Raw genomic sequence first — 57,671 nt, 5'->3', positions numbered from 1 at the left:
AACCTTCCTTACCATGCAGGTTTTGCTGCTGCTTACGGCATGGGTAAAGAAGAAGCTCTTAAGGCCATAACTATTAATGCTGCTGAAATCCTAGGTGTTGGAGATCAGATTGGTTCTATTGAAGTAGGTAAGAAGGCTAACTTCTTTGTTTCTACTGGCGACCCATTTGAAACTGCCACTAAAATCACTGACCTGTTTATTGACGGTTATAAAGTTCCAATGACTTCTCGTCATATTAGACTTTACGATGAATTCTTAAATAGAGCTACTGGCGTAGATAAGACTAAGCCAGCTATTGAGATTAAAAAGAAATAATCAAACCAACCTTAACGTAAAAGCACTCTCATTCGAGGGTGCTTTTTTTTATTATTGCCTAATGAACAATATCACTCACGAATACCATTTCTTAAGAGGACTTTTTGAGGGAACAAAAAAACTAAAACCCTTAAAGCCTAGCTGGAATAGCTCTTACCTATTAAGAGTCTTACTTTTCTATTTAGCCCTAGATTTGGTCTTAAACCTAATTGTTGCCATACCTCTTTTTGCCCTCTTTGAAGAATACTTTGATACCTATCAAGATATTGGGGAATCTACTTTAGAACTCCTATTCTATGGAGTTATTCTGGCTCCTATTTTAGAAGAACTCATGTTCAGAATGCCTTTGAAATATCGAGAATCTCACCTTAAAGTTTACTTTATAGTTATTTCGCTGTTCTTTTTTGCTGCTCATTGGAGTATAGGATTATTAGCGTTAGCCACCAGTATTACCCTTGCTACATTTAGTTGGAAAACCAAATTCAAGCATGATCTAGCCCATTACCATAAAAAATACAGTAGAGAGATTTTTTGGGTACTCACCTCCCTTTTCGCCCTAGTTCATATTTTCAATTATACTCCAGAGACCATTCCTTTTTGGGTTTACCCATTCATGGTTATCCCACAGTTCATATCGGGCTTTCTCTTTGGAATAGTAAGAATTAGGTTTGGTCTAAGATACAGTATGCTCCTCCATGCCTGCCTCAACTTAATTTTAATTTCAATGGAAATAATTTGGCCTAGTTAAACTCATTTACACTGTAGTTAACTACTGTTGTTTTTTAGTTAGCCGCAGGTCAACTATTTTTGCCGAACTGTTGTTAGCCCATTTAATTGGAGAAAATAATGAGGAAGAGAGTTGTTGTTGGTCTGTCTGGAGGAGTTGATTCTAGCGTAACTGCCCATTTATTAATTGAGCAAGGCTATGAAGTAATAGCTATGTTTATGCGCAACTGGGTAGATGATTCCGTTATTATTTCTGATGAATGTCCTTGGGTTGAAGACAGTAACGATGCGCTTGCTGTTGCTGAAAAACTCGGTATTCCTTTTCATGTCATTGACCTAAGCGAGCAATACAAAGAACGTATTGTAGACTATATGTTCAGGGAATATGAGAAAGGCAGAACGCCCAATCCAGATATCCTTTGTAATAGAGAAGTTAAGTTCGACATATTTCTAAATGCAGCAATGAGACTCAAGGCAGACTATGTAGCCACGGGTCACTATGCTCAAAAAGAAACCTTTATCAACGAGGAGGGTAAAGAAGTTCATAAACTCATTGCTGGTGCGGACCCTGGAAAAGACCAAAGCTATTTCTTGTGCCAACTAAGCCAAGAGCAGCTCGGTAAGGCCCTCTTCCCTATCGGTCATTTGCAAAAATCTGAGGTAAGAAAAATTGCCAAAGAACAAGACCTGATTACTGCGGAAAAGAAAGACTCACAGGGTCTTTGCTTCATTGGTAAGGTAAGACTTCCTGATTTTCTACAACAGCAATTAAAACCAAAGACTGGTGAAGTAAGAGAACTCTCTGAAGATGCGGCTAATTTTGAATCACTTAAAACAAATGGTTCGGTCACCTTCAACTCAAAAAAAGAAGAACTGATTGCCCTTACCACTCCATATAGCTACCAACCTACTGATGGTAAAAAAGTGGGAGAACATAATGGTGCACATTATTTCACCATTGGTCAGAGAAAAGGACTTGGCATTGGCGGTACACCAGAGCCACTCTTTGTAATAGAAAAAGACACCGACAACAATATCATATATACTGGTCAAGGAGAAAATCATCCAGGCTTATTGAGAAAAGGGCTATTTGTACCGAAAGAAGAAGTTCATTGGGTGCGTCCAGATTTGGCCCTATCGGCTGGTGAGTCAAAGCAGTATTTGGCTAGAATAAGATACAGACAGCCATTAGAGCCTGTAGAAATTTACGCTGAAGAAGAAGGTCTCTATTTTATTTTTGAGAACCATCAAAAAGGCATTGCAGCAGGTCAGTTTGTAGCGTGGTATGATGATACCGAATTGATTGGATCTGGAGAAATAGCCTAAAAGCCTTTCAGAATTTTGTTACCTCCGTATTTGTTTGTCGGAACTCCTTTAATTGAATAGCCAAAGTTTTCATTTAAGCTTTCAATAATCAAATTTGCTAGGTATGCACTACCACGAGCATTTGGGTTTATTCCGTCAGTTGAAAAGAAACCGTTAGTTAAAAAACTGGGCAACAATGGTACATTGTCAACTAAAACCCCTCTAGAAGGTGTGGCAATTCTGTGCCCTCTGTACTCTCCATTAAACAGGTCCTCGAACATGCCATATAGATTCATAACTTCAACTCCTTCATAATCTGAAGCAACTCTTATGACAGAGGAGTTAAACTCCCCAATCCTTGCCTCAATAGCCCTATATTCTGAATGACTCAAAAACAAGCTTTTAGGAAGTGGGGTTAAGGGGAACCCTATTCTTTCCTCGTAAACTAATTTATCCACTTCAAACAAGGCTCTTTCATCTCGCCCAATTTCTCTAAACTGAGGAAATGACATTATACGGTTCCCACCCCTAGCATACTCATAGTTTTCTATTAAAGGTAGGTCGGTATCTGTAACTACGTAGCGCCAAGACCACTCTGCAGTATCTGGAACATCGAATTCTGGAGACCATACATAGTGTCTTTTATCAGCATAACTACCATGATTGTTCATGTACTCACCCAAAACATAATTGAACCCGAATGGAAAATTATTTACATAGTCATAGTTTTCTGCGATTTCCTCTCTAGATATATAGGGTGCCACTGTAAAATTGACCAGCTCGTAGAAGTTAGCAAACTTGCTTACGTTTGGAGTATTCAGAATAAGTACTTTTGACATGCTATTGGCAGCTTTCACTCTATCTATTAGGTTCCTCAGCTGATCTTCATAAAGCGTTGCACTTATAATATCATTAGTAGAAAGGTCAGTTAGCGTTTGCACATTAGGGTTTCCTTGCCCTCCGGCCATCGCGTAAGGTAATACCTCCTCAATACCAAATTGAATAATTACTAAGTCTGGTTTTATATTATTTATGCGTGCCCCTAAGCTTAACTGATCAAGCCCTAAGATAGATGGCTGTTTATCATTGCTTTCTGAGTGAAAGCATTTAAACCCAGAATGAGCAAAGTTCCTAGTGCTTTGTGGATCTATGCCGTATGAAAGCTGAGCTGCTTCTTGCTCAAAAAATCTTTCTGGATAAACCCTATCTTCACTTACATAACTTAAATATGATCTTCCAACAGACTCGTTTTCGTAAATATTTAAGCCATTTCCATCCGAGATAGTAAAGCCATAATCTGCATCTGGTTCATTATAAATACTTCTTAAAACAAGGTTACCCGCAGATGCACTCTTTGTTTGGTTATCGAAAACACCATCTTTAGTTCCAGAAAGCCAACCACCACCAATTATCATAACCTCCCTAATATCTGTTTCAGAAAGAACACTATCACGGTTCACTTCGGGAAACTCATAACTACACCCTATAACTAACCACCCTAAACAGAGCCCAAACAAAAGAATTCTAAAGCTGCTCCTCATGAAATACTAATTTGAAGATGTATTAAAAGTGTAACTTATAAACCATATCCTATCTACAGTAGGCCCACCAAAATGATTAGTATAGCGGGTTCCCGTTAGATTATTTGCTCCTAGTTTTATATCTGAATTGAGTTTTGGCAATCGCCAATTTAACTGAAAATCTAAGGCCGTATATGTTGGAAGCATTCCATCCAAAAATGCACTTTCCCACATGAACCCTTCTCTATACCTGACATTAAATCTATACCCAAAATTCTTTAACACACTGTTCTGGCCAAAGACAAAATTCATTTTCAGCTCTGGGGTATTAAATGCAGGTGTTATATCGCTAGATGTATTGGTGATCAGCCGGTTATAAGTAGCATTAAACTTAGCAATGAATAGTCTATGTGTGTACTCTGAATTAAACTCTAAACCAAAAGTTCTTACAGACTCTTTAGAATTACCTGCTACATAATACTCTCTACTTTGAGAATCATTATTCACTTGTTTAGAGGCCTGAACTAAATCTATTAATGGACTAGTCTGTACCCTAACCAACCTATAAATACCAATAAAATCAGTATAGCCATTATAGTATCCGCCAACATCTATAAATAATCTTTTCCATAGAAAGCTCTTAAAGCCTCCTTCTAGGCTAATTACTTTTTCTGGTCTGATTTCATTTAGTTCATTCTTTGTTATAATACCAGCTTTCAATATATCTAGGTTATTCAACTCTGCTAGTGTTAATCGATAATCCGCAGTTCCTTGATCAAACTTTTCTAAATCTGCCTCAACAGCCCGATTAAAGGAATAAATAGAAGAAATGGTAAATGAATTTCCTCTAATCTCATTTCCATCAATAATTGGATCTAGCCCTCCTAGAATTACTCTACCACCTAAGTCTTGATTTTGAAACTGTTCTCTTAATGAAGGAAATCTAACAGCTCTCTGAATTGACAACCGTAAATTTGTTTCAGCATTAAGATCTTTCAGTATAGCCACTATTGGATTTACGAATATTGGATAGTTTTCATTTTTATCTACTCTCAATGCTCCATGTAGCCTAAGCCCTTCAGTAAACTCTTTATCGAAAGTGCTATACAGACTGGCTTCATACAAACTGATATCATTCCCTAAAGTATCGGGGAATATTGTTCCCTTTGACTCGGGCAAGTATTGACGAAAATTCACTCCAAAATTGACCACGGCATTGCTAAACAACCCAGTTTCTTTATAAGCTGCAGAGAGGTTGTACATTGCAGAGTTATCTACTATTCTAGCTCCAGAAGGCCCAGCATCGTTAACAATTGATGCCTTCAAAGTATTGAACTCATCGCTATTGGCTTCTGGCCTATTCTTCCATTCACTTCTACCTATTCCAGAATCTGCAAATTCTCTAGCTTGTTTATGATCCAATGAGTCTACGAATATGGTTCCATATTTATAGACAGATTCATAGTGACGAAACCAAGATGCATTGTCTTTAGCGTAGAGATTTATCTGTTTGGCTAAAAGCCCCAAATCGAAAGATTCTCCAGAGTTTTGTTTGGTAAAGTAACCCTTCAGACTAAGTTTTCTGCCTTGATATTCTGCTTTACCCTGAAGAATAGAAAAACCGCGAAGGGCTATTCGATTATCTCCTGTTATCATAGCATCTGCCAAGCCATGGTTAAGCCCAACAATCACCTCTTCACTGTCAGAAGGTTTAAAGTGAAAAGAAGCATTTGCTTTTAAGTTTTCAACTTTATTTATGGCTAGATCTTCCTCCTTATAACCTGTCCTAAAAATTGGTGTGTACTTAAACTCACCTGGTATAACCGTAAATAAAAAGACTCCCGTTTCATCACCATAAACATTAACCCCTGAATAACTCGGATTATCATCCAAATCACTATCCCCTCCATTAACGTCATTATAGTTATTAGATAAAAAGTCATCTGCCTTGATATAAGTAGTGCTAACCTTAAAGGCAAACCTATCATTAAAAGCGTGGGCATAGCGAAATGCAAGCTCATTGGCTAATCCGTTGCTTCCGTACCCCCCAAGTGGTGCTTTTTGTAAGCCTAAAGAAGCTGCTTTATACTGAACCGCTACACCAGGATACTCAAAAGGACTTTTACTATTTATTTGAAGCACCCCATTAAATGTACCAGAACCATATTGAGCACTTTGAGCGCCAGGTATTACAACCATCGACTCTACATCTAAGTCAGTTAAACCAGCCAAATTACCAATGGAAAAATTCAAACCTGGGGCTTGATTATCTATGCCATCTACCACCTGAGTAAACCTAGTATTAGCTGTTGTATTGAACCCTCTAGTATTTACAGTCTTTACTAAATAACTCTGCGTAGTTAAGTCTACAGCTTTAAGAGTAGAAAGTCCGTCATACAAGTTTAAGTTTGCCGAATGCTTTAAATCTGCAAGAGTAAGTTTATCTGGAGAAAAAGCCGACAGGATCAAATCAGCACCCTTTCCCTCATTACTCTCTCCAAGTACGGAAACATCGTCTAACTGAGTAGTGCTTTCCACTAATGTTACTTGGAGATTTTGAAAGTTATTAATGGTTACTTGCACACGCCTCTCTTGATAACCAATACCAGAAAAAATAAGGAAAAATGGAGGAGTTGATTCAATATCTAATTGAAATCTACCTTGGCTCACTAAAACACCAACTGTCTTATCATCTTCATAAACCACATTAACACCATCTACTAACTCTCCCGTGGAAGCGTTAGTTACTAATCCTTTCACTGTAACAGTTTCTGTTTGAGCATTAACCCAAGATGATGCACTGAATAGTAATAGACAGACCAAAAGGCCTTTAAAAAATTTGTTCAATTGACTAGTTTAAGGTTAAGCAATCTGAATATAGACTATAAAACAGTAAACGCAGATTATTTTTTTAGCAACGGTTACCTTATAAAATCCACCTTTTAATTTAACATTTCTTTGCTTAAACCTTTCTCATGCTCTACTGTCCAAAGAGCAAATTCCAACCCATGAGAAAGTTATCATTAATGTTAAGCATGTTATTAGTTGTAGGACTAATGGCAGCACACGCCCAAGGCGGTGGCCAAAGAGGTGGTCAGCGAGGTCAAGGTGGCCAAAGAATGGAGCCAGAAGCAATGGCGAAGCAAAGAGCTGAAACTTTTCAAGAACAATTCGGCCTTTCCGATGATCAGCACAAAAAAACTTATGATGTACTCTTAGCAAATGCCAAAGAGTCTAGAGAAAAACTAGCTTCACTCATGCAGTCTAGAGACAGAGAAGGCATGAGAACTGCAATGGAAAAGAGTCAAGAGGAGCTAGACAAAAAATTGAAGGAAATCTTTTCTGCTGAGCAATGGACAAAATACGAAGCTTGGAAGAAGGAAAATACACCAGCCCAACGCAGGCGTGGAGGTGGCAATTAAGTTTGCATGGTATGTTTGGTTGACAGAGGCCCCGAAAATCGGGGCCTTATTTTATTCATCTCTTAATGCTTCTACAGGATTAGCCTGTGCAACTCTTAAAGCCTGAATTACTATAGTAGACAAAGCAATTAAAACTAGTACAATTGCTGGAATAGCGAACAGTGCAACATTTAGCTCTATTCTATAAGCATAAGCCGAAAGCCATTCTTGCATACTTAGAAATGCAATGGGAATAGAAAGTATAATTGCTATTCCTATGAGTTTTAAAAAGCTAATTGAAAACAATCCAATAATAGAGCTTACTGATGCTCCCAAAACCTTCCTAATACCTATTTCTTTAATTCTTTGTTGTACCTCATAAAGCACTAAACCAAACAAACCGAGTATAGCTACAAAAATGGTAATGATGGAAAAAGTGGTGAAAATGGTTCCGAATTGCTGATCGGCTTTATACTGCTGATCAAAGGCCTCGTCTAGAAAATAATACTCAAAATCGCTCTCCTTATATAGAGAACTGAACTTGTCTTCAATAGAAGACAATACCTCTCTATAATCTTCAGTCCCCTCTGCTATCTTAACCGAGATAAAGTTTGTAGCAGTCAAATGTTTATCAAACATCATAAACAATGGATCTACCTTAAGCTTGAGCGAGTTATGATTGTAATCGTCAATTACCCCAACCACTCTTCTTTCTTTACCCCATAACTTAATTGGTTTATTTACGGCCTCTTCATTACTGTTGAATCCAAGTAATTCTCTTCCTGTTTCATTGAGAATAATGCCACTTATAAGGTTAGAATCATCTGCAAAAGCAGGTGCATCCATATTATGACTGAAATTTCTTCCTGCTAAAATTTCAATACCCAAAGTGCTCAGGTAAGCGCTATCTACTCTGTACATGTAAAAGTTAAGGTCACCCCCCGCGTTATTCTCTATAGATGATATGCCGGTGGTACTATTTAAGTCAATTGTCCCTCTTCCAATCATGGTTTCAGAAAAAGCCACACTCTTAACCTGTGGCAGTGAGTTTAACTCTGCCCTGAGACTATTAAACTTTGTGGCTATTACTTCATCCGATTCTGGTAATAGCGGAGCTCTCAACACCACTAATTGCTCTTTATCAAAACCTAATTTCTGTTCCCTCATATGGTTTACTTGTAGGTAGATGGTAAGGGTACCCACCAACAGCACCATTGTGATAAGGAATTGAAAAACAACCAAGCCCCTTCTTAAAATAGAGCCTCTTTTGGAATCGCGAAGCTTTCCTCTTAAAACCGTAAGAGGCTTATAGTTAGAAAGTACAAAAGCAGGATAAAGGCCTGAAGCTAATGAACCTATGATATAGAATAGCGCAACCTGCCAAAGCAATTGTTCATCGTTGAATAGATTAATCTCTAGATCTAAACTAGAAAAGCTGTTGAAAAGAGGCAGAACACCTTGTAAACAAGTAAAAGTGAGTACAAGGGCCAACAAGTTGATGATGAAAGATTCCATCAAGAACTGAAAAACCAGTGTGCCTCTTGTAGTTCCTAAAACCTTCCTTACTCCTACTTCTTTGGCGCGTTCTAAAGATTTAGCTGTAGACAAGTTAATATAATTGACCCATGCCACTAACAAGACGAATGCTGCAACAATGAGTAGAATATTTACTATGGTAACATCTCCATTTACTTCGGCTTCAAACGACTTATCAGAATAAAGATGAATATCAGTTAGTGCCTGAACGGCCAGGCTATCACCCCTGTCTTCAAACTTTTCAGTAAGCTCAAAGTAAGTCGCATTCAGTTTATGTTGAAATGAATTGTCAATATCCTGATTGGCCAGCAAATACATAAACTCATTATTAGCATTCCACTCAGCATACTCCCATCCCAAATGCTTTACACCAGACTCCCAAGAAATTAAAACATCATAGGTAAGGTGTGAGTTTTTTGGAACATCCTTAATCACTGCCGTAACCTGCATAACTACTTGTCCCCCTCCAGGCACTACTCCTAGTTTTTCGCCTACAGGATTACTATCTCCGAAATACTTTTTAGCAGCAGACTCTGTAAGCACTATTTTATCAGGGCCATCTAAAGCCGAGTTCAAATCGCCATATATGGCTGGTGCATCAAAAACCTCTAACCAGCTTTGATTAGCAAAGTATAAACGGTCTTCATTGAAGGCAATTTCGTCCCTTTTCAATAGCATTCTACCATAATGCCTGGCCATAGCGTAAGCCTCTATTTCGGGAAAATTGTCTACCGCCATTTGCCCTACTGCCGGATAACATTGAGCATCTCTAGTATTCAGAACATCTCCCGAATAAAGGTCCACTGAAACCCTATATATATCTGGTGCATTTGAATGATATCGGTCATAGCTCAGCTCGTATTTTGCATAGGCTAGAATAAGCAAACAGACCGTCATACCGACTGTTAAGCCAAGCACATTAATTAAGGTGAATGCCTTTTTCTTCTTGAAGTTTCTAAAGGCAATAAAGATGTGATTCTTAAGCATTTCTTTTGAGTTTTTATTCTTGACGAAGAGTTTCTGCAGGGTTGGCATCTGCTGCTTTTATGACCTGATACGCTACTGTTACAATAGTTAAAACCAGCACAATCAACAGTGGAATAATAAACAAGTCAACAGAAACAGTAATCCGATTAGCGAAAGCAACTAACCAATTCTCTATCAGGTAATATCCAATTGGTACGGCTACAATTATTGAACCTGCTAGTAATAAGAAATACTCTCTGGTGAGTAGGTAAAACAAGCTAAGCAATTTGGCTCCAAGGATTTTCCGAATGCTTACCTCTTTAGCACGTTGAGTAATATTGTATAACGAAAGACCAAATAAACCGAGCGATGTAATAACAATGGCGAGCAGTGAAAAGAAGCTAAAAATCTTACCAAATAGTGCATCAGCTTTGTATTGTCTGTTGAAATACTCATCTAAAAAGAAGTAATCGAAATGGCTTTCAGGAAAAACTGACCCAAAAACAGCCTGAACCTCATCGATAGTTGCCTGCATATCTTCAGGTTTTAGCTTAATGGAGTAGTAAATGACACGATCATGATAAGTGTAAATATGAGGCTGAACACCTACTTTCAATGATTCTTGACTAATATCTTCAACTATACCCACTAGCCTATAAGGTTCGGTTTCATAATAAATGGTTCTATCAATCCATGAGGCCAAGTCCTCTTTCCCCAGCAAGCGCTCGGCCGTGGAAAGGCTCAAGACTACCGACTGAGCATCGTTGAATTCTTTCGAAAACGACCTTCCGTAGAGCACATTAATGTTATACAAATCGATAAACGATTCATCGATGGCAACGTCTTTCGCATATATAGCTAAATCATCTTCTCCCGGACCTAGAGCAATCCAGCGCATTCTAGCAATTTCATAGCCCGGAATTTCACTAGAGGCTGCAACTCCAGCTACATTGGGTATTTGACTGATTTGATTGATGAAAGCCGGCTTTGCAATAGACCTTCTCTCAGCTTCAATAAATGGCTTCTTCACCACCAAAGTTTGATCTATATCCATTCCGGGTGACTGGCTTTGGATAAAGCTCATTTGCCGCTTCACTGCGAGTGTTCCTAAAATGAGCACAATTGCTACTATGTATTGAAAAATGGTAAGAGATTTTCTGAGAACTAAACCCGATTTACTAGCCCTCACCTTCCCCTTTAACACGCTTGATACCTTTTGTCTCGAAAAAAGGACTGCCGGATAAAGACCAAACAACATTGCCCCTAAAGCAAAGCCTGACAATACAATTAGAGTCTGTTGAATATTAGCTTCATCGAAAAAGCTAATGGGTAAACCAAGCAGCTGCTCAAACCAAGTCTTAGTTACTTGTAAGGCCGTGAGCGCTGTAATTATGGCCAATAGGTTAATGAGAAACCCTTCAACCAAAAACTGATAAACCAATTGCTTTCTATAGCTACCAAGTACTTTTCTAACACCAACCTCTTTAGCTCTGTCCACCAATTTGGAAGTGCTTAGGTTAATGTAATTCACCCAAGCCACTATCATGATGAAGACTGCTATGATGCTAAGAAACTCAACAGTAGTCTTATTTCCATTAGCCTCAAGTTCGAATGAATGATGTGAGGTTAAATGAATATCGCGGACATTCTGAAGCTTAAAAGTAACTCCTTCATCTTGAAACCAAGCATCTTCGATATTGACAAAGACATTATTGATCTTCGATTCAACTTCATCAATTTCAGGGTGAGGTATGGTTTTTATATAGGTGTAAAAGTTTCCCCAACCAAAAGAGTTATCCAGATTCCATTCTGCAGGCAAGCTTTTGAAGGATACAAGTAAGTTATATTTGAAGTGTGTATTCTCTGGTAGATCATCGAAAACACCAGTAATCTTAAAGTCCTTTCCATAATTTTTGAAATGGAGAACTTTGCCTAAAGCCTGCTCATTTCCAAAGAATCGCTCTTTATAGGATTTTGAGATTACCAGTTCATAGGGGGTTTCCAATGAGGCTATGCCTTCACCCTCTATCCAATTCATGGAAAATATGTCTATGGCATCACCATCAGCAAAATAGCCATTCGGAATATTAAATGTTGTGCTGTTACCTTGCGAAGTGTAGTGGGTGAAAGCAAAGGATTGAAAGATCTTCTCAGAATCTATAACTCTAGCAATTTTATCAACCTCAGGAATTGAATTCCGAATTATTGGAGTCATACCCGGAAATACCGAAGCCACACCATCCCACGGGTCTTCACCATCATCAATCCTATAAATTCTAAAAACTTGATCAGTATCTTCTATGTGATGGTCATAGCTTTTTTCAAAGCTCACATATTTAAAAATTAACAGACCAGCAACCATTGAAAGTGCCAAGCCGATGACATTGATGAAAGCGAATAGCTTTTGCTTTCTCAACTGTCTAAACGCATATTTAAGATTAGCAGCAACCATAACACTATTCTTGACGAAGTGACCTTACCGGGTTTAAGCTCGCTACCTTAAGTGACTGACTTACTACAATTAACAATGAAACCAAAACCACTGCAATTAGCGGAAGCAAGAAGAATAACAGCCCGATTGAGGTTTGATATTCGTAGCCATTTAACCACTGTCTGGCAGCCATGTAAATTAGTGGTAATCCAATAAAGTTGGCTAGTAGTATCAACCATAGAAACTCCTTAGAAAGTAACTGAAGTATGTCTTGGATAGAGGCTCCTAAAACCTTTCTTATGCCTATTTCCTTGGTTCGCTGCATGGCCGTAAAACCAACCAAGCCAAACAAACCCAAACAAGCGATTGAAATAGCGAGCAAAGAAAAGAGGTTGAAGACCTTACCAAACTGGACATCAGACTTATATAGACTCTCAAATCTAGCATCCATAAAACCGTACTCGAATAGGTCTCCAGGATAGAATTGATCATAAGTATCGCTAATGTAAGCAATGGTTTCGCTAAGATTTTCGGTTGAAACCCTGATGTGGTAAGTATCTCCACCCACATTATAAAATGGCAGCATAAGCAATGGCTCAATGCTTTCTTTTAGAGACCTGTGGTGAAAGTCTTCTGTAACCCCTACTATAAACCAATCTTGGTCGAAAAATTGAATCTTCTGATTAACTGCATCTTCAGCAGACTCAAAACCTAAAATCTTAGAGGCTTTTTCATTCAGAATAGCGCTGTTAATTAGTCTAGGGTCAAGGTTATGGTCTGATGTTCTGAAAGGTCTACCAGCAAGAAAGTTGATTTCATACACATCGAAGAAACCATAATTCGCCCCTAACCTATTCAACATATGACCTTCAGAATCGCCCACTCTCTTCACTCCGAAAGTTCGTGGTAATCGGTTCCCAAAAACCGTAGTAGAAGTGCCTGCTTTTTCAATTCTTGGATTTTGCTCCAACTGATTCAAAAAAGCATGAATGTGAGTCACGAAAGTGGTATCTAGGTCAGTGATTGAAGGCCCATTTACCGTAACCACTTGCTCTAGGTTCATGCCCAAATCTTGATTTTTCATGTACCTAGTCTGTTTTACAACTAAATACGTTCCGGCAATCAATGCTGTAGAAAGTATAAACTGTAGCGTAACCAAAGACTTTCGTAATATTCTTCCCTGAGCACTCTTACCATAATCTCCTTTTAGCGTTTGTGTTGGCTTAAAAGCAGAAAGCACAAAAGCTGGGTAAATTCCCGAACCAAACGAACCAATTAGCAGTATTATCAACACCCAAACCGCCATTGGAACAGAAGCCATTTTTAAGCTAATGAAAGCCAATAGAGAAAGATCTTCACCTACCAAATTGTTGAAAGGTACCTGTAAGGCCTGAATTAAGGTGATGGCCAACACAAACGAGAGCAAATTCAATACTAGTGATTCCGTAAGGTACTGACCTATCAACTGCTTTCGGCTAGCACCCACTACCTTTCTTACTCCCACTTCTTTTGCACGTTGCAATGCTCTTGAGGTAGTTAAATTCACGTAATTCATCCATGCCATCAACAGAATGAAGACTGCTATCAGAATTAAAATCCAGACCATTCTCCCGTCAGAAGTTTGATGAATTTCATATTCATAATCTGAGTAAAGATGAACCTCTTCTAAAGGCTGCAGGTGGAACTCTTCAAAGGTACCAGTCACTTCATTTCCTCTGAAATATTTGGCAGAAAAGGCCTCCAACTTACTTTCAAAGTCTTTTTGACTTACCCCATCTGCTAGTTCTATGTAATGGAAGTAGTCAGAACTGTTCCAACTGAACCTAGCCGACTCTCCCCACCAAGTAAAGGTTGTTACTCTAGACATGAGCACCTCGTACTGCAAACTTGAGTTTGCTGGAGGGTCTGCAACTACACCACTTACCTGCCACTGCAGTCTGCTAGAACCCATTTCCAAAATCTCACCGATGTACTCAGTCCAATTACCGTCAGTTGTTTGAAATACCTTCTGAGCCATAGACTCTGTAAGCACCACCTGATAACCATCGCTTACCAAAGTCTCAGGATTTCCGGCCAATAGCTCTACATCAAACATATCGAAGTAACTAGGCTCAACCATAAGCGTAGCATTCACCTCAGTGACATGCTCGTTGTAGCGAAACACATTAGTGCCGAGTGTATTTACAGTGGTATGCCTTAGCACTTCTGGGTAATCTTCGGCCAATTGAGGACCAACTGCTGAGTAAGTTATCTGACCTCGTTGAATCATCTGATCACCTTCAAAGCGTTCATTCATTACCCTGAAAACTCTATCGGATTTACTGTTGTATTTATCAAAGCTCAGATGAAAAAAGGCATACTGAAGGATGAAGATTGAAGCTGCTAGACCAACAGACAGCCCCAATAAATTGATCAGAGCGAAAGCTTTATTCTTTCTAAATGATCTTAGCGTTGTTTTGAAATAGTTTTTGAGCATAGTGATTTTATTCGTTTCTGAGAATATTGACCGGATTAGTAAAAATGACTTTTATGGAATGGTACGTAACGGTTATGAGAGTAATCAAAACCAAGAGTAGTATCGACACGGCAAAGACCTGTGCCGTAATATCTACATGATAAGCAAAATCATTTAACCATCTCTTTATCAAATAATAGGATACTGGTATTGAAATAACTGATGCAACTATTATTAAGATAAATGACTGCCTATTGAGCGCATAGGCTAAATCGCGGGCATTGGCTCCCAAGACTTTTCGTATAGATAATTCCTTCATCTGATTTGCCATGCCCATACCGGTTAATCCAAACAGCCCGATACAAGCAATCAAAAGGCCAATAGAAGCAGATATATTTACAATTCGTTGCCATTTCCGACTGTCTTCATATCTAGAATTGAGAAACTCATCTAGGAACTTAACCTCCTCCAATGGCTTTTCAGTAATCTTCGCGTAACTCTCCCTTATGGCGCTTAACCCCTCTTCAATCTGATTTGGTCTAAGCTTTACAAATAGAGTAGACAAACGTCCTGGCTCGGTAATTTCAAACTTTTGAGACGCAATCTCATTTTGTAATGATTCAAAGTGAAAGTCAACCACCACACCATCAATACTGGCTATGGACTCTGCATACATTAGACTATCAGCTTTTAGCGCATTCAGGTAACTTTCATTTAAGAAGGACATTCCCGAAGCCATTTGCTCCTTTTCAACACTCTGCACACCTTCAACATCTACCAGATCAACTCCAAGCGTTTGGAAGAAATCCGAATCTATTGAAATGAAGCTAATTCTATTTTCAACTCCGTTTATAGGATCAACTCCATGAATTATTCTACCTACAAAGATGCCTGAGCTTCCGCTTGCCATAATTACAGATGGATATTTGGCTAGTTCTTCTTTCAATAGGTTAGTCTTTCCTGAGACGCCTTCCACATAAACTACTTGTTCCTCATCGAAACCTAGATCCTTATTATTGATGAACTCAAACTGTTCTCTCATGGCAAGCCCCACAGAAATGAACATCAGGCACAGTGTAAATTGAAAAACCACCATGCCTTTAATAAGCTTTGAGCTAATTTTATGAGAGCCATTACCCTTCAGGCCAGCTAGAGCTTTAAATCTGGATAGAATTTGAGCTGGATACCCTCCTGCAAAAAATGTTAATGCAACGCCAAATAGTAAGCCCCCGAACAATAATCTCAAGTTCTCAAAAAGCGTTAGCGTAAATTCCTTTTCGGCTAAATCATTAAAGCTAGGTAATAGGGCTTGAGTCAGAGTAAAGCCTAATAACACAGCAATACTCACTTGTAAGAATGATTCAGCATAGAACTGACCCTTGAGGTGTAGAATATTGGCTCCAATAACTTTGCGGATAGCCACTTCCGACCTTCTACCAGCAGAAGCCGTAATACTTATAGCTAGATAGTTAATACAGGCGATAATTAAGATAATCAATGAAATGCCGGCTAAAATGAGGGAGTATAGAAATGAAGAGCTATCCCCAAACACAATGGTGGGATCGAGATAAATGTCTGCTATTGGCTTCAGCTGGTAGGTATAAACTGGATTATCTTCAGCTAAATTTAATCGCTCCCTTAGCTTAGATAGCCCACTAGCACCATCATGATCTGCTTCAATATCTCTTAGTTTCTCTTGAACAATCGCCTTGTCTCTAGAATCATTGAGCTTTACAAAAGCTATAAAAGCATTAAAGCCCCATCCATTGTAATACTCATCTTCAAGAAATTGGGAGTTTTCAATTCGAAGAAATACATCTCTATCAATGACAGAATTACTAGCTGTGGATATAACTCCAGAAATAAGAAATGGACCATCATTTCCTTTCAATACCAACTCCTTCCCAACCACATCTACACTACCAAAATACTTCATTGCGAATTTTTCGGAGACCACAGCAGATTTCAGATCAGACATCACATCCTCCACTTTCCCATCAATAAAAGGAAAATCAACCACAGAGAAGAAGTCTTGATCAATGTATTGAGCAAGTTCCTTAAACTCTTCTCCTTCACTTTCGAGGGTTATGTAACCCGCCTGAATTCTAACTAGATTCTCTATCTCAGGAATGGTACTGCCTGCCTGCTCTAGAAAAGGAAGATTGTTAGCAACTGACTTGCTAATCCCTTCAAGAGGCTTCCAATTCAAAATACTCGACTCAATCTCCTTTACATCCTCCTTGTAATTAACTTTAGCAATCAGAAATACCTTCTCAGCATCTGTGTGAAATTTGTCATAGCTCAACTCATCCTGAATATATAGAAAGCAGAAAAAGCAAATCATAAAGGCCAAAGACAAGCCCAAAAGATTTATACCAGAGTAAACCTTATATTTGATAAAGAGCCTAACGGCTATCTTGAAGTGATTACTAAGCATCTGTGCGAATTTTACAGCTTATTTTGCCAGTTCCATGCCACAAAAACAAAAACCTCATTAACAGCAACTTACATTTAATACCGAACCACTAATCAACTATTTCGTGTCAAACTGAAACGTTCTCTTGTCTCATAATGATACAATTTTTACTTTCGCCATCGAACTCACTATTTCCCTATTCGCATGTCTAAAATTGATGGTAAAATTCTTGTGCTAGACGATGACCAAGGAGTCCTCTACACTGCCAAGATGATACTTAAACAACACTTTGAAACGGTAATTACTGAAAAGGATCCTCAAAAGCTAGATTTCTTGCTCAATCAAGATAGGTATGACGTAATTGTGTTAGACATGAACTTCTCATACGGACTTACTAGCGGGAAGGAAGGCATAAAGCTGTTGCGCAAAGTACTAGAAAAAGACCCTGAAGCCCATGTACTAATGAATACAGCTTATGGCGATATAGATATTGCCGTAGAAGCTATGAAAGAGGGCGCAGTAGATTTTCTTGTAAAACCTTGGCAAAAGGAGAAACTCCTGGCTACGGTTACCGCAATCTATGAGCTTAGTCAAGCGAAGAGAAAGTTGGCACTAGCCGAAGCAGGACAAAAGATTGTGGTTAAAGACCAACAAAGAGAGTTCAACGATATTATTTCAGTTAGCCCCGCGATGAAGCCTGTTTTTGAGGCCATAGATAAGGTAGCGAAAACAGATGCCAACGTACTCATTCTGGGGGAAAACGGAACTGGCAAAGAATTGATTGCCAGAGCAATACACAACAAGTCTAACCGAGTGGATGAAAACTTTATAAAAGTAGACCTAGGGGCGGTTAGCGAATCCTTGTTTCAATCGGAGCTTTTTGGCCATGTGAAAGGTGCATTTACCGATGCAAGAGAAAACAGACCCGGACGTTTTGAAATAGCCAATAAAGGCACCCTGTTTTTAGATGAAATTGGTAACCTATCGCTTTCAATGCAAGCTAAGCTTCTCACTGCCATTCAGTTCAAACAGATTACAAGAGTGGGGTCAAATAAAGCTATCCCACTAGATACAAGACTGATCTGCGCTACGAACATGCCTCTATACGAAATGGTGGAAGAGAAAGAATTTCGTCAAGACCTACTCTATCGAATCAACACCGTAGAAATAAAGTTACCTCCACTTAGAGAACGAGTTGAAGACATAGAACCTCTAGCAAGGCACTTTTTAAAGCTCTACGGCAAAAAGTATAAGAAGCAGAGAATGCGCCTTAACGAAACCACTTTAACCAAGCTCAAAGCGTACTCTTGGCCTGGGAACGTTCGTGAGTTGCAACACGCCATAGAAAGGGCCATCATTATGTCTAACTCTCACCTTTTGGCTCCTGAAGATTTCTTACTGGTAGAAAGGCCTAACCAGAATGTGATTACTTCAGATACATTCAACATGGAAGATATGGAGAAGCAAGCCATTCAAAATGCCATCAGAAACGCTGAAGGGAACCTCACTAAGGCCGCCAAAGCACTTGGACTAGGTAGGAGTACTCTATACCGTAAAATGGAGAAATACAAGCTTTAAAATAGCTCTAACGCTTTTTAATTCTCTAAGCGCTTACCTTTAAGCATTTGTGACTATTTTAGAGTTCTCGACCAAAACATAAATGAAGTCTTTCATTGCTTTATTGTGCCTTTTCCTCTGCTTTAATCTTGCTGCACAAGAGGAGAATATTGATGATGTAGCAAAAATGATAAAGGAAAGTCAGCTCAAAGATGAGACAAACGATTGGGTGTACTTTGGCACTTATAAGTACGCTTTGAAAGGAATAGACAATTCCGCTTCAGCTCACCTTCGAATTGACGACAACACAACGGTTCGCATGTACCTCTTGGCCAAAACTGACTGTTATATGTTCTTTGATGTACGCGACCAGCAAGAGAACTACATCTTTGGTACCAACGACCCAATAAGTCTGGAAACTGATTTACTAGGCTACAAAGCCGCCACCTCAATTTATACCTATCAAGAATCCAGTCTCATGAATATCAATTTTGGTATTCGCTGGGGCTGTCCAACTATGCTGGACACCGACTTGAGATTACTCGTTTTTTATGTAAATAAAAACGTAAAATAATGGAGTATAAATACTTCAGAATCAATATAATTATACGTATTATCTTACTGTTGATTTTAGGTTACTCAGCAGTTTATGTTATTACATCAACTCATTTCTGGCTGGTGTCTTTTTGGCTCATCCTAGCTTGGATAATCACACTCATTAGCCTCATTAGATATGTTGAGCGATCTAGAAGAGAACTAGCCTATTTTCTACTTGCTATAAAGCAGGGAGACTTCACAAATACCTACCATTTCAAAAAGAAGTCAGATCTCAATTACGCCTTTCATGAGATTAACCAGGTAATGCAAGATTTGAGTAGAGAAAAAGCCTCTAACCTACTCTATTTACAAACCATTGTTGAACATGTGAGAGTGGCAGTTATCTGCTTCGACTCAGACTATAAAATCAAGCTTTTCAACCAGGCAGCCACATCACTCTTCGGCAAACAGCGCATCAGTTCCTTCAAAACACTAGAAAGCATTTCACCTCTCATTACCTCATCAATTCTTAAGATGAGCAATGGCGAAAAGGAATTGATTAAAGCCAATCTCAACGGAAAGCTGATGAACCTTTCAATGCTTGTAACCGAATTTAAGTTGAAGGGAAAGGACTATAAGTTGGTGTCATTTCAAGACATCAAAAGCGAATTAGAAGCTAATGAAATAGAGTCTTGGCAAAAGCTTATTCGAGTATTAACTCACGAAATCAAGAATTCTGTTATCCCGATATCAACGCTCTCTGAAGTAATTCTACAGATGCTCAGTACAGAAAATGGCAATGTAGATTTAACCAAATTAGATCAGGAATCCATTGAAGATATTGTAGGCGGAATTGAAACCATAGAGAGCAGAAGTAAGGGCTTAGCCAACTTTGTTTCCACTTATGACCAACTCACTAAAATACCAAAACCTAAACTTAAACTAACCAATATTAAAACTCTGATTAATAATTCTTTAAACTTATTCAAATCAGACCTAGATAGAAGCGACATAAAAATATATGCTATTTTAACCGACACCTCAATAATCATCGATTCTGACCTAATAGAGCAGGTTTTAATCAACTTGATCAAAAATTCTATTGAAGCTATAAAAGATACAGTAAACCCTGAACTAAGAGTAAAACTAGAGAACTCTGAACATGAGGTTTTGCTTACAATTGAAGACAATGGCCCGGGAATTCCAGACGAAATACTAGAGAATATTTTTGTCCCCTTCTACTCTACCAAAGAAGGCGGCTCCGGAATTGGCCTTTCTCTTTCCAGACAAATTATGAGACTCCATAAAGGTCAGCTGAGCGTTGAAACATCTTCGCAAGGCACGGCCTTTCAACTTCACTTTCCGCTAACTTATGAACTAAGCCCTGAAGAATAGGTAACATTGAACAGCCTATTATTTTTAGCGTTTGTTAACATCGCAGTGAAAACAATACGCTTACTTTGGCGTCCATTAAATGATTACCAAAACAATATATAATGAAGCGATTGAATTTTGTGCTGATGGCGCTGTTCTTAGCAACAAGCTTATTTGCAGCCGACCCTTATAAATATACCGTAGACTTAGTTAATGTAAAAGACGACAAAGTGATGGTGACTCTGGCTACTCCAAAAGTCAGAAAAAATGAAGCCACGTTTTATATGCCTAAGATTGTACCCGGCACCTATGCCATAGCCGACTACGGAAGAATGGTTTCAGACTTTAAAGCCTTTGATAAGCGAGGTAATGAATTAGAGGTTGAAAGGTTAGATGACAACGCTTGGAAAATCTCTAAGGCCAGAAAAGTTAGAAAAATCACTTACTGGGTAGAAGACACTTATGATACAGAAAAGCCTGGACCTTCTATTTTTCAACCTGCCGGAACCAACATAGAAGACGATAAGAACTTTGTTATTAATACCTCTGGCTTCTTTGGCTATTTCGAAGGAATGAAGAAAGAAGAGTTTGAACTCACCTTTATAAGAGACAAGCATTTCTACGGAGCCACCGGACTTCAGTATAGTAAGAACCAACCGATCATTGGAAAGATCATTAAAGACAACTCTGTCGGAACAGAAGCTAACATTGGTGCAGATAAGTTTGTGGTAGAAGATTACGATAAGCTGATTGACTCGCCTCTGATGTTTAGCGAAGCAGATACGGCCATTATTAAAGTAGCCAATACAGATGTTTTAGTTGCTAGCTACTCCCCTAACAAGATGATTACAGCCAAGCAAATTGCAGCGAGTATTGAAGAAGTTTTAGAAGCCCAAAACAAGTTTTTAGGTGGGAAACTTCCCGTAGATAAGTATGCTTTCATCTTCTATTTTACTGATCAACCAGTAAGCTCTTACGGAGCCCTAGAGCACTCTTATAGCTCGTTCTATTATATGCCTGAGCAAACCATTGAGCAAATGGAACAACAGCTAAGAGACTTTGCCGCTCATGAGTTCTTTCATATTGTTACCCCACTAAATATTCACTCTGAAGAAATTGGAAGCTTCAACTTTAACGATCCTAAAATGTCTCGTCACTTATGGATGTATGAAGGAATGACGGAGTACTTTGCAGGGAGCGTGCAGGTTAAGTACGGTTTGGTGAGCCCACAGCAATATTTGGCCATGCTGGAAGAAAAACTGATTGTATCTCAGCAGTTCAAAGATCAATTACCTTTCACTGAGTTAAGCCTTGGTGCGCTAGATGAATATGAAGACCAATACTACAATGTATACCAGAAAGGAGCGCTAATAGGTGCTGCCCTAGATATTAAGCTTAGAGAGCTTTCTAATGGTGCTTATGGTGTGCAAAACATGATGGCCGACCTATCAGCAAAATATGGCAAGGACAAATCGTTTAAAGATGATGAGCTATTCGATGAGATTGTAGGTTTGACTTATCCAGAAATTGGCGAATTCTTCGAAACCTATGTAGCAGGTAGCGAAACCATCCCTTACAAAGAAATTTTTGACAAAGTGGGAGTAGATGTGGTTGACAATGGTACAACCAGACAATTCTCACTGATCTTTAATCAGTCTAACATTACCCTAGCTGACTATGATGGTAAGCAAATGTTGGCCATCTCAAATGAGTCTGGTTTAGACGAAATGGGAAAAAACCTCGGATTAAAAAAAGGTGATATTATTCTAGAAATGAATGGAGAAGCTATGCCTGCTTACGGCCCAGAAATTCAGGGTTTCTTAAGTGGTCAAGTTCAAAAAATTCCTGGCCTTGACACCTACACCATGACTGTTTGGAGAGAGGTCGATGGAGCAGGTCAGAAGGTAGAGCTTTCAGCTCCGAACAAGCAAATTGAAATTAAGATCCCTCCTTCCCTACAGTTCAACCAGAATGCAACCGAGAAACAACTTCAGCTCAGAAAGTACTGGTTAGAACCAGCCAACTAAAGGGGCAAAGGTTATATCGAAGATTAATGGGTTCTAGCCTATCGCTAGACTCTAAGGTTCCGTCAGGAGTTTTCATTATTGAAAGCTCCTGACTTGTTTAAAGGAAGGAGTAAAGACTCAAACTCAACTCAATGGGCCAATAAGTGCGTGCTTGAGACAAACTCAATCTACCCAACAGCAAAGCTTATACTTTAGGCCGCTGCCGCAAAGGCAAGGGTCATTTCTACCAATGTCTTCTATGGTGAAGTTATCGCTCAAAAACTCTGCAGTATCCTGATTAAAAGTCTTCACCAATGCCTTATATAGTGCAGGATGCTTTCGCTTCAACAAATCTGGTCGTTCAAAGAAATACTCCCCTACTACGGCAAAAAACTCAATAGCACTTGTAGATCCGTACACTCGTATATCTGACTCTTCGTCTGCTATTTCCTTAATCTTAGTATGAACAAATTGTAGCCAAGGCAAGGCAAATGCTTTTTCTTCAAATCCGGGCGGCACACCATCTATGAAGCCATTTTCCATGTCGAACAAATGAATAAACTCATGAATACCTACATTCTGTTTATCACTTCCAATATTGAAACCTTCATGAAGTGCTGGCTTAGAAAGAATCATCTTTCCATACATAGTTCCAGTGCCAACCAATCCAGTAATTTGCTCATCAGGGTCGTTCAATTGAAACCTTCTATTAAATGAACTTGGGTAGAGAATCACTTCTTTAAGGTGTTTATAGGTGCAAGCTGGAAAACCAAAAAGCGGAATAACGCCACTGCTGGCTATTAATAATCGGTCTTCCAAATTTACTTCGCATCGAACTCCAGTTATTTTAACTTGAGACAGAAACTGAATCACATCTTGCTCGAACCTCACCTTATCGTTGCTACTCAACTGAGTGTAGAAACTTACCTTTCTTAATAGAATGTTTTCCCAGCCAAATGGCATTCTTGCTTGTGCTCGCCTATCTATATGTGGCTTTACTTTAGTGTCGTAACCAATGTATAACCAGAGGGCCAACACGCCAAAAAATATCACCAAGACGATGAAATTGGAGATCATAGGTATTGTATTGATTATTTAGCCGACAATATGTAAAAAGAACTCGAATAAGTTCGCTTCTAAATGAAAAAGGCCATTTCCGAGCCCTCGTTGGTGTTGTCACCAACGAGCATCAAATTACTTCGGTTAATTTTCTATATTCATCAATGCACACACATCACATTCAATTCTTTACAGCTACTATTTATAAGTGGACTCCCATACTATTTGACGACAGATTTAAAGACATCATTACAGGCTCCCTAACCTATTTAGTAAGAGAAAAACGATGTGAAATTTATGGTTTTGTGATCATGCCAAACCATATTCACTTGATTTGGAAAATTGACCCTTCTCATCAACTGGAAGATGTTCAGAGAGATTTTCTCAAATATACAGGGCAACAATTCAGGTTTAAGCTTAAAGACTCCAATTCAGGGATGCTAGAAAAATTTGAAGTAAATCTCAAAGACAGAAAGCACCAGTTCTGGCAGAGAAATTCATTGTCTATTGACCTTTGGAGCAGGCAGGTTGTTGAACAAAAGCTAGACTATATTCACCATAACCCTGTTTCTGGAAAATGGAATCTCTCTGACGACTTCGTTCAGTATTATTATTCTTCTGCTTCATATTATGAGGATAACACCAACTACTTCCCTTTTCTCTCGCATTATATGGAGTGTTTTAATGGCTAAGTAGAGAGGCTTGTTGGTAGAAACATCAACAAGAGTAATAGTTGAGCAAGACTTTTTGGTGACAACACCAAAAAGGGCACAGTAAAAAGAACTCGAATAAGTTTGCTCCTAAATGAAAAAGGCCACTTCCGAGAAGCAGCCTTAATACACTAGGTTGGGATTTTACTGCTCTTTTAGACTCTTTACTGGGTTAACAGATGCTGCTTGATAAGATTTAGCAGCTACGGTAATTACACCAATTGCCAAAACAATTAAACCAGAAAGAGCGAATACTGCTGGGTTTAATGCTGTCCTGAACTCAAATTGATTTAACCAATCTTGCGTAAAGTAATATCCAAACGGAATCGCCAAAAGAAAGGCTATGAGAATTAGCTTCCCATAGTCTTTGGACAAGAGCATTAATACTTGTGCAATAGAAGCGCCATGCACCTTCCTCACCCCTATCTCCTTAGACCTTTGCTCGGCAGAATAAGAGGCTAAACCCAGCAAGCCAAGACTAGAGATGACTATAGAAACCATCGCGAAAATATTGGCCAATGTCTTCATAGTTCGTTCATTGGCATAACTTTCTGCATAAGCATGATCTATGAATTGATAGTCGAAGTCATGCTCTGGGTTAACTTGCTCTGTTACCTTTTGAATGGCAGCCAGTGCATCGGTTGTGTTTTCATCGGTACGAATAAGCACTAAAGAAGAGGCACTAGGATCTATACATGTTATAATCAATGGCGCAATTGGCTCGTATAAATCTCTCATGTGGAAGTTTTTCACCACCCCTACTATTTGCCCATCAATCCCCCAGAAGGATAGTTTTTTACCAATAGGATCATCAAAGCCCATCAGCTCTGCCGCCACTTCATTGATCAGAAAATTGGTAGAATCTTTTAATTGACTATCGAACCCTCTGCCTTGTAGCACTTCCATACCTGTTGCCGGCACAAAGTCTTCATCAGTCAGAATCACGTTTACTTCATAGCCCTCGTCTGGATTTTTGCCCTCCCAATTGGCTGAACTTGTTGATCTACCATAATTAAGTGGATTGCCAGAAGCGGCCGAAACACGAGTTACCTGAGGCAAGCGAAGCAACTCGCTTTTGTAAGTCTCCAACCTGCTTGCCAAATCTCCTTCAAGGCTTACAGCTAAAAGGTTGTCTTTATTCATCCCCAAATCTTTATTCAACACATAATCTATTTGCTGATAAATGACAGAAGTACCGATTATTAGTAGCGTAGAGATAGCAAACTGAAAAACCACTAACCCTTTCCTGAAGAAAACAGCAAAGCTAGACTGCTTTATTATGCCTCCTTTTATGGACTGAATAACATTGAAGGTTGGCAATAAAAGTGCAGGGTAAGCACCAGAGAGCGTTCCCACAACAAAGATTAGCCCTAGGATAAAGTACCAAGTAGTGCTTTGAGAAAAGTCTAATATGAGTGATTTATCTACAATTGTGTTGAACAAAGGAAGGACTAAAATAACTACTATCACACTGATGGCTACAGCCACGGTGGTGAGCATAATAGCCTCTAAAAAGAATTGAACTCTTATAGACTTTTTAGCAGCCCCCATTACTTTGCGCAACCCAATCTCTTTAGATCTTCTGCTAGACCTGGCAGTAGTTAAATTCATAAAATTGATGCTTGCCACCAGTAGTATGAAAACGGCTACAACCGACATAATCCTTACATAGTCATTTCTACCTCCGGCTACTACTCCATTTTCGAACTTTGAATAGAGATATGTATCACTGAATTTTTGAATGATGAGTTCTTCATCTCCAGAATTAGGGTTGCCTTTAGTATGATCTTTAATCTCCATCAGAATTTTACCCGATACTGCTTGCACCTTGGTTTCGTCAGGAATAAGTAGGTAAGTTTCGAAAGCACCATTCCCCCAATCTTCTACCCAATCGTTAGCAGCATAGAATGCTTGGGCCGCAATAAGCCAATCAAAGTCTAGTGTAGACTTCTCATCGGTATCTTCAAAAACTCCGGTCACTTGAACATCGAATTGTTCTTCTACTTTTACTGTAGAGCCAACCGCTTCTGTTCTCCAATCTTCACCGAAATACTTCTCAGCAACCGATCTAGAGATCAGTATATGGTTAGGTTGGCTTAAAGCGCCTTCTTTATCGCCAATAACAAGAGGAAAAGAGAACATTTGCAGAAACTCAGGACTGGCAAAACGTCCCTCTTCCTCAATTGCTTCATTTTCTATCTTCAGATCCATATTCATGAGCCAGCTCAGTTGAGCCACTTGACTAACTTCTGAATACTCCTCAGCCACTAAATCTCCAACTGGTTTTGGAATAGAAGCAGTGGTGTTTACCATTCCACCAGACTGTTTCATGTTTCTGAAAACCTGATAAATCTGATCTCCCTTTTCATGGAATTTATTGACTTTAAGTTCATCGTTGACCCATAAAAGAATGAGCATGCATGATGCTATTCCTACAACTAAACCCAATAAGTTCAATGAGGTGTAGCCCTTGTACCTCAGGGCATTTCTGAATGCAATTTTTAAATAATTACTAAGCATAACGTTGTTGTTTTGACCTTTGAATAAATTGATTTGCCTAATTATACCTGGGCGAAACAGCATGAATACATCTCTTGTAAAGAGCCATTTCGCTTTTGATTTATTTGTTGAAGAACGAAGCAAGAAAAGCTCGTTCAGATCGCCCTCCACATCTTCTAGAAGCTCAGGACTACAGAACCAGCGAAGGAACCTTAGTGGTAATTTTGGTGGAGATATTTGAGTTTGACCGCTCATGACCTATTAAAAATCGAATGCAACTGAAGGAATGGCTTCCCAGAGCTTCTTACGTGTTTCCATCACTTGCTCCAAAGCTTTCTTTCCGTGAGGAGTCACTTTGTAAAAACGCTTGCGCTTTCCGCCTCTTTCAGGTGTTGCATCTCCAAATTCGGATCTTAAAAAGCCCTTCTTTTCTAAGCGACTCAACGCGGTCCGCATAGCTCCTACGCTTACCTTTCTGGCCAGTCTCTTTTCGATATCTTCTTTAATGGAAATTCCATAAGCGTTTTCGTAGAGTACTGCTACCGTAAGAAGCACCACCTCTTCAAACTCCCCTAGTGAACTTTTTCCCATAACTTTTTATTTAAGTCTTAAATGTAGCTAAAATATATAAAAGTCCTAATTGTATTTTTAATTACCCATACCGTTGAAAGGCTCCATTTTCACTATAAAACAAAGTTTAGTTTAAATTCTAAAGGAAAGAAAGGCTAGAAAGAAATTAGGTAATTACCTGATTATCTGATAATAAAACGAATGGTTTCTCCCACAGCACCATTATTCAACCTAAGCACATAGATGCCCGCTGCTAAACCTTCAGTTTCTAATTGAACCGAATTGTTGCTGTTGGTAATAGTTACATCTTCTACCACTCCACCATTAGCATCGATTAGAGTAAACTGCATATCTTCAATATTCTCGAAAACCTGAATATTGAGCACTTCACCTCTAGCAACAGGGTTTGGTGCGGCAGTTACACTCAGTTTGCTCAGACCAAAACTATCGGGTACAGTTCCATTAAAGAACTTCTCAGCAAAGGCAAAAGCTTTAGTACCTACCTTGATCCCAATTTTTCTACCTGGAATATCATCTACTGGCGGATGTATTCCACCCCAAATTCTGGAGAGACTTGTCTGGTCTGAGGCATCTCGGTATGTAGCCCATTGCAGCTTTACATCTACTGATGGCCCTTCCTCAAACACCAAAAACTGATTTTTTCTGGCGATGAATTCTCCCATGCCTCCCGGAAAAAATTCATCACCAGTAAACATGGTCAGCACTTCTGCTGCTGCTCTAGAGAATGTGGAATGCCCAGAAACATAGCCAGCAAAAGGAGGTGTAACGAATGTTGGTCGCTGGTAAGGCCACCAATCTTCAGCAAGGATCCACCCTACTCCAGCTTGAGTATTAGTCGGATCGCTGATATAACTTGGGCCTCTCCAAGCCTTCAACTTAATCTTATCTACGGCAGTATTATTTGTTCTAGCCAGGGCATCTCCAGGCAATACCACCTCTACATATTCCGGTTCTAAACCAAATGACCTTTCATCATAGTTAGGAAAGCTCGGGCTCACTGCCTGACCCAAGTCTGCCACGCCCCTAATGGCCGAAATTGGTCTTATATAGTCATAGAACCCTTTAATACTCCAAGCTGATATAGCGGCATCGTGCATGGCGCCACCCAACATAAAGTAAGACTTTACATCCCATTCCAAATCATTTAAGACCTCTCCTTCCCCCTTAAACTTCTTCACCAACTGCGGATGATCCGAAACGTAATTTAGAATTGTAAACCAATGGCCTGGCGGTGTTTCTGAGTCGGGACCATCTGCCCAAAACTCAGCCAAAACTCGCGTATAGTCTCCTCTTGGTACTATGTTAGGTTCGTAAGGCAATCCGGTTGAAGGGTTAAGCTCATGCCCTTTACTTCCATCACCACCCTCTAATCTTTTGTAATAATTTGGGTATTCATTCCAATTATTAGGCAATGCGGAACTATTACCAATAGAGGCAGGAGAAATATCCCACATTACATTATCCCATGGAGACAAATGTGCACTCCAAATGGAAACCATCTCAAAATTCCACTTATAGAACTCATGGCCTCCATTCTCAAAATCGTCAAACCTAGGTGGCGCACCTGGGTCATTATACACCCAAAACGAACTTCCATCTCTTTTCTTTCTCACCCTATCTTTAGCCGTAAGAGCAAAAGGATAAACATTTCCCCACTCAGGACTTAGAAATGGCTGCATTTCTCCGCTTTCGAAGCCACTTTGACCTACAAAGACTTCTAATTCTATTTGTTGCCATCTGTTGAGGTCAGTTATCCTAGGGTTTCCGGGTACTTGGGGTGCAATAGGCTGATTAACTGGCTGGTAGAACTTGTTTGCGTAACTATCCAACTCATTAGAACCATCTTTCCACCCATAGTCTATATAACATTGACCTATAAAATTGCCCAATGCCCATGATTCGCCATTTGACATGTCTCGAAGATTCGTAGGGCCTCTAAACTCGAGGTCTTCCATTAATCTTCTATACCTGAACGAGAGATTAGCATAGCGTTCGGCTTTTTGAAACCTCTTATCTAATATGGTGTATGCAGCATGGCTAATTACTTCATCTAAATTGGCTCGTGATTTATCAAAAGCTTTCAAAGACTCAGTATTGCATGTAAAACCGTTGACAGTTTTACCGAGCAAATATGGTTCGGCCGTATCATCGAAAAAAGCCCAGGCATCATACATCGCAGCCGAAAGATGAAATAGATTTCTGGCGTGAACAGTTGGTCTGGCTAAATCATTTCTGATGGAATGCAGCAGCTCTTCCATCCACTTACGGGCAACTGTATGATCTTGAGCGTTTAATGGAGCATTAAAGCTTAGCAGGCAAATACCCACAATACAAAAAAGTCTACAAATGCTCCTGAAAAACAGCCTCATATCAACTTCAAATAAAGCGATTCAAAGGAACTCAAGCAATGAAATGCGTATTCTTGATGAATAAGAATTTACCAGTGGACATTTCGTTTTAATTCTTTAGTATTATTTTAGGCGCAATCCACTTGAACTTTTTCAATGCACGAACTAGACTACTATCCTTTACTCCTCATCTTTGCCATAGCATGGGCTGTGCCTTTAATCCTTTCTTGGTTTGAAATAGGCAAGGTACCTTCCGTTATTGTCGAGATTATTCTAGGGGTAGTTATTGGCCCTTTTGTTTTAGATCTTGTACATGAAACCCCGTATATGGAGTTTCTCTCCTATACTGGTTTTCTCTTTTTAATATTCCTGGTTGGCCTAGAAATAGATGTAAACAAAATCATCAATTCACTTAGCTCCTTAAGGTTTAAGGCATCATCTATTCTTACTAATACCTTTATGTTGGCCATGGGAATTTACCTTGGCACTCTTCTGCTTTCCTTGCCCGCCCTTTGGCTTATCAGTCAGTTTCATGAGCTAAATGTGATCTATTATGCCTTGCTTTTCCCTACTGTAGGCATTAGCATCACTGTGCCAATACTTAAGGCTAGTGGAGAAATTAAGCGCAAGTTTGGTCAGATTTTGTTAATGCAAGGTAGCATTGCCAACCTGCTCAGTATATTGCTTATTTCAATTTACTCGGGCTACGTTAAAAATGGATTAGACATTGAGCTCTTGCTCTTCAATTTACTATTCATAGCCTTCTTGGTTTTTCATGCTATAGGCAAAAAACTCAACAGAGTAAGAACCTTCCAAAAAGTGATTTACCGATTAGAGCATGCTGCCAACCAGATTAAGGTAAGAGGTGCTGTAGCGCTATTCTTTGCGTTTGTGGTGATTGCCTCGGCTGTTGAAACGGAACCCATTTTAGGGGCATTCTTTGCAGGCTTGTTACTTAGCCTCTTCATAACCAAAGACCGTTCTGCCCTTCTGTTTAAACTAGATGGAATGGGCTATGGATTCTTTATTCCCATTTTCTTCATTAGTGTAGGGATAAACCTCGATGTTTCGAGCCTTTATAATATTGGCGAATCTTATGGATTCATTCTATTATTAGTAGCGGCATTCTTTATTACTCAAACCATTCCGGCCCTGAGTTTAGTGCGCCTGTTTGGATTTAAAAAGGCCTTTGCCGGAGGAAATTTACTCTCTGCCAGATTGGGAGAAACTGTAGCTGGCGCCCAAATTGGCTTGTCATTAGGAGTACTCACTGAGTCAGAAAACGCAGCCCTTGTAACCGCTTCAATCATTACTTGTCTCCTAGCCCCAATGATTTACAATTCATTGAATAAGAAAGATGAAGAGCACAAAAAGGTGTTAGTCTTTGGTGGAAGCCGAGCGAGTTTATTACTAGCGGAACGCTTCAAATTGCACGACATTTCTTTTATGACTTACCTTCAGCGGGAGGAGATTATTCAACAGTTTGACCAAAAGAGTTTACCGTTTGAAAAGACCAAACTCACCCCTGAGCTACTCAAAAACCTTAATATTCTGAGTGGCGACTTGGTAGTGGTGCTTACAGAGTCTAACTTCTTGAACCAACAACTTACGGCTTACTTAAAGAATGAGTTGAGGCACAGTAAAATCATCACCCGAAGGCAGTCGGTAACCCACGACTTGGTTGATAATAATTTCGAAGGAATTAAGACTGTAGACCATGAAGAGCTTTTAGCAGGCCACATTGAGGACATGGTACTTAGACCTAATGCCATCGACTCACTTTCTACTAGCTTCGATGTCTATAGAATTGAAGAAATTAGCATTAGCAATAAGCAAATTAACCGAAAACTGGTTAAAGAAATTGCCTTCCCACAAACTGGATCCTTGGTGATTCAGAAACGTGGTGGAGAAGTCTTCATTCCTCATGGTAACACTCACCTACTGATTGGCGACCAAATTACGGTAATTGGAAACGGTGCTGCACTAACAGAGTTCAGGCGAATTCTTGAGGGGTGAAAATGGAAACCAAAACTGAATTTCAGCTATTTCATGAGCTTTCATTCTATAGCTTAGCCCATCCAAATAAAGAATACTTTATACACCAGCATGTTGTAGGCGCCTATGCGGTGCAACACCTAAATCCAGAAACTAAAATCATTAAATCAGTTTATGGACTCTTAGGCTTATGCTTGTTTCTAGAATATGGCTTTACAGGCAAAGAAGTTCAGAATGTACATGTAAGTCTATCTTCCGATAAATCTGACTGGCCAAAAATTCAGTATGCCGTAGAACCTTTAGACTTTTCAATCCAGTCAATTATGAATGCATCGGAAGGAAAAGAGAGAGACCAAAAGATTAGAGAATGGTGTGAAGAAGTTTGGAAAACACACAAGGTCAATCAACAGCCAATCAGAGAGTGGCTTATAAAAAGGAAGGTAATATTTTCCTAAACCCTTATTCTCTCTAAAAGAATCACAGCAAATACCCCAGAATTAGCACAATAGCACCTAAAGGTGCCAGCATATAAAGCAACTTCAGGTTGAATTTCACCCAGACATTATAGGGTACGTTTACCATAGCAAGAGATGGCAAGACTAAACCCGAAGGGGTGAAAAGCTGCATCATGCCAAAGCCGAACAGATAGGCATTGACAATTTCTTCAGAAGGCACACCAACTACATTCCCCAAGGCACCCATAATTGGCATACTCACCAAGGCTAATCCTGAAGATGAGCTGATAAAAAAGGCCAAAACAAAGAACACTACCATCAATACAGGCAAAAACACCAAAGGTGAGGTACCGCTTACCAAATCGCTTGCTTCATTAAGCAGTGTTCCAGAAATCATTCCTTCATTCATTACAATGGTTATTCCCCGAGCAATACCAATAATGAGCGCTACTCCTAACAGGTCTTTGGCGCCATCTACAAAAGCCTCCACAAATTTAGCTTCAGAAGTTCTTTGCAATAGGCCAATAATCAGTGCAGCAGCCAAGAACAAAGCTGTCATTTCTTCTAGCCACCATCCTAAAACAGCTACTCCGTAAACCATCACAATAAAGGACAACGCAAACAACGTAAGTAACACCCAAGTAAGAGGAGTCATAGCTCCAGGAACTGTCACCTGCTTTTTAGCGAAAGGGTTTTTAATATCCAAACCGTGGAGCAGAGATTTGGCAGGGTCAGCTTTTACTCTTTCGGCATAACGAACAACATAAGTAATAGCAACTACTCCAGTAAGAACCATCATGATCAAGCGACTGTAGAGTCCTAAAGTCCAGCTGACACCCGCAGCATCTGAGGCTATAATTGTACTAAACGGATTCACCGTAGCTCCTATTAGCCCGATGCAAGAACCAATGTAAATAGCAGCAACAGGCACTAATAAATCGTATCCAGCAGCAATGAATATGGGAACCAATATGGGATAGAAAGCGATGGTCTCTTCTTGCATACCAAAGGTTGTTCCTCCCAAGGCTATAAGCGTCATCGTGATGATAATGAGCCACTTTTCTCGCCCTTCGAGCTTTTCAGAAATAAAGCCAACACCACGCTCTAAAGCTCCTGAAAGTTGAAAAACACCTATAAACCCGCCAATAATAATGACTAAGAGAATGATATCTATGGAATCGTAAATACCCTTGATTGGTGCGAATAGGATAGCTTTAAACCCTTGAGGATTAGCGTCAACTTGTTCATAAGTATTGGGGATTGAAACTGGCTTTTTGATCTTGCCCTCCTCAAACTTGCTCAACTCCATTTGCAAACCCAAACTGTCTAAGGTAGCCTGAGTTCCGGGTAAAGTAGCCGACTTGTTCCCCTCAACCAAAAACTGCCCATCGGTATAAGTCAGTGTATCATAGCTTCCTGCGGGCAATAACCAAGTAGCTAAAGCCGAGATGATAATAATGATATACAGAGTGGTATAGGCCGAAGGAAATTTGAACTTGCGCATTCTCAGAAGTTAAAAAATGAAAGATAGGGAAAAAGCGGGAAGCAGACAGAAGTCGGAAGTCGGGAGTTAGGAGACGGAAGTAGAGAGCTTTAAGCTGAAAAGGAGTCGAGAGCAGGAGGAAGTGCAGCTTGTTGTTAAAGTCTTAGAGTGAGGAGATGGAAGTCGGAAGTCGGGACAGAAGGCTAAAGCTGACAGCTGGGCATGGGTATGACATGAGAAAATCAAAAAATCTCTACTGCATTAACCTATTAATTTACCAGGCCTTCCCCATGTTAATCTAGTTTAATCCTTCTTATTTCTATGGCCTTGGCTTGGCTGGCATTAAAGTTTCCTGATTCATCATAAGCGCCCCATGGACTATTAGCTAAGTAGTAAAAGTAACCATCTTTAACCTGACCTAATGTTGGCTCACCCAAGCTCTCTCCTCCTCTATTGATCACCCTTTCTACATCTATAAAATCACCGCGCTCATTCAAGAAATACTGCATTACTCGGTAAGGCTTAGTTCCATTATGGATGGCTATTAAGGTGTTATTGTAAAAATATAGACCATCAATCCCTTTCAGCAGAGAAGATGAAGGAGCATATACTTTCTCAATATCGTCTTCATTATCCATATTAATTCGGTAAATACCACTGACATAATCAGCGAAATAGAGGTAGTTTTCACTATCGTTCAATGTTAGACCCTGTAGGTTGAAATGACTACCATCTAAATCGAAGTACTTTCTAGCGAAAGGGCCAAAATATTGAGAAGTATCGGTTACGTTTCTTACCAAATAAGGCTTAGAGCTATTGCTATACCAAATTCTTTGCTCTTTATCGAGGACCAAATCTCCAATGACTGACCCATCATTAAATTCAACCCCTTGTAATATCTGAGCTTCAGAAACATCAACCTGTAGGATCATAGATTTACCCTGATCATCGGAACTAAAATCCTTCATTTGTGACAATGCCGAAGAAGCTACCCATAGATGGTCCGTTTCTTCATTATACTTCATACCCATTACTCCGTAGGGCACTTCTAACCAGTCAGAAACGAGTCCGTTCGTATCTACCTTTACAATTTTTCTTTCTCTTATACTTCCAAGCAGCAACTCTCCATTATCCATCAGAACAAAACTTTCTGGATGTATTTCAGCTGAATTAATTACCCTAAATAATTCATCGTGAACCTCAGTACTTCCCAATTCTACTTGAAGCTCTATTAAATCTTGATAGTTCTTATGTCTTTTTAGGCTCTCAAAATCAGGGTTATTCTGAAAATCAAAAGTAGCATCCATCAACACCATCTGCTTCAAGGTTTGAATTGCTCTAATTTTACGCCCTGTCAATGCCCAAGCAGCCGCCAACTTCGGAACTATACCAGGATGGTTAGGCCTTAATTCATCAGCTTGCCTAATGTTCTCTAAAAATGAATCGTAATCTTGAGCTTCATAGGCTTCTACAGCAGCCTTGTACACTTCTTGTAAGTCCTCTTGTGCATTAACTGATAAAAAGCCGCCAAAAAAACACAGTACTAACAGAAACCTCTTCATAAATAACCTATTAACGAATACACAAATCTAACACCTCATCAGAACGAAGCCCCTAAACATAACGCTTCCTTTAGCTCCAAATAAATAGCCACTGGTGTAAATGGAGAAACTGACCTTTGTACTAGATGTATTTTGAATTAATTTAAACGCTTTAACCTTAAAATATGATGAATCTTACTGTAAAAACATTCAGATCATTGATTGCGGTGAGTCTTTTGACTCTGATATCCGTACCCGAATCAATGGCTCAAAAAATACCTGATCAGGTAGTGAAATCGATCGAATTCAGAGAGATTGGCCCTACTCGTCAGGGAGGTAGATACGTTGATTTTGCGGTGATGGAAAAATCACCTAAAGTAATCTACGCAGCTACGGCATCTGGTGGCCTTTTAAAGTCTACTAATAACGGACAGTCTTGGAAATTTCAATTCGACCAAGAAAGCGTAGCATCTATTGGTGCTGTGGCACTAGATCAAAAAGACACTAGTGTTGTATGGGTAGGAACAGGAGAAGCCAATAACTCGAGAAGCTCATACTGGGGTAATGGCGTTTACAAGTCTACCGATGGTGGTGAGACTTGGAAAAACATGGGACTCCCAGAATCTCATCATATTGGCAGAATTCTTATCGACCCGAATAATTCAAATGTAGTATATGTAGCTGCTTTGGGTAAGCTTTATTCAGAGAATCCAGAAAGAGGTTTATACAAAACTACTAATGGTGGAAAAAGCTGGACGAAGGTGCTTGAAGTTAAAAGAGCTGATGGCAAATACATTGGCGTGGTAGATGTGGCCATGAGCCCGGACGACCCTAACACACTAATTGCAGCAGCTTATGACAAAATTAGAAGACCATGGACTTTCAACGAAGGTGGTGAAGGTAGTGGCATCTACAAATCTACCGATGGTGGTAAAAACTGGAAGAAGTTGAGTAATGGTCTTCCAGGTGGATTCTTAGGTAGAATTGGAGTGGCCTACGCTCCTGGAAACTCTAAAGTTGTCTATGCTAACGTTGAGAATGTAAACGTTGAAGGCATGTCTGATGCAGAGAGAAGAAACATGCTAGAAGTTGGTATTCCTTTAGGAAGAAGACAATCTGTAGTTGGAACTGAAATGTACCGCTCTGATGATGGTGGCGAAAGCTGGAGAAAGATTAGCCCTGATGGCGAAGATATTGGTGGTTATCCTTCTTACTACTATCAGCAAGTTAGAGTAGACCCTAATGATGAAGATCATGTTTACGTTTTAGGTATTCAGGTTTGGGAAACTAAAAACGGTGGAAAAACTTGGGGTACTCCTTTCAGGTTTGGTGGAGACAACCACGCCATGTGGATTGACCCAGCCGACTCTAAACACATGCTTTTAGGTTATGACCACGGTATGGGAATTACCTATGATGCCGGTGCTACATGGTACCACCCAGATGAAATTTCTTTGGCTCAATTCTATGCTGTAGATGTAGATATGGCTTATCCATACAATGTATATGGTGGTTTACAAGACAATGGCTCTGTTAGAGGACCAAGTACTTCTAAAGATGGCAGATCTATTCCGTTCGAAGCATGGCAAAGAACTGGCGGTGGAGATGGTATGTACAACGTTATCGACAGAAGCAACAACCGTTACTTATACAACGAATCTCAGTTTGGCCCACTTCAAAGACTTGATTTGGAAACTGGCGAATCATCAGGCATAAGATATACTGGCGACAGAAGCATGAGATGGAACTGGAACGCTCCGATTGTAGTATCTCAGCATAATCCAGATGTAATTTACCATGCAGGAAACAAAGTATTGAGGTCTAACTTCAGAGGTGAGAACTGGACAGAAATAAGCGGTGACCTTACCGATAACGATGAAGTTAAAGCCAACGGAACAGGAAACATTCAGTATGGAACAATTACTACTTTAGAAGAGTCTCCAATTGACCCTAACGAGCTTTGGGTTGGTACCGATGATGGCAATGTGCATGTAACTACTGATGGTGGTAAGAATTGGACTAACCTGAATGCTAACATTCCTAACAACCCAAGATATTGGGTAACTAGAGTTGAAGCCTCTGCTCACGTACCTGGTACCGCCTATGTTTCATTCAATGGTATGAGAAGGGATGACTTTACTTCTTACCTATACAAAACCACAGACTGGGGTAAAACTTGGACTTCTATTGCTAACGGTATTGAGCCAGCTGGTGTAAACGTAATCAGAGAAGACCACAACAACCCTAACCTACTATTTGCAGGTACTGAGCTTGGCGTATTCGCAAGTATTGACGGTGGTAAAAACTGGACTAAGTTCATGAACGGAATGCCAACAAACCCTGCTTATGACATGGTTATTCACCCGAGAGAAAACGAATTGGTAGTTGCTACTCACGGTAGAGGTATATTTATTGCTGACATTGCCCCTCTACAGGGAATGAATGCTCAGACACTTACTTCAGATGTAACCCTATTCGATATTGTTCCTGCGGTTCAATACGTAAGCGGTTTAAGCAACGTAACTGCTTACACCAACTTTAATGGAGAAAGCAGACAACCGGGAAGTCACATACATTTCTACACCAAATCTGCAGGTAAGGCTACACTTAAAATCTACAGAGGTTCTAAGGAAATCTACAAAACTGAAGTAGATACCAAAGCTGGTTTAAATACTTACAATTGGAGATTTGTAGAAATTACTGGTGAACGCTCACAAGATGATCTTAACTCTATGGCCGACAGATTTAGAAGGTTTGGTATGAGCGAGGAGCAAGTGCAGAACAGAGTTGCTCAAATGAAATATACTACTAGAGGCATTGGCCCTGGCACCTACAAGGTAGTAGTAGAAATGAACGGCAAGAGCGACAGTAATGAAGCAATTGTATTGAAAGATCACTGGAATGGTAAGTAACCATCAATAAAAGCTCATTGAAAAGGCCGCTGGAAACAGTGGCCTTTTTACTTATGACTCTAGCAAAATTCTAGACACCTTATTCCATCCTGCTGGCCCAATGCCCTGAACGTTTTTAATAGTCACATCACCTAATTCCGCCCATTGACTCCCTGGCCGTTGCACCAAGTAAGGATCGTCTACCGTTTGAAGCATTTCAAAGTCATTGACACTATCTCCCACACCATAACTTTTCACTTCTCCCCATTCATTTTCATAAAGCGCCAAAAGTATATCAACTGCCTTACCTTTATCTGCATTGCTAGAAATGATTGTCTGAAACTTACTTCCCGGAATACTTTTGAGCTTGTTATGACTTAGAAAGTCCAAAAACCCATCGTTTACATCACCTTTTAATATGGTTTCCGAAAACTCTCTTTGCATAGCCCTTCGGCTAGACCTAAGATCTAAGCCAGTATACATTGAAACATCTTCAGCCGATAAATCGAAATAGCAGGTAAATGAAAGACCTAAGTATGTTCTGGCCTGATGAATAATATCTCTAATAAAGCCCACTGGCTTACCTATGGTAATCACCTCAAAATCATCGATTACATAAGAATTAAAAGGTATTTTCTTGCTGAAATAGCCTCTTGGAATAAATATGGCCGATCCATTTTCTACTATAAAAGGATCTTCTATACCCAGTGCACCTCTGTAAAACTCCTGCTCTACCCTAGACTTTGAGCTACAAAAAACAATTGGAACTCCTTCCTCTTTCAGCTCATTGACTGATGCTTCAGACTGAGCAAATGAGTAGCTCTTCAAATCCAAGAGCGTTCCATCCAAGTCGCTTAAAAGTACTTTTCTCATTTTATTTCTAGTTGTTCATGGGGGTCTGGTAAATGATCTTTCGATTTCACAGTTTCTCTCGCCAATTTCTTTTTTCCATTCTTGTGCTTATACTTCGATAAATCTGCCTTGAGGAATTCGGCAAATGAAGCTTTGGCTAAAGCCTGTTTAAATTTGAGCATATTTACTTTGGTTAATGCTGGGTAATAGCGCACTGTTTCAGGCATCTCTTCCCCTTCCTTTAGTAAACCTCTATTATATAAATCTATCAGTATTTCTTGCTTCAGATGATCTGGGCAGAGAGGAGATCTATAGATTACCTCCATCGCTTCACGGCTCATCGATTTCACATGCTCATCACCCTTTACCTCATGTAGATGAGGGTTTCTACTTTCTATTTGAAAAAACTGAATACCTTGCTTCATTACATCGGCACTTGGTGAATCAATAACACCTCCAAAACGCTCCAATACATTGATGTAATGGTATGGCTCAATAGAATAGCCAGAAGAATAATCTATATTCAATGCCAAATCCATGCTCATGGCATGTTCACCGGCATTTCCAGTTTTAATTATTTCCGTACCGTAGCCAGTATAGCTACTCATAAGCATGTTCAACACTTTGTTGGTGTGTTCCGAGGCCCTTCCTCTTTTAGCAAAAAACAGGCTCGACTCCACAATTTTAGGCTTGCTATGCCAAGCTATCCGAACCATAGAATAGTCTGATTTAGCACTATACAAAGCAGCACTATACTCTTGAACATACTCATATACAGCGCCAGGGAAGTAGTTATCTGAATCGATAAAACCGATGTATTTTTTACCACACAAATACGCCAGAATAGTGCTAAGGATCATACCCTCGGCTTTACCACTTCTCACCTCCCCTTTATCATCTAGAATGTATTCATAGCCTGCATCTTTACAGGCTTGCGCTAATAAGGGGTCTTTCTGATGGGCGATAAAAATATCTTTCTTCATGAACTTACTCATATGATTGAGTGCGTCCATTTCAATTTTATACCTATCCACAGGTTCTCTCTTGCTATTAGAAACCAAAATCACAAGGCACTCATGCGGAATACCAGCCAAAACACCTTCTAGCAGTTTAATCTTTTCGTCCTTAATAGGCACCACAATGGCCATCTGCTCTTGAATGTCTTGGAGCGACTCGTATGAGATTCGAGTTATTACCCTTCTTTCCTTTTCTTTGGGTTCAAGCTCCTTAAGCTTAAGTCCTGCATCTAACTCCCAAACCTTTTGGACATCGTGAATCTGAACTGGGCCGAACCTTTCTACTTCTCTAGGTATTTCAATACGCATATCTAAAAATACCTTAATTGAAGTTCAATTTTTAACCAAAATCAACACAACTAATACAATCGGTTGCATTATGACCTTTAATATCAACCAATCCGATGCTAAAACACACAATATAGCCATCCTAAAAAGAATCAGTCATCCAGTATAATTCAGGTTTTAGGAATCTTTAACCGAATGAATGACTGATTTAGAAACAGAATTTATTTATTTCGTGCCCTTAAATAATTGTCGAATGAGCGGTAAGAATATTCTATTAGGCCTGATTTTATTAGTAGCGGTGTGTTCATGTAAGAAAGAACAAGTGCCAATTCAAGACGACTACTACTTTTCTTTCGATGTTAAAATCAGCAACAAAATAACTGAACCGACTATTATTAATGGCTACTATGGCCACGTACTAGAATACAATGGCAATTTTATGCCCTCTACCGATGGTGAAACAAAAAAGCCAGATACAGTTAGAAACGAACTTTATTTATACGAGAGTTCTTACTTAGAGCAAATTCAGGAAGCGAAAGTTCAAAAAGACGGCACGGACTTCTACGATTTAAAGAAGCTTGAAAAGAATGACATTAAGCCTAAGTTTATAGTAAGGCCAAATAAAAGCGGATTCTATCAAATAGACACCAATCAGAATGAGTACTTATTGCTGATAGAAGCGCGAAAAAACCTCGGCTACTACAATGGAGGTCCATTAAAGGTTGGCGGCAATTCTAATCAACTCAGATTGATGAACATGAAGATTGACTATAACGCTACTTTTTAAATAACCACTACGGGCTGAAAGCACCATAGTTTTAGAAGCAACTGAAAGTCGCTTTGAATGACCGACTTAGAAAATGTACGTCCTGAAAGTTTTCAGGATTAGATTTACGATTGACGTCAATCAAACCCCGAGCATTATCGGGGCGTACATCTTAAATTCCAGGATGCTTTATAGAAGCTGAAACAAATTCACTAAAGCGCATAGTCCTAACTCCTTTTGTGACCAATAAAGATTAAGGGAAGCACCAAGCCCTCATCCTATTTCATTTAGTACTCTGTAATACTGTAATTGAAGCAAACTCTTGTTTTACCAGTAAATAGAATCGAAAACTTAAAACTATATCTAGTATTTTGAGTCTCTTTCAATAATAGCTTTGAAGACTCAAAAAGATTTAAGCCCTGCCCTTAATTGGTTCAACTCAAAAGGTTGGCAAGCCTTCGATTTTCAGCAACAATGCTGGAGTGCCTATCTACATTGCAAAAGTGGACTGCTTAACGCCCCAACCGGAAGCGGAAAAACCTACGCCATTTGGTTAGCCTGCGTTCTGCAAGCGCTGCAAAACCCTAAGAAAGCTAAAGGCCTGCAAGTAATTTGGGTAACTCCGTTAAGAGCACTAGCCAAAGACATTCATTCAGCAATGAGCACCTGCTGTCGCGAAATGGGCTTAGACTGGGAAATTGGCCTAAGAACGGGCGATACCAGCCAAAAAGAAAGGCAAGCTCAAACCAAGAACATGCCTCAGGCGCTGGTTACCACACCTGAGAGTATTCATGTGCTATTAGCACAGAAAAATGCACCAAAAACTTTCGCCAACCTCAAAGCTGTCATTGTAGATGAATGGCATGAACTGGTGGGAAGTAAAAGAGGCGTTCAGATGGAGCTAGCACTAGCTTACTTCAGGCACCTTAACCCCAAACCAATCCAAACTTGGGCAGTTTCTGCAACCATTGGCAACCTAGAAGAAGCCGCAAAAGTGCTTTTGGGTGATCAATATGAACAGTGCGAAATTGTAAAAGCCAAAATCGACAAGAAAATTGAGGTAGAAACCATTTTACCAGACTCCGTAGATACGCTTCCGTGGATTGGTCATTTGGGACTGAACATGCTACCGAGAATAACTCCTATTCTCGATGAACATACTTCTACTCTATTATTCACCAATGTTCGATCGCAGACCGAAATTTGGTACAAAACCATAATTGAGAAAGTACCAGATTTAATGGGGCTTGTCGCCATGCACCACGGTTCTTTAGACTTGCAGGTAAGGCAATGGGTTGAAGAAGCTATCCATGCTGGTAAACTCAAGTGCGTAGTTTGTACCTCGAGTTTAGACTTAGGTGTAGACTTTAGGCCTGTAGATATGGTCATACAAGTAGGCGGACCTAAAGGCGTAGCCCGTTTTTTTCAGCGGGCAGGAAGAAGCGGTCATCGGCCAGGCGCAACGAGTAAAATATACTTCTTGCCGACACACTCTCTTGAATTAATTGAAGCAGCTGTACTCAAAGAAGCCATTGCAACCCATCAATTCGAAAGTAGAACACCACTCCTACTTTGCTACGATGTACTCGTACAGTATTTAGTCACACTAGCAGTTGGCCCAGGTTTTTACCCTGACGAAGTGAGAGCTCATGTTCAAAGTACCAACGCCTACAAAGACCTAACCGACCAAGAATGGCAATGGTGTTTAGAGTTTATCTCTACTGGAGGGAACTCACTTAGTGCCTACGATGAATTTGCCAAAGTGGAAATTATGAATGATGGACTGTGGAAGGTGAATAACCGAAAAACAGCCATGCGACATAGACTTTCTATGGGTACTATTGTAGGCGACCCAGTAGTGAAAGTCAAATACACATCTGGCACATACATTGGCACAGTTGAAGAATCATTTATTGCCCAACTCAAAGAAGGAGATACCTTTTGGTTTGCAGGGAAGAACTTGGCCTTGGTTAGGTTTAAGGACTTAACGGCCCAAGTAAGGAATTCGAAGAAGAAAACAGGTCCAATTCCACGTTGGGGAGGTGGCAAAGCCTCGTTTACTTCGCTCCTTTCTGATCAACTTAGAAGAAAGATTCACGATGCCTCTATTTCAAAGTTCGAAGGAGTTGAAATGAAGACCATTGCACCTTTGCTAGAGAAGCAAGCAAGACTTTCAGCACTTCCAAAAGAGAATGAATTACTCATAGAGCAAATAAAATCTGATGAAGGGACACACATCTACTTCTACCCTTTTGAAGGTAAATATGTACACGAAGTACTGGCTGCTTTAGTAGCTTATAGAATTTCAGTAAGCCAACCTATAAGCTTTTCCATTGCCTCAAATGACTACGGTTTTGAAGTACTCACCGATTTAGATATTGAGATTGAAGATTTTCTTGAGCTAGATCTGTTTTCAATGGAAAACTTACTAGATGATATTAAGGCGAGCATCAACAACACAGAAATGGCCAAGCGAAAGTTTAGAGACATCGCTACTATCGCTGGGCTCATCTTTCAGGGCTACCCGGGCAAGGGAATGACCTACAAACACTTGCAGGCATCATCTACCATGATCTATAAAGTTTTTGAAGATTATGACCCTGAGAACTTACTGCTCAAACAGGCGCATGAAGAAGTACTGAGCCTTCAGTTTGAAAGGTCTAGACTTACCGAATCTTTAGAACGCATTAACAAGCAAACTATTCTATTAAAGAAACTGAGCAAACCCACTCCTTTCTGCTTCCCAATTATGGTCGATAGGTTACGCGAAAGATTCACTACAGAAATGCTTTCTGAGCGAATAGAGAAAATGCAGCTAGACTTTCAGACATAAAAATAGGCTGTCTTAAAAACTAACTGTCATTACCGACTGTGATCAGGAATCTCACCAAGTTGGCACTCAAGGCCAATAGAGATTCCCAGTCAAGCTGGGAATGACGACAATAGTTGTTTTTAAGACAGCCTAATTCGTATTCAGAAGACTTGAAGATTATCTCTTCAAGTCTAAAGCCATTCCGTTTTTCATCACGAGGTGCTCAATAAAGAACTCCATCATTCTGCGAGAGTCAAGTGCAGTATGCCCTTGGTCTGGACCAATCTGCATTTCGAAGCTCTTTCCAGCCTTTTGCAATGCGTTAATGAATGCTAGTGAATTCTGAGGGTGAACATTATTATCACTTGTTCCGAAGAAAATCATGATCTCACCTTCTAATTGATCTGCCTGATTCATTAAACTGAACTTCTCATAACCCTCTAGGTTATTTTCAAGCAAGTTCATATAACGCTCAGTGTAAATATTATCATAGTATCTCCAATCAGTAACTGCAGAGTTTACAACCGCAGCGTGGAAAACATCAGGGTGTCTAAGCAGACAAGTAGCAGAAGTAGTTCCTCCGTAAGAAGTACCATAAACCCCTACTCTATTTTTATCGAAATAAGGTCTGTCATAAAGCGACTTAATTCCTTCAGCAAAGTCATCCATTTCTACCTGACCTAGCTTTCCATAAATCTCATCGAGCATTCTCTTACCACGACCTCTTACGTTTCTACCATCAACATCTACTACTAAGAAACCATATTCTGTCAAAGAACTAGGCATGGTAAAAGTCTCTCTGAACTCGTTAGTGGCAGGCCCACCATAGTTAGCCAAAATTAAAGGGTACTTCTTATTTGGGTCGAAGTTAGAAGGAAAATGCAGCAAGCCATGAAGCTCGGTTTTACCATCTGCAGCAGTGAATGTGAAAGCCTCCACTGTTTTGAAACCAAGCTCGTTGAACTTAGTCATGTCGCTCTTAGCCAATTCAGCAATAACCTTCCCTTTGCTATCTACTAAATTAGTAAACGGAGCAATGTTATGCGTCTGCTGAATATCGATGAAGTACTTGCCATCAGGAGAGAGCGATACCGAGTGATTATAAGCAGGGTCAGTCATTCTGGTGTCTTTCTTACCATCTAAACCAACTCTATGCAATTGCATTTTCATGTGGTTTTCACCACTTCTTGCCATATAATACAGTTGCTCTTTTTTCTCATCGACCATTACTATGTTTGCCACCTCAAATGGATGATTAGTAATAGTAGCCTCTAAAGTTCCGTCTACATTATATAGGTAGTAGTTATTGAAACCTGTTCTTTCCGAAGCCCAGATAAAACGTTTACCATCTTCTAACCAACGCATTTCAGGCGTATTTTTGGTAAAGCTTGGCAACCACTCTTCTCTAACAACCGTTCTGCTTTTTCCTGTTACAGGGTCAGCAGCTCTAAGCTCCATAATATCTTGCTTTCTGTTAGTGCTATGGAAAAGCAACTCACTTCCATCAGGAGTCCACTCTACACCATATAAATAGGTTCCTAAAGGCCCATCCTCGAAAGACTTACCACCTCTAGTATCTAGTAAAGTCGTTTTCTTAGTCTCTAAATCGTACACCATCAAATCTACCGGAAGGTTAGGCTCACCTACTTTAGGGTAAGACATCACTTCTAGTGAATCGTACATTTTCAGCTGATCTAGCAAAACATAGTATTGCTTAGCACCTTGCTCGTTGAATCGGTAAAAAGCCACTTTCTTGCTATCAGGCGACCACCACATGGCAGTATTTTGGCCCAATTCTTCGCCATAAACCCAAGTAGCGATACCATATTTCATTTTATTTTCCATGTTTCCATCAGTAGTAATGGCTTGCACGTTGCTACCATCGGCATTGCTGATGTACATATTTCTGTCTTTATGGAAAGCCTTCAATTGGCCATTTGGCGCCTCTGCAGAAGCATACTGACGACCTCTCGCTGGACGGTTCCAAGATCTTCTTTCTGGTCTTGGAGGAGTACCTAAATCTTCAGTAGTTTTTTTCTTTACATCGTACTTCCAAAGCTTACCATCTTTCACGTATTGGAAGCTACTGCCATCATCAGCCCATTTAGCTGAAATTGTTCCATAGTCTACTGAACCACGTAATTGAGGAGCCATTTTGCTATACTGATCATAGCCAGGCATGTTTTTGAGCTTATCTTGTGCGTGCCCGTTTTGGGTAAAAATCAGCATCAACAAGCCCGATAGGAATAAAACCTTTTTCATATGGGTAGTTTTCGTTTTTAATCTTCTTCAATACTAACACATTCAACTTTAAAAAAACAGTTGAAATCTAAAAGCGGCTACTAGATTGATGATTTACGATTTTAGATATTCGATCTAATGCACTCCAAAAATTGGAATTTGAGATTTGATCTTTGAGATTTGCGACCAAACACAAAAAGAACTAATGCTCAAAACCCTGAAGCTACTCGCCATACTTGAAGGAATTTCATACCTATTATTGATTGGTATATGTATGCCTTTGAAATACTGGTTCAACACACCTGAACCCACTCATCCTATTGGTTTGGCTCACGGTGTTCTTTTCGTGCTATACTGTGTTTTTGTAGTACTTGTGGGTTCAAAATACAAATGGAGCATGTGGAAAACGTTTTTAGCTTTAATTGCCTCCTTACTACCCTTTGGCACTTTTGTAGCCGATAAAAAACTATTTAATAATCCTGCAGAGGCTAAATAAACTCAAAAGTCTCAAACCCTTTTTTTACAACTTGAGTTTGTCTCATGTACACTATACTATGCGACACTTATTTTTTCTCCTAACGCTATTGGTTTCATTGCCCTTGGCCGCTTTTCAAAGTAAAGGAAACCTCTCTGGTTACGTAACAGATTCAAAGACTGGCGAATCTATTCCCGGTGCCACAGTTCAAGTAGTTGAACTGCAAACTGGAGCCATTACAGATGCTCAAGGTTTCTACACTTTAGAAAACCTCCCGACTGAAACCTTTACCATCCAAGTTTCATTTGTGGGCTACGAAACTCAAAGCAAGTTCAATGTAGTAATCCGTTCTGGAGGAAATCCAGATGTAAACTTCGAACTGAAAGAAACTGTCTCTGAACTTGGTGAAATAGTAGTAACGGCCAACCCATTCCTCAAAATTGAAGAAACCCCACTTTCCATTCAAAAGCTATCTAGAGAAGAAATTGCCACCTACCCTGGCGGAAACAATGATATTGCTAAAGTTGTACAGTCACTTCCTGGCGTATCGGGCTCAGTCGGAGGCTTCAGAAATGACATTATTATTCGTGGTGGCGCGCCTAATGAAAACGTCTATTATTTAGATGGAATTGAAATTCCAAACATCAACCACTTTGCTACACAAGGAAGTGCGGGCGGACCTGTAGGACTTTTAAATGTTAGTTTCTTTGAAGGAGTTACACTTTCAACCTCGGCCTTCGCTGCCCAATATGACAATGCACTCTCTGGTGTTCTGCAGTTCGACCAAAGGAAAGGAAACAACCGTGACTTCCGAACCAACTTCAGGTTGAGTAGTAGTGAAAGTGCCTTAACCTTTGAAGGCCCACTTTTTAAGGGAGATAATGAAGCTTCAAAAACCTCCTTTATTGCTTCGGCCAGAAGATCATATTTACAGTTTCTTTTTCAAGCCATAGACCTCCCCTTTTTACCAGATTATTGGGATTATCAATATAAGGTGACTCATGAAATTGATGAGTATAATGAAATACTGGTAACAGGCGTTGGCTCCATTGATGATTTCAGTATAAACGTACCTGATGAGTATGATCCTGAGCAGCAGGCTACGTTGGACCAAGTTCCGATTATTAAGCAACAGACTAACACCATTGGAGTAAGTTGGAAGCGCAGAAACAAATACGGAAAGGGCTTCAGTACGCTTTCTTTGAGCAATAATAGACTAGAGAATGATTTCAAAAGATTCGAGGATAATGTGAACCAAACCGGTCTTTACCTTCAAAACCTTTCTACAGAAGCCGAAACTAAATTTAGATATAACAGAACTCGTTTTAGAGGCAATTGGACCTTGGTTAGCACTGCTAGTTTACAGTTTGTAAGCTATGACAACAACAGCTTAGACTTAGTGAACAGTAATAACTTTGACAACCGAATTTCCTTCACCAAATATGGAGCCTCATTTCAAGCGTCTTCAGCCTCAGCAGATGATCGCCTCAAATACTCACTAGGTATCAGAGTTGATGGTAATAGCTTTACCGAGAGCGGCAATGATCTTTCAAAAACCATAAGCCCCAGATTTTCAGCCAGCTACACCTTCGACACACAAAAGAAGTGGTCTGTAAACGCATCTTTGGGCAGATACTTTAAGATTCCTCCTTACACCATTTTGGGTTACACTGAGGCAGGTTCATTGGTCAATAAAAATGCTGAGTATATAAGAAGTGACCATGCTGTATTAGGTCTGGAATATTTACTTAATCCGTCATCTAGATTCACCCTAGAGGGTTTCTTTAAAAAGTACGACAACTACCCTGTCTCATTGAGTCAAGGAGTTTCGTTGGCCAACTTAGGTGGCGACTTTTCTGTGCTAGGAAACGAAAACATTAGCAGTACTGGTGAAGGCAGAACTTATGGAATGGAGTTTCTTTATCAGAAGAAATTCACCAATAATTACTACGCAATCTTGGCTTACACTTGGTACAAAAGTGAATTCACTGGCTTAGATGGTGTCTACCGATCTAGCGCTTGGGATAGTAATCACCTCTTGACATTCACTGGCGGATATAAGTTCGGCAACAACTGGGAGATCAGTGCAAGAACTCGATATCTGGGCCAAACTCCATACGCACCTGTAGACCAAGCAGCTACTTTAGACAATTACCCTGCAATTGTGAGAGACTATGACAGACTCGGAACTGTTAGGTTGAACACTTTCAACCAGACTGACATCAGAATAGATAAGAAGTGGAATTTCAACAAATGGACGTTCAATATGTTTTTAGAATTGCAGAATGCGTTTGGTCAAGACATACCAAACGAACCAGAGTACGGACTAGACAGAGATGCTCAAGGCAAAATCAATACACCGAAGCAACTGGTTTTGATAGAAGATATTGACAACTCAGGCATTTTACCTTCTCTAGGGATAGTGATTAACTTTTAAAGGAGAGCTTGAAGTCAAAAAACCGAAGACGGGAATGGAGGAAAAAGCTTGATAAGCTAACGTATAGATTACTCTAGATACACCTAATTGATATAAGTACTATAAATCAGTTAATGAAAAACACCTTTCGTAAGGTATTCAGAGCGGCCTTATGCCTTTTCTTGTTCTTATTTGCAGTAGGTATAGTTTATATTTTTGGTAAAGAGCAATTCAATCTGACACAGGAAGACTTTATAATCTCCGCATTGCTAGCCGGTATATCTGGTTTGGTGTCTGTTGCCCTCATCATTATACTCCGAATGATGAAGGCAAATTAAGGCTCTATTTATAGCGAGACCATACAACAGTACGCCCAAACATTGGTGCACCTATATATCCCCTCACCTCAAGTTTCCCTTTCTTCATTTTAATTCTACAAGAGTAGGTTTTTCCACTTTCAGGATCATAGATTTCTCCATCTTCCCACTGATCATCATCAAAAACAAACCCTTTTATGAGGTTTAAGCCCACTATTGGCCTATCTCTTAGCTCCTTTTCAGGGTTTTCCTTATCTCGTTTCAGTGAACCATCTTCATTTTTAGGCTCCTTTAACCATACAATCTTGCCGTTGTACTTACCATTCTCTTTATAAACCTCAATTCGCGCCTTTCCTTCATCGGTTAACCAAGTACCCAAAATATCATCTGCTTTTTGGGCATACGCCAGACTACTTAAGGCTGTCAAGGAAATAAAAACTAGTATCAATCTGTTAATCATAATGCAATATAGATTAGCATAAATTAAGCCAATAATAATTCCAAGAAATCTGAAACATGCGGTAAACAACACAACCCACTCCGTTCAATCCAAGATTTTCTATAAACAGTTCCATACCTACTAAATCGTTATTTCTACCGATTGTAGAGTCTTTCAATGTATTGAAAGAATTCTCTTTGAAAAAACACCTTTTTCAATCAATCTTTCAAGATAGGCGAAACCTGCCAACAAGAAGCTTATAACTCAATGAAGAAGACGCTCATTTTTTTTACTCTTTTTATTCTCGTTCACTTAGATAGTTACTCTCAAGAATACAGCATTAAAGATTTTAATCTTGATGGCAATATTGATGCTTGGTTCAAGGCCAATTTCGATTCTGCCAATGTTAAGCCGATGATCGGTGCTCTACCTATAGTTTCTCCACCAAGAAGGAGATCAAGCGTGTTTTTTGTAGAAAAGTCTCAAGACTGGGTAACTGCAGATCTTACATATGACAGTCATTTCTACAGCAATGCTAAGCTTAGATATGACCTTGAGAAACAGGTAATATACATTCTTAACCCATTGAGTTTACAACCAATTACTCTCAATCAGAATCTAGTAAATAAAATAGAAACCGAGTTAGGAGTACTTAAAGCTAGGAAAGATTCAAAGGGCTATTATCTAGTTCTTTCTAAAGGAAATAATTTCTCGCTCATTAAAGAAAGCTCAAAACACTCAGTTGTAGAGGGTACCGAGTTTCAGTACCAACGCGTAGACAAGTACTACTTACTCTTCAGTGACAGAAAAGAGGTAATAGTAAATGCTCGATCATTACTGAAACGTTTCCCAGATTATAAGAAGGAAATAAAGAAGTTCATGAGAACAAAGGAATCGAGGCAGTTAAAAACCTTGGATAAAGAGAAGCATTTAATTCACATCGCAGAGTATTGTGATTCAATAATCACTTCATGAAACATTTTTTAATATTGATGCTTTTGCTTTCATGCTTGAAGGTTGCCGCACAAGACTTATCATTTACATTCACCAATACTTATCAGGGCGCTAGCATTGAAAAAGTAATAGAAGACATAGAGAATAGTTCTAGCTATCGCTTTTATTACAAAACTGAATGGATAGACTCGCTTGAGTTTAGTGGATCGTTTAATAAAGCACCATTAAACAACGTTTTAGCAAGTATTTTCGAAGGCACTCCTATAAGGCACCACATTGAAGCTAGAAAGATATACCTGACCAATGGTATAGACATTATAACCTCGCCACAACTAATCTCGTCTTTGGTGGCTCAGAACAACACTGAAGAAACTCCTAAAGCAACCACACAAGAAGAATCAGGTAAAGAGATATTGTTTACCAAGGAATACAAAGGAGAAACCCAAAACGACAACGATCTAGAGAACTTTGTTTTTGAAATTGGAAGCCGTGCTCAATTCACAGCAGGTAAAACGTCTACTCTTGTTGGTTATGTAAAAGAAAAAGACACTGGAGAGCCTATTGAAGGAGCAATTGTATATACTCCAAATGGGAATAAGTCTGCCGTTACCTCAGCAGATGGGTTTTACAGTCTCAATTTGGTTAGTGGCCAACATGTAATTCAGGTTCAGTTTACTGGTATGAAAAGAACGAAGCGAAACCTGATTCTTTTCTCTAATGGTCAACTGAATATTGACATGGAGGTTGATGTAATAGCCCTTAATGAAATTGTTGTTGAAGCTAACCGCGGAGCAAATGTTGAGCAACTAGCAACTGGAATGGAAAGGTTAAGCATAGAAGATTCCAAAACAGTACCTGTTGTACTTGGGGAAAAAGACATTCTGAAAGTAGCGACTACTTTTGCTGGCGTTCAAACTGTTGGCGAAGGAGCGGCTGGCTTTAACGTTAGAGGAGGAAAATCAGATCAAAACCTTTTCCTTTTTGAAGGTGCAACGGTTTATAATGCATCTCACTTCTTAGGCTTCTTTTCCGTATTTAACTCAGATGCTCTAGAAGGCTTAGAGGTAATGAAAAGCGGAATTCCAGCTCGCTTAGGAGGAAGACTATCATCTGTTTTTGATATAACAACCAAAACAGCGAACAAAGAGAAAATTGGAGTGGAAGGAGGAATATCACCGATTACATCACGGGTTACTGCCGAAATTCCAATTGTAAAAGAAAAAGCCTCCCTCTTGGCTAGCGGACGTATTACATATTCTGACTGGATTCTTGAAAGCATTAAACATTCTGACTTTAAGAACAATAAAGTGTCGTTTAGTGATTTCATTGTGAAGTATGACCATGAGATAAATCAAGACGATAGACTAACCGTTGCAGGATACTATAGTAAAGATGATTTTCGTCTAAATTCAGACACACTCTTTTCATTCTCAGATTTTTCTTATGTGAACCAAATGGCTTCGGCCAAATGGGGGCACCGATTCGATGGAACATTTGATGCATCCCTTACCGCTACTTACAGTCAGTATAGCTATGACTTTGAAGCAACTCAATTGGCCGCAAATGCATTTTCTCAAGATTTTGGAATTAGAGAAATTGGAATCAAGTCAGATTTCAATAAGGACTTTAATGCTTTTCACTTCTTCAATTTTGGGCTAGAACTAAAAAGATACAGTATTAACCCAGGTACAAAAACCCCAATTGGAAGCGAATCTATTGCAACTAGAGTAGAATTAGATAGAGAACAAGGAATTGAAGGAGCTCTCTACTTCTCCGACAAACATGAGTTCAGTGATAAGCTAAGCTTCAACTATGGGCTCCGATACAGCTTCTTTACTTATTTAGGCCCTGGCACAACTAATCTCTATCTGGATAACGCACCGAAAAACGGAGATACTAAAATAGGTGAAGAAACACACGGAAAAGGTGAGTTCATCAAGACATATCATGGTCCGGAGTTTAGGTTTGCAGCTAGATACTTACTAAATGAATCCAGCTCTATTAAGCTTAGCTATGATAGGAGTAGACAATATTTGCACGCCCTTTCTAACAGTGCTTCACTTTCACCAACTGATTTATGGAGGCTCTCCAATACCTATATTAAACCTCAGGTTGGTAATCAACTGTCTTTAGGTTACTATAAAGACCTATTGGATGGAGAGTTAGAGAGCTCTGTTGAGATTTATGGTAAAAAGCTTAATAACCTGCTAGACTTTAAGACGGGTGCCGACTTTCTATTAAATGACAGAATAGAATCTATCGCATTACAAGGCCCAGGCAAATCTTATGGAGTAGAACTCTCTTTAAAGAAGTCTGGCAGGCTGAATGGTTGGTTCAACTATACTTATGCCAGAACTCTACTTAAACTGGATGGACAATTTGAAGAAGAAGTAGTTAATAACGGAAACTACTTTCCTACTAATTATGACAAGCCACACACCATTAACCTAGTTAGTAATTACGAAGTCACTCATAGGTTCTCGCTCTCTTATAACTTTGTTTATAACTCTGGGCGACCTATCACCTTCCCTACTGGCTTATACAGACTGAATGGTATAGAAATTCTTAATTACTCGGATAGAAACGAATATCGCATTCCAGATTACATCAGAATGGACATTGGCCTAACTCTTAAATGGGGGCACAGAGTCACTAAAGGAGCTCATTCATTTTGGTCGGTTTCAGTATATAATGTGCTAGGCCGTAAAAACCCGTTCTCTTTATATTTTGATTTGGATAGAGGTGAAGTAAAAGGATACAAATTATCCGTATTCGGTTCTCCTATACCTACCATCTCTTACAACTTTAAATTCTAATGGAGATGAAGCTTTACACTCAAAACAGCCAAAACTTTATAATTGCACTTGTTATCTTTTTCAGTGCAATTCAAACCAGTTTTTCGCAGACTGACAATGTTCGTGAGAAGGTCTTCATCAACTTAAACACACACGACTTGCTGGTTGGTGAAACCCTTCAATATGCCACATCTAGCATTAGCTATACGAACAACAAAATCTCTCACCTCAGCAAATATGTGTATGTAGAATTGATTGGAGAAAATGGGGTAATCTTTCAAAGAAAGCATCAATTGATTGAGGGAAAAGCCTATGGTGAGTTTTTCATTCCATCAGATATTGAAACCGGATCTTATTTTCTGGTGGCTTACACTCGCTGGATGCAGAATTTTAATGATGTATCTAAGTCTGAAATCTCTATTATCAACCCATATAAAGACTATATCAACCCACAGATTACCAATGAGAAACTTAATGTAGAATTTGGAACAACCTCTGGTCAGATTGTAGCAAATGTTACCAATAAGGTAATCTTAAAAGCTAGTAAAGGTGGAAAGCCAGTAGCTATAGAGGCAAGAGTTATAAATCAAGATGGAACTATTGAAGAGGTATCTACTGATAATCAGGGATTTGGTTGGTTTGAGATAAGCCCTAATGAGAACGAGTCTCTACAACTTTTGGTAGAAGGCCAAGGTGATGGCTTCAACTTCTTTGATTTGCCTAAACCAGTTTTAAACGGAATTGGCCTTAACATTACCCATGAGGAAAGAGTAATGCTTCTTCAACCTGTAGGAGCTGTCCAAAATGGTACTCTAACTATTTACCACCAAGGCAAATCAATAGTTGAGAGGAAGATAGAAACTAGATCACCAGTAAGAGTTCAAAGAGATGATCTCCCAAAAGATGTGTTCACCGTTGTTTTTAAAGATGCAAGTGGTAGAGAGCAGTTCAGATCTCCTTTATTCAATGTTGAGGTTTCTGAAAAGAGAATTAATAATGCCTTTACTACTCAAAGCTTAGCAACTATAGATCAATATTTACCTGCTGGCAATTATAGTATTAGTATTAGAAAAGCCTTCTCATCTGAAAAGCCACGTCAACATGCAGTTGCAGACCAGAATCACGTGGCTAATGGTTTACAAGAGTTACAAAACACATCAGTTTTCAGTGCTATCGAAGAGCAACCTTTACCTGAGAAGGTAGGCCTACTTCCCGAATATAGATACCAACTTTTAGAAGGTACTTTAAAGGCAGAAGACCCTGCAATTTCTGTTCAGAATAAGCATGTAATTCTAAGCCTTACAGGTGAGAATGATATGAATATGGCCATTGCGCGAACTGACGAAAAAGGCAGATTTGTACTTGAGTACGAAACCGTGCATAGAGGTTCAATGACACCTGCACACTTAACAATACCAGACTTTGAGCAATCTTATACTGTGGAAATAGAAGAAAATTTCATCAACAATCACAGCTTAGATTTTGAACCTCTAATTATAGATTCAACATATTACTCGGACATTAAGGAGAGAAGTATAATAAGCCAGATAGAGAATGCCTATTTTACTCCTATTACGGATACTATTGCTGTTAAAAATAATGTACCTCCTACTATCCCTTATTTTAATGCACACTACGAGTTTGATGATTATACTCGTTTTAAAACACTTAAAGAACATTTCGCAGAATACATTCAAGTTGCTGGTGTTAGAGAAAGGAAAGGCGAAAAAAGATTTGTACTCTATAGCTTAGACGAAGGCTTCACCTTTGAGACAGACCCAATGGTGTTCCTTGATGGCGTTCCGGTACCAATGAATGAAATTTTGGAGTTTAGCCCATATCGAATTAAAAGTGTAGATATATTTAATAGACGCTATTTTCTAGGTTCATTAGTAGCAGATGGAGTATTGAGCTTTCAAACATTGGAAGGCAACTTAGGTGGTTTTCAGTTCGATAGAAATCACATGGTGTTTGAGTTACTCTCTCCACAACCAGCTCCGAAAACTTCATATAATTCTTTTAATTCAGAAGATAGAGTACCAGATTCTAGAATACAATTGCTCTGGCTACCAGACTACAAAGTGAATAAAAATGAAACCGTACCTATACAGTTTCAAACCTCTGGAATTGCAGGTGAGTATAGAATGTACATCGAAGGATTCACCACCAATGGAGAACCTGTTTCAATCATCAATACATTTACCGTAAACGAGCTCGATAATGAATAAGATTAACGTGCATAAGTCATTGAAAATTTTCCTTCTAGCCTTAGCTTCCTTTGCTCTGGTTGCTTGTGTAGAAGAAATAGAAACAGAATCGTTTTCTTACGAAAAACTCCTAGTTGTAGACGCCAACATATCCAATATTACTAAAGCTCACCAGGTGCGGTTGTTCTATACCTCTCCAGTTGATCAAGAATCTCAAAGTGAATCTACTGCATTAAGCGGAGCCTCGGTTTGGGTAGAAAGTGAAGATGGCGATGTAGTGAACTTCACTGAGCGAAATGCAGGTACTTATGAGTCGCCTAATGATTTTGGAGGTACACTTGGTAAAAGTTACGCGCTTTTTATTGTAACTAATGAAGGAAAAAGGTACCAATCTACATTTGAGCAATTAGAAGAGGCTCCTGAGATCAGCCGCATCTACAACCGTTTAGGTGTAGAAGAAGCAGATTTAGCCACAGATCCAGTTCCTGGAGTACAGTTTTTTATAGATGTAGATGATGCAAGTAATGGAAGTCAGTTTTACCGCTATGAATGGAATGATGCTCATCAAATTATAGTGCCTTACATTAAGCGCTACGATTACCAAAGAAACTCATCTCCTTCCATAGTTCCCTATAACAAAGATGTGAGAGAGTGCTATAGAGAACAAAACTCTAGTCAACTCATTTTGGCAACCTCAACTATAAGTAATGGACAAATTAAAGAACTAGACATTAATTTCGCTCCTGCATCATTATTCGACCTGACAACAGCCTATAGTCTAGAAATTGTACAAAGAGCAATTACTCCAGAAGCCTACAGTTACTATAGAAAAATTGAGCTCTTCAACGAGTCGAATGGCAGCCTATTCGACAAACAACAAGGGGCAGTAATAGGTAACATGGTGAGTATAGATAACCCTAACGAGAAAGTTTTAGGTTATTTTGAAGTATCTGGAGCAACCAGTAAAAGAATCTTCATTGACCCTCTGGATTTCGACCCTGAGGTAGTTCCATATTTAGACCGAACCTGTGAGAAGTATTGGTCAATTCAATTTGAAGGATCAGTACCAGACTTCTATGAAGCAACAGATGTTGCTGAAGAAATGAGAGGTTCCGAAATTGCAATAAGAGGTCTTTATGAACTCTATGATTACGTAGAAGGTACTGGAGAGAAGCTATTCGCACATAAACTTTGCGTTAATTGTACCAGAAGTGGCGGGCTTGAAAAACCAGACTATTGGCAGTGATTTTTGCGAGCTGAAGGGAAACACATAAGTTATCTTCAACTATTTTTGGCAGATTGATCTATAAATCAATGGAGTCAATATTATATGTCTACCCATCAGCTACTTGGCCAAACACTTCATCTTCTTCCTGAAAAAGGTATTTTTTGGGAAGAAAAAAACTACCTCATCTTGGCCGACCTTCATTTGGGAAAAGCGGGGCACTTCCGCAAGTCAGGCATTCCTATCTCTGACTTAATTCATTCTAAAGACATCCTAATTCTGGATAAACTCATTGCCAAGTTCAAGCCTCAGCAAGTGATCTTTCTAGGCGACCTATTCCACTCGGATCATAACCAAGGCTGGGAAGTCTTCAAACGATGGATCAAATCTAAAGCGCCTTTGCCATTTAAATTAGTATTGGGCAATCACGATGTCTTAGACGAAAGTAGCTATAGAATCTCCAACCTAGAGGTAATGGAAAAACTCAGTCTCCACCCTTTCGACCTAACTCACATTCCTGAAGAAACTGAACTATATAACCTGGCAGGGCATATCCACCCCGCAGTGCGTCTTACTGGTAAAGGCAGGCAATCATTGCGCTTACCTTGTTTCTACTTCGGTAAAAAAAATGGACTCCTCCCGGCCTTTGGCAACTTTACAGGCACTGCTAAAATCAATATTGATAAAACCGATGCGGTTTTTGCTATAGCAGATAACAAAGTAGTTAGGGTTAATTAGGACATTAGGTGAT

The 57,671-nt window shown here is 39.5% G+C and carries 38 protein-coding genes (1 of these 38 cut by a window edge); 22 read left to right on the top strand and 16 right to left on the bottom strand.

Annotation, left to right across the window (positions count from 1 at the left end):
- From AWW68_RS12800 to mnmA, 3 genes are all read left to right on the top strand, one after another.
- Positions 1-315, top strand: the end of a protein-coding gene (locus AWW68_RS12800) for an amidohydrolase family protein (RefSeq protein ID WP_068221651.1). The gene continues 1,017 nt to the left of window position 1, outside the view; the window shows 315 of its 1,332 coding nt (coding positions 1,018-1,332); its start codon lies beyond the left edge, outside the window; it ends in the stop codon at positions 313-315.
- A gap of 61 nt (positions 316-376) precedes the next feature.
- On the top strand, positions 377-1,063 hold the full coding sequence (locus AWW68_RS12795) for a CPBP family glutamic-type intramembrane protease (RefSeq protein WP_068221649.1): 687 nt from the start codon (positions 377-379) through the stop codon (positions 1,061-1,063).
- A gap of 98 nt (positions 1,064-1,161) precedes the next feature.
- A complete protein-coding gene (mnmA, locus tag AWW68_RS12790; protein ID WP_068221647.1) occupies positions 1,162-2,367 on the top strand; it encodes a tRNA 2-thiouridine(34) synthase MnmA in 1,206 nt (401 codons plus the stop codon).
- On the opposite strand, the gene AWW68_RS12785 is transcribed toward mnmA, so the two are convergent.
- Positions 2,364-3,887: an SGNH/GDSL hydrolase family protein gene (locus AWW68_RS12785; RefSeq protein WP_068221645.1), complete on the bottom strand. Its 1,524-nt coding sequence runs from the start codon at positions 3,885-3,887 to the stop codon at positions 2,364-2,366. The genes mnmA and AWW68_RS12785 overlap by 4 nt on opposite strands.
- 6 nt (positions 3,888-3,893) lie before the next feature.
- A complete protein-coding gene (locus AWW68_RS12780) occupies positions 3,894-6,713 on the bottom strand; it encodes a TonB-dependent receptor (RefSeq protein ID WP_068221643.1) in 2,820 nt (939 codons plus the stop codon).
- 161 nt (positions 6,714-6,874) lie between these two features.
- Here AWW68_RS12780 and AWW68_RS12775 point away from each other — a divergent pair, with 161 nt between their 5' ends.
- Positions 6,875-7,288, top strand: coding sequence for a hypothetical protein (locus AWW68_RS12775; protein WP_157717641.1), 414 nt, complete (start codon positions 6,875-6,877; stop codon positions 7,286-7,288).
- 51 nt (positions 7,289-7,339) lie between these two features.
- Here the strand turns inward: AWW68_RS12775 and AWW68_RS12770 are convergent, their stop codons facing one another.
- Genes AWW68_RS12770 through AWW68_RS12755 form a run of 4 tightly spaced genes read right to left on the bottom strand, consistent with a single transcriptional unit; the run spans position 7,340 to position 17,092 of the window.
- Entirely contained in the window at positions 7,340-9,790 is a 2,451-nt protein-coding gene (locus tag AWW68_RS12770) for an ABC transporter permease (RefSeq protein WP_185101269.1), read from the bottom strand.
- 13 nt (positions 9,791-9,803) lie between these two features.
- Positions 9,804-12,221: an ABC transporter permease gene (locus tag AWW68_RS12765; RefSeq protein ID WP_068221637.1), complete on the bottom strand. Its 2,418-nt coding sequence runs from the start codon at positions 12,219-12,221 to the stop codon at positions 9,804-9,806.
- A gap of 4 nt (positions 12,222-12,225) precedes the next feature.
- Entirely contained in the window at positions 12,226-14,676 is a 2,451-nt protein-coding gene (locus tag AWW68_RS12760; protein WP_068221635.1) for an ABC transporter permease, read from the bottom strand.
- A gap of 7 nt (positions 14,677-14,683) precedes the next feature.
- On the bottom strand, positions 14,684-17,092 hold the full coding sequence (locus tag AWW68_RS12755) for an ABC transporter permease (RefSeq protein ID WP_068221634.1): 2,409 nt from the start codon (positions 17,090-17,092) through the stop codon (positions 14,684-14,686).
- 183 nt (positions 17,093-17,275) lie between these two features.
- On the opposite strand from AWW68_RS12755, the gene AWW68_RS12750 reads away from it, so the two are divergent.
- The 4 genes from AWW68_RS12750 (at position 17,276) to AWW68_RS12735 (ending at position 22,566) form a co-directional block, all read left to right on the top strand.
- Positions 17,276-18,649, top strand: coding sequence for a sigma-54-dependent transcriptional regulator (locus AWW68_RS12750; protein WP_068221632.1), 1,374 nt, complete (start codon positions 17,276-17,278; stop codon positions 18,647-18,649).
- Between the two features lie 82 nt (positions 18,650-18,731).
- Positions 18,732-19,202 (top strand): hypothetical protein, encoded by a 471-nt coding sequence (locus AWW68_RS12745; protein ID WP_068221630.1) that lies wholly within the window; start codon positions 18,732-18,734, stop codon positions 19,200-19,202.
- Positions 19,202-20,560 (top strand): sensor histidine kinase, encoded by a 1,359-nt coding sequence (locus tag AWW68_RS12740; protein ID WP_068221628.1) that lies wholly within the window; start codon positions 19,202-19,204, stop codon positions 20,558-20,560. Before AWW68_RS12745 ends, AWW68_RS12740 begins: the two co-directional genes overlap by 1 nt.
- A 101-nt stretch (positions 20,561-20,661) precedes the next feature.
- On the top strand, positions 20,662-22,566 hold the full coding sequence (locus AWW68_RS12735) for a M61 family metallopeptidase (protein ID WP_068221626.1): 1,905 nt from the start codon (positions 20,662-20,664) through the stop codon (positions 22,564-22,566).
- A gap of 162 nt (positions 22,567-22,728) precedes the next feature.
- On the opposite strand, the gene AWW68_RS12730 is transcribed toward AWW68_RS12735, so the two are convergent.
- Positions 22,729-23,622: a M90 family metallopeptidase gene (locus AWW68_RS12730; RefSeq protein ID WP_068221623.1), complete on the bottom strand. Its 894-nt coding sequence runs from the start codon at positions 23,620-23,622 to the stop codon at positions 22,729-22,731.
- 146 nt (positions 23,623-23,768) lie between these two features.
- Here AWW68_RS12730 and AWW68_RS12725 point away from each other — a divergent pair, with 146 nt between their 5' ends.
- Positions 23,769-24,296, top strand: coding sequence for a transposase (locus AWW68_RS12725; protein WP_068221621.1), 528 nt, complete (start codon positions 23,769-23,771; stop codon positions 24,294-24,296).
- Between the two features lie 162 nt (positions 24,297-24,458).
- Here the strand turns inward: AWW68_RS12725 and AWW68_RS12720 are convergent, their stop codons facing one another.
- The 3 genes from AWW68_RS12720 to AWW68_RS12710 form a co-directional block, all read right to left on the bottom strand.
- Positions 24,459-27,068, bottom strand: a complete 2,610-nt coding sequence (locus AWW68_RS12720; protein WP_068221619.1) for an ABC transporter permease — start codon at positions 27,066-27,068, stop codon at positions 24,459-24,461.
- A 6-nt stretch (positions 27,069-27,074) separates the two neighbouring features.
- The gene (locus AWW68_RS12715) at positions 27,075-27,404 is read right to left on the bottom strand and encodes a PadR family transcriptional regulator (protein WP_068221617.1); all 330 of its coding nucleotides are present in this window, start codon (positions 27,402-27,404) and stop codon (positions 27,075-27,077) included.
- A 161-nt stretch (positions 27,405-27,565) separates the two neighbouring features.
- Positions 27,566-29,731 carry a T9SS type A sorting domain-containing protein gene (locus AWW68_RS12710; RefSeq protein WP_185101267.1) on the bottom strand — a complete coding sequence of 722 codons (2,166 nt, stop codon included), beginning with the start codon at positions 29,729-29,731 and terminating at the stop codon, positions 27,566-27,568.
- A gap of 177 nt (positions 29,732-29,908) precedes the next feature.
- Between AWW68_RS12710 and AWW68_RS12705 the strand changes: the two genes are divergently transcribed.
- Both AWW68_RS12705 and AWW68_RS12700 read left to right on the top strand, forming a co-directional pair.
- On the top strand, positions 29,909-31,768 hold the full coding sequence (locus AWW68_RS12705) for a cation:proton antiporter domain-containing protein (protein WP_068221612.1): 1,860 nt from the start codon (positions 29,909-29,911) through the stop codon (positions 31,766-31,768).
- Between the two features lie 2 nt (positions 31,769-31,770).
- Complete coding sequence (locus tag AWW68_RS12700; protein WP_068221609.1) at positions 31,771-32,202, top strand: DUF5946 family protein; 432 nt, start codon at positions 31,771-31,773, stop codon at positions 32,200-32,202.
- A 22-nt stretch (positions 32,203-32,224) separates the two neighbouring features.
- On the opposite strand, the gene AWW68_RS12695 is transcribed toward AWW68_RS12700, so the two are convergent.
- Positions 32,225-33,706, bottom strand: a complete 1,482-nt coding sequence (locus AWW68_RS12695) for a YfcC family protein (protein WP_068221607.1) — start codon at positions 33,704-33,706, stop codon at positions 32,225-32,227.
- Between the two features lie 272 nt (positions 33,707-33,978).
- The gene (locus tag AWW68_RS12690) at positions 33,979-35,247 is read right to left on the bottom strand and encodes a tetratricopeptide repeat protein (RefSeq protein WP_068221605.1); all 1,269 of its coding nucleotides are present in this window, start codon (positions 35,245-35,247) and stop codon (positions 33,979-33,981) included.
- 164 nt (positions 35,248-35,411) lie between these two features.
- Between AWW68_RS12690 and AWW68_RS12685 the strand changes: the two genes are divergently transcribed.
- Positions 35,412-38,138, top strand: coding sequence for a WD40/YVTN/BNR-like repeat-containing protein (locus AWW68_RS12685; RefSeq protein WP_245660236.1), 2,727 nt, complete (start codon positions 35,412-35,414; stop codon positions 38,136-38,138).
- A 51-nt stretch (positions 38,139-38,189) separates the two neighbouring features.
- Here AWW68_RS12685 and AWW68_RS12680 read toward each other — a convergent pair whose 3' ends face one another.
- On the bottom strand, positions 38,190-38,990 hold the full coding sequence (locus AWW68_RS12680) for an HAD-IIB family hydrolase (RefSeq protein ID WP_068221603.1): 801 nt from the start codon (positions 38,988-38,990) through the stop codon (positions 38,190-38,192).
- Positions 38,987-40,294 (bottom strand): mannosyl-3-phosphoglycerate synthase, encoded by a 1,308-nt coding sequence (mpgS, locus tag AWW68_RS12675; protein ID WP_068221601.1) that lies wholly within the window; start codon positions 40,292-40,294, stop codon positions 38,987-38,989. The genes AWW68_RS12680 and mpgS overlap by 4 nt, the downstream gene beginning before the upstream one ends.
- 232 nt (positions 40,295-40,526) lie before the next feature.
- On the opposite strand from mpgS, the gene AWW68_RS12670 reads away from it, so the two are divergent.
- Both AWW68_RS12670 and AWW68_RS12665 read left to right on the top strand, forming a co-directional pair.
- The gene (locus AWW68_RS12670; protein ID WP_068221599.1) at positions 40,527-41,060 is read left to right on the top strand and encodes a hypothetical protein; all 534 of its coding nucleotides are present in this window, start codon (positions 40,527-40,529) and stop codon (positions 41,058-41,060) included.
- Positions 41,061-41,433: 373 nt separating this feature from the next.
- Positions 41,434-43,872 carry a ligase-associated DNA damage response DEXH box helicase gene (locus AWW68_RS12665; protein ID WP_089082294.1) on the top strand — a complete coding sequence of 813 codons (2,439 nt, stop codon included), beginning with the start codon at positions 41,434-41,436 and terminating at the stop codon, positions 43,870-43,872.
- Between the two features lie 156 nt (positions 43,873-44,028).
- On the opposite strand, the gene AWW68_RS12660 is transcribed toward AWW68_RS12665, so the two are convergent.
- Positions 44,029-46,113: a S9 family peptidase gene (locus AWW68_RS12660; protein WP_068221595.1), complete on the bottom strand. Its 2,085-nt coding sequence runs from the start codon at positions 46,111-46,113 to the stop codon at positions 44,029-44,031.
- Between the two features lie 184 nt (positions 46,114-46,297).
- On the opposite strand from AWW68_RS12660, the gene AWW68_RS12655 reads away from it, so the two are divergent.
- The 3 genes from AWW68_RS12655 (at position 46,298) to AWW68_RS12645 (ending at position 49,321) form a co-directional block, all read left to right on the top strand.
- Positions 46,298-46,588: a DUF3817 domain-containing protein gene (locus AWW68_RS12655; RefSeq protein WP_068221593.1), complete on the top strand. Its 291-nt coding sequence runs from the start codon at positions 46,298-46,300 to the stop codon at positions 46,586-46,588.
- Between the two features lie 58 nt (positions 46,589-46,646).
- The gene (locus AWW68_RS12650; protein ID WP_068221590.1) at positions 46,647-49,004 is read left to right on the top strand and encodes a TonB-dependent receptor; all 2,358 of its coding nucleotides are present in this window, start codon (positions 46,647-46,649) and stop codon (positions 49,002-49,004) included.
- A 113-nt stretch (positions 49,005-49,117) separates the two neighbouring features.
- Positions 49,118-49,321 carry a hypothetical protein gene (locus AWW68_RS12645; RefSeq protein WP_068221587.1) on the top strand — a complete coding sequence of 68 codons (204 nt, stop codon included), beginning with the start codon at positions 49,118-49,120 and terminating at the stop codon, positions 49,319-49,321.
- A 4-nt stretch (positions 49,322-49,325) separates the two neighbouring features.
- Here AWW68_RS12645 and AWW68_RS12640 read toward each other — a convergent pair whose 3' ends face one another.
- Positions 49,326-49,760, bottom strand: coding sequence for a DUF2147 domain-containing protein (locus tag AWW68_RS12640; protein WP_068221585.1), 435 nt, complete (start codon positions 49,758-49,760; stop codon positions 49,326-49,328).
- A 246-nt stretch (positions 49,761-50,006) separates the two neighbouring features.
- On the opposite strand from AWW68_RS12640, the gene AWW68_RS12635 reads away from it, so the two are divergent.
- The 5 genes from AWW68_RS12635 (at position 50,007) to pdeM (ending at position 57,658) form a co-directional block, all read left to right on the top strand.
- Positions 50,007-50,714: a hypothetical protein gene (locus AWW68_RS12635; RefSeq protein ID WP_068221582.1), complete on the top strand. Its 708-nt coding sequence runs from the start codon at positions 50,007-50,009 to the stop codon at positions 50,712-50,714.
- The gene (locus AWW68_RS12630) at positions 50,711-53,509 is read left to right on the top strand and encodes a carboxypeptidase-like regulatory domain-containing protein (RefSeq protein WP_068221580.1); all 2,799 of its coding nucleotides are present in this window, start codon (positions 50,711-50,713) and stop codon (positions 53,507-53,509) included. The genes AWW68_RS12635 and AWW68_RS12630 overlap by 4 nt, the downstream gene beginning before the upstream one ends.
- 5 nt (positions 53,510-53,514) lie before the next feature.
- Positions 53,515-55,716 (top strand): hypothetical protein, encoded by a 2,202-nt coding sequence (locus tag AWW68_RS12625; protein ID WP_157717640.1) that lies wholly within the window; start codon positions 53,515-53,517, stop codon positions 55,714-55,716.
- On the top strand, positions 55,709-56,941 hold the full coding sequence (locus AWW68_RS12620) for a DUF4249 domain-containing protein (protein WP_068221577.1): 1,233 nt from the start codon (positions 55,709-55,711) through the stop codon (positions 56,939-56,941). Before AWW68_RS12625 ends, AWW68_RS12620 begins: the two co-directional genes overlap by 8 nt.
- An 84-nt stretch (positions 56,942-57,025) precedes the next feature.
- Positions 57,026-57,658 carry a ligase-associated DNA damage response endonuclease PdeM gene (pdeM, locus tag AWW68_RS12615; protein WP_068221575.1) on the top strand — a complete coding sequence of 211 codons (633 nt, stop codon included), beginning with the start codon at positions 57,026-57,028 and terminating at the stop codon, positions 57,656-57,658.
- The last annotated feature ends 13 nt before the right edge of the window (positions 57,659-57,671 follow it).

The organism is Roseivirga spongicola (assembly GCF_001592965.1).
Taxonomy (GTDB): Bacteria; Bacteroidota; Bacteroidia; order Cytophagales; family Cyclobacteriaceae; genus Roseivirga; species Roseivirga spongicola.
The sequence above is the reverse complement of the archived record's forward strand: the minus strand, read 5'-3'. Positions and strand labels throughout refer to the sequence as shown.

Excerpts from the sequence above, each read along its gene's own strand:
- AWW68_RS12795 (WP_068221649.1), top strand. The coding sequence starts at position 377 with ATGAACAATATCACTCACGAATACCATTTCTTAAGAGGACTTTTTGAG.
- mnmA (WP_068221647.1), top strand. The coding sequence starts at position 1,162 with ATGAGGAAGAGAGTTGTTGTTGGTCTGTCTGGAGGAGTTGATTCTAGC.
- AWW68_RS12785 (WP_068221645.1), bottom strand. The coding sequence starts at position 3,887 with ATGAGGAGCAGCTTTAGAATTCTTTTGTTTGGGCTCTGTTTAGGGTGG.
- AWW68_RS12775 (WP_157717641.1), top strand. The coding sequence starts at position 6,875 with ATGAGAAAGTTATCATTAATGTTAAGCATGTTATTAGTTGTAGGACTA.
- AWW68_RS12770 (WP_185101269.1), bottom strand. The coding sequence starts at position 9,790 with ATGCTTAAGAATCACATCTTTATTGCCTTTAGAAACTTCAAGAAGAAA.
- AWW68_RS12765 (WP_068221637.1), bottom strand. The coding sequence starts at position 12,221 with ATGGTTGCTGCTAATCTTAAATATGCGTTTAGACAGTTGAGAAAGCAA.
- AWW68_RS12760 (WP_068221635.1), bottom strand. The coding sequence starts at position 14,676 with ATGCTCAAAAACTATTTCAAAACAACGCTAAGATCATTTAGAAAGAAT.
- AWW68_RS12755 (WP_068221634.1), bottom strand. The coding sequence starts at position 17,092 with ATGCTTAGTAATCACTTCAAGATAGCCGTTAGGCTCTTTATCAAATAT.
- AWW68_RS12750 (WP_068221632.1), top strand. The coding sequence starts at position 17,276 with ATGTCTAAAATTGATGGTAAAATTCTTGTGCTAGACGATGACCAAGGA.
- AWW68_RS12745 (WP_068221630.1), top strand. The coding sequence starts at position 18,732 with ATGAAGTCTTTCATTGCTTTATTGTGCCTTTTCCTCTGCTTTAATCTT.
- AWW68_RS12740 (WP_068221628.1), top strand. The coding sequence starts at position 19,202 with ATGGAGTATAAATACTTCAGAATCAATATAATTATACGTATTATCTTA.
- AWW68_RS12735 (WP_068221626.1), top strand. The coding sequence starts at position 20,662 with ATGAAGCGATTGAATTTTGTGCTGATGGCGCTGTTCTTAGCAACAAGC.
- AWW68_RS12730 (WP_068221623.1), bottom strand. The coding sequence starts at position 23,622 with ATGATCTCCAATTTCATCGTCTTGGTGATATTTTTTGGCGTGTTGGCC.
- AWW68_RS12725 (WP_068221621.1), top strand. The coding sequence starts at position 23,769 with ATGCACACACATCACATTCAATTCTTTACAGCTACTATTTATAAGTGG.
- AWW68_RS12720 (WP_068221619.1), bottom strand. The coding sequence starts at position 27,068 with ATGAGCGGTCAAACTCAAATATCTCCACCAAAATTACCACTAAGGTTC.
- AWW68_RS12715 (WP_068221617.1), bottom strand. The coding sequence starts at position 27,404 with ATGGGAAAAAGTTCACTAGGGGAGTTTGAAGAGGTGGTGCTTCTTACG.
- AWW68_RS12705 (WP_068221612.1), top strand. The coding sequence starts at position 29,909 with ATGCACGAACTAGACTACTATCCTTTACTCCTCATCTTTGCCATAGCA.
- AWW68_RS12700 (WP_068221609.1), top strand. The coding sequence starts at position 31,771 with ATGGAAACCAAAACTGAATTTCAGCTATTTCATGAGCTTTCATTCTAT.
- AWW68_RS12695 (WP_068221607.1), bottom strand. The coding sequence starts at position 33,706 with ATGCGCAAGTTCAAATTTCCTTCGGCCTATACCACTCTGTATATCATT.
- AWW68_RS12690 (WP_068221605.1), bottom strand. The coding sequence starts at position 35,247 with ATGAAGAGGTTTCTGTTAGTACTGTGTTTTTTTGGCGGCTTTTTATCA.
- AWW68_RS12685 (WP_245660236.1), top strand. The coding sequence starts at position 35,412 with ATGATGAATCTTACTGTAAAAACATTCAGATCATTGATTGCGGTGAGT.
- AWW68_RS12680 (WP_068221603.1), bottom strand. The coding sequence starts at position 38,990 with ATGAGAAAAGTACTTTTAAGCGACTTGGATGGAACGCTCTTGGATTTG.
- mpgS (WP_068221601.1), bottom strand. The coding sequence starts at position 40,294 with ATGCGTATTGAAATACCTAGAGAAGTAGAAAGGTTCGGCCCAGTTCAG.
- AWW68_RS12670 (WP_068221599.1), top strand. The coding sequence starts at position 40,527 with ATGAGCGGTAAGAATATTCTATTAGGCCTGATTTTATTAGTAGCGGTG.
- AWW68_RS12660 (WP_068221595.1), bottom strand. The coding sequence starts at position 46,113 with ATGAAAAAGGTTTTATTCCTATCGGGCTTGTTGATGCTGATTTTTACC.
- AWW68_RS12655 (WP_068221593.1), top strand. The coding sequence starts at position 46,298 with ATGCTCAAAACCCTGAAGCTACTCGCCATACTTGAAGGAATTTCATAC.
- AWW68_RS12650 (WP_068221590.1), top strand. The coding sequence starts at position 46,647 with ATGCGACACTTATTTTTTCTCCTAACGCTATTGGTTTCATTGCCCTTG.
- AWW68_RS12645 (WP_068221587.1), top strand. The coding sequence starts at position 49,118 with ATGAAAAACACCTTTCGTAAGGTATTCAGAGCGGCCTTATGCCTTTTC.
- AWW68_RS12640 (WP_068221585.1), bottom strand. The coding sequence starts at position 49,760 with ATGATTAACAGATTGATACTAGTTTTTATTTCCTTGACAGCCTTAAGT.
- AWW68_RS12635 (WP_068221582.1), top strand. The coding sequence starts at position 50,007 with ATGAAGAAGACGCTCATTTTTTTTACTCTTTTTATTCTCGTTCACTTA.
- AWW68_RS12630 (WP_068221580.1), top strand. The coding sequence starts at position 50,711 with ATGAAACATTTTTTAATATTGATGCTTTTGCTTTCATGCTTGAAGGTT.
- AWW68_RS12625 (WP_157717640.1), top strand. The coding sequence starts at position 53,515 with ATGAAGCTTTACACTCAAAACAGCCAAAACTTTATAATTGCACTTGTT.
- AWW68_RS12620 (WP_068221577.1), top strand. The coding sequence starts at position 55,709 with ATGAATAAGATTAACGTGCATAAGTCATTGAAAATTTTCCTTCTAGCC.
- pdeM (WP_068221575.1), top strand. The coding sequence starts at position 57,026 with ATGTCTACCCATCAGCTACTTGGCCAAACACTTCATCTTCTTCCTGAA.